This window comes from Exiguobacterium sp. s128 (assembly GCF_018618815.1).
GTDB classification, from domain to species: domain Bacteria; phylum Bacillota; class Bacilli; order Exiguobacteriales; family Exiguobacteriaceae; genus Exiguobacterium_A; species Exiguobacterium_A antarcticum.
The window spans coordinates 57672-108835 of the sequence record NZ_JACSMT010000006.1 but is presented as its reverse complement, the minus strand read 5'-3'; the positions used below and the strand labels follow the sequence as shown (position 1 = coordinate 108835).

77 protein-coding genes and 2 tRNA genes (1 of these 79 only partly in view) are annotated in these 51164 nt (G+C 50.6%); 71 read left to right on the top strand and 8 right to left on the bottom strand.

Features of this window, described 5'->3' with window-relative positions:
• A partial coding sequence (locus tag KNQ13_RS04495; protein WP_214773191.1) for an IS3 family transposase occupies window positions 1-342 on the top strand: 342 nt, incomplete at its 5' end.
• Window positions 343-400: 58 nt separating this feature from the next.
• On the opposite strand, the gene KNQ13_RS04490 is transcribed toward KNQ13_RS04495, so the two are convergent.
• The 4 genes from KNQ13_RS04490 to KNQ13_RS04475 all read right to left on the bottom strand — a co-directional run bounded on the left by KNQ13_RS04490 (window position 401) and on the right by KNQ13_RS04475 (window position 3245).
• Window positions 401-856, bottom strand: a complete 456-nt coding sequence (locus KNQ13_RS04490; protein ID WP_034774081.1) for a flavodoxin — start codon at window positions 854-856, stop codon at window positions 401-403.
• A gap of 116 nt (window positions 857-972) precedes the next feature.
• Window positions 973-1293: a winged helix-turn-helix transcriptional regulator gene (locus tag KNQ13_RS04485; protein WP_014971504.1), complete on the bottom strand. Its 321-nt coding sequence runs from the start codon at window positions 1291-1293 to the stop codon at window positions 973-975.
• A 196-nt stretch (window positions 1294-1489) separates the two neighbouring features.
• Window positions 1490-2608 carry a tyrosine-type recombinase/integrase gene (locus KNQ13_RS04480; RefSeq protein ID WP_209548060.1) on the bottom strand — a complete coding sequence of 373 codons (1119 nt, stop codon included), beginning with the start codon at window positions 2606-2608 and terminating at the stop codon, window positions 1490-1492.
• Between the two features lie 64 nt (window positions 2609-2672).
• Complete coding sequence (locus KNQ13_RS04475; protein WP_209548061.1) at window positions 2673-3245, bottom strand: DUF4352 domain-containing protein; 573 nt, start codon at window positions 3243-3245, stop codon at window positions 2673-2675.
• Between the two features lie 274 nt (window positions 3246-3519).
• Between KNQ13_RS04475 and KNQ13_RS04470 the strand changes: the two genes are divergently transcribed.
• Window positions 3520-3705 carry a hypothetical protein gene (locus KNQ13_RS04470; RefSeq protein ID WP_209548062.1) on the top strand — a complete coding sequence of 62 codons (186 nt, stop codon included), beginning with the start codon at window positions 3520-3522 and terminating at the stop codon, window positions 3703-3705.
• Window positions 3706-3726: 21 nt separating this feature from the next.
• Here KNQ13_RS04470 and KNQ13_RS04465 read toward each other — a convergent pair whose 3' ends face one another.
• Window positions 3727-4107 (bottom strand): helix-turn-helix domain-containing protein, encoded by a 381-nt coding sequence (locus KNQ13_RS04465; RefSeq protein ID WP_256439766.1) that lies wholly within the window; start codon window positions 4105-4107, stop codon window positions 3727-3729.
• A 231-nt stretch (window positions 4108-4338) separates the two neighbouring features.
• On the opposite strand from KNQ13_RS04465, the gene KNQ13_RS04460 reads away from it, so the two are divergent.
• The 62 genes from KNQ13_RS04460 (at window position 4339) to KNQ13_RS04155 (ending at window position 42329) form a co-directional block, all read left to right on the top strand.
• Window positions 4339-4557: a helix-turn-helix transcriptional regulator gene (locus tag KNQ13_RS04460; protein WP_209548064.1), complete on the top strand. Its 219-nt coding sequence runs from the start codon at window positions 4339-4341 to the stop codon at window positions 4555-4557.
• 40 nt (window positions 4558-4597) lie between these two features.
• The gene (locus KNQ13_RS04455; protein ID WP_209548065.1) at window positions 4598-4855 is read left to right on the top strand and encodes a helix-turn-helix domain-containing protein; all 258 of its coding nucleotides are present in this window, start codon (window positions 4598-4600) and stop codon (window positions 4853-4855) included.
• A 13-nt stretch (window positions 4856-4868) separates the two neighbouring features.
• The gene (locus KNQ13_RS04450) at window positions 4869-5654 is read left to right on the top strand and encodes a Rha family transcriptional regulator (RefSeq protein ID WP_251027325.1); all 786 of its coding nucleotides are present in this window, start codon (window positions 4869-4871) and stop codon (window positions 5652-5654) included.
• A 265-nt stretch (window positions 5655-5919) separates the two neighbouring features.
• Entirely contained in the window at window positions 5920-6195 is a 276-nt protein-coding gene (locus KNQ13_RS04445) for a hypothetical protein (RefSeq protein WP_209548066.1), read from the top strand.
• Window positions 6192-6374, top strand: a complete 183-nt coding sequence (locus KNQ13_RS04440) for a hypothetical protein (protein ID WP_209548067.1) — start codon at window positions 6192-6194, stop codon at window positions 6372-6374. The genes KNQ13_RS04445 and KNQ13_RS04440 overlap by 4 nt, the downstream gene beginning before the upstream one ends.
• 13 nt (window positions 6375-6387) lie before the next feature.
• The gene (locus tag KNQ13_RS04435) at window positions 6388-6831 is read left to right on the top strand and encodes a hypothetical protein (RefSeq protein ID WP_209548068.1); all 444 of its coding nucleotides are present in this window, start codon (window positions 6388-6390) and stop codon (window positions 6829-6831) included.
• Window positions 6828-7328, top strand: coding sequence for a siphovirus Gp157 family protein (locus KNQ13_RS04430; RefSeq protein ID WP_209548069.1), 501 nt, complete (start codon window positions 6828-6830; stop codon window positions 7326-7328). The genes KNQ13_RS04435 and KNQ13_RS04430 overlap by 4 nt, the downstream gene beginning before the upstream one ends.
• 12 nt (window positions 7329-7340) lie before the next feature.
• Window positions 7341-8033 carry a Sak single strand annealing protein gene (locus KNQ13_RS04425; protein ID WP_209548070.1) on the top strand — a complete coding sequence of 231 codons (693 nt, stop codon included), beginning with the start codon at window positions 7341-7343 and terminating at the stop codon, window positions 8031-8033.
• On the top strand, window positions 8030-8200 hold the full coding sequence (locus tag KNQ13_RS04420; RefSeq protein WP_209548071.1) for a hypothetical protein: 171 nt from the start codon (window positions 8030-8032) through the stop codon (window positions 8198-8200). Before KNQ13_RS04425 ends, KNQ13_RS04420 begins: the two co-directional genes overlap by 4 nt.
• 22 nt (window positions 8201-8222) lie before the next feature.
• A complete protein-coding gene (locus tag KNQ13_RS04415; protein WP_209548072.1) occupies window positions 8223-8753 on the top strand; it encodes a hypothetical protein in 531 nt (176 codons plus the stop codon).
• Complete coding sequence (ssb, locus tag KNQ13_RS04410; RefSeq protein WP_209548073.1) at window positions 8750-9199, top strand: single-stranded DNA-binding protein; 450 nt, start codon at window positions 8750-8752, stop codon at window positions 9197-9199. The genes KNQ13_RS04415 and ssb overlap by 4 nt, the downstream gene beginning before the upstream one ends.
• A 14-nt stretch (window positions 9200-9213) precedes the next feature.
• Window positions 9214-10026 (top strand): conserved phage C-terminal domain-containing protein, encoded by an 813-nt coding sequence (locus KNQ13_RS04405; RefSeq protein WP_209548074.1) that lies wholly within the window; start codon window positions 9214-9216, stop codon window positions 10024-10026.
• 12 nt (window positions 10027-10038) lie between these two features.
• The gene (locus tag KNQ13_RS04400; RefSeq protein WP_209548075.1) at window positions 10039-10854 is read left to right on the top strand and encodes an ATP-binding protein; all 816 of its coding nucleotides are present in this window, start codon (window positions 10039-10041) and stop codon (window positions 10852-10854) included.
• A gap of 13 nt (window positions 10855-10867) precedes the next feature.
• Entirely contained in the window at window positions 10868-11296 is a 429-nt protein-coding gene (locus KNQ13_RS04395; RefSeq protein WP_209548076.1) for a YopX family protein, read from the top strand.
• A 35-nt stretch (window positions 11297-11331) separates the two neighbouring features.
• Window positions 11332-12663, top strand: coding sequence for a hypothetical protein (locus tag KNQ13_RS04390; RefSeq protein ID WP_209548077.1), 1332 nt, complete (start codon window positions 11332-11334; stop codon window positions 12661-12663).
• Window positions 12664-12942: 279 nt separating this feature from the next.
• Window positions 12943-13143 (top strand): hypothetical protein, encoded by a 201-nt coding sequence (locus KNQ13_RS04385; protein ID WP_214755786.1) that lies wholly within the window; start codon window positions 12943-12945, stop codon window positions 13141-13143.
• Between the two features lie 3 nt (window positions 13144-13146).
• Window positions 13147-13407 carry a hypothetical protein gene (locus tag KNQ13_RS04380; RefSeq protein ID WP_209548080.1) on the top strand — a complete coding sequence of 87 codons (261 nt, stop codon included), beginning with the start codon at window positions 13147-13149 and terminating at the stop codon, window positions 13405-13407.
• Entirely contained in the window at window positions 13404-13586 is a 183-nt protein-coding gene (locus KNQ13_RS04375) for a hypothetical protein (protein ID WP_209548081.1), read from the top strand. Before KNQ13_RS04380 ends, KNQ13_RS04375 begins: the two co-directional genes overlap by 4 nt.
• Entirely contained in the window at window positions 13583-14056 is a 474-nt protein-coding gene (locus KNQ13_RS04370; protein WP_209548082.1) for a Holliday junction resolvase RecU, read from the top strand. Before KNQ13_RS04375 ends, KNQ13_RS04370 begins: the two co-directional genes overlap by 4 nt.
• 289 nt (window positions 14057-14345) lie before the next feature.
• Entirely contained in the window at window positions 14346-14633 is a 288-nt protein-coding gene (locus tag KNQ13_RS04365; RefSeq protein ID WP_209548083.1) for a helix-turn-helix domain-containing protein, read from the top strand.
• A gap of 27 nt (window positions 14634-14660) precedes the next feature.
• Complete coding sequence (locus KNQ13_RS04360; RefSeq protein ID WP_209548084.1) at window positions 14661-15197, top strand: dUTP diphosphatase; 537 nt, start codon at window positions 14661-14663, stop codon at window positions 15195-15197.
• Complete coding sequence (locus tag KNQ13_RS04355; protein ID WP_209548085.1) at window positions 15197-15640, top strand: hypothetical protein; 444 nt, start codon at window positions 15197-15199, stop codon at window positions 15638-15640. The genes KNQ13_RS04360 and KNQ13_RS04355 overlap by 1 nt, the downstream gene beginning before the upstream one ends.
• 46 nt (window positions 15641-15686) lie before the next feature.
• Complete coding sequence (locus KNQ13_RS04350; protein WP_209548086.1) at window positions 15687-16700, top strand: DNA cytosine methyltransferase; 1014 nt, start codon at window positions 15687-15689, stop codon at window positions 16698-16700.
• Between the two features lie 10 nt (window positions 16701-16710).
• Entirely contained in the window at window positions 16711-17010 is a 300-nt protein-coding gene (locus tag KNQ13_RS04345; RefSeq protein WP_209548087.1) for a hypothetical protein, read from the top strand.
• Complete coding sequence (locus KNQ13_RS04340; protein ID WP_209548088.1) at window positions 17007-17297, top strand: hypothetical protein; 291 nt, start codon at window positions 17007-17009, stop codon at window positions 17295-17297. The genes KNQ13_RS04345 and KNQ13_RS04340 overlap by 4 nt, the downstream gene beginning before the upstream one ends.
• Window positions 17294-17446: a hypothetical protein gene (locus KNQ13_RS04335; RefSeq protein ID WP_209548089.1), complete on the top strand. Its 153-nt coding sequence runs from the start codon at window positions 17294-17296 to the stop codon at window positions 17444-17446. Before KNQ13_RS04340 ends, KNQ13_RS04335 begins: the two co-directional genes overlap by 4 nt.
• Window positions 17447-17458: 12 nt before the next feature.
• Window positions 17459-17710 (top strand): hypothetical protein, encoded by a 252-nt coding sequence (locus KNQ13_RS04330; RefSeq protein ID WP_209548090.1) that lies wholly within the window; start codon window positions 17459-17461, stop codon window positions 17708-17710.
• 404 nt (window positions 17711-18114) lie between these two features.
• Window positions 18115-18188, top strand: a tRNA-Pro gene (locus tag KNQ13_RS04325).
• Between the two features lie 40 nt (window positions 18189-18228).
• On the top strand, window positions 18229-18441 hold the full coding sequence (locus KNQ13_RS04320; RefSeq protein WP_209548091.1) for a hypothetical protein: 213 nt from the start codon (window positions 18229-18231) through the stop codon (window positions 18439-18441).
• A gap of 295 nt (window positions 18442-18736) precedes the next feature.
• The gene (locus KNQ13_RS04315) at window positions 18737-19078 is read left to right on the top strand and encodes a hypothetical protein (RefSeq protein ID WP_209548092.1); all 342 of its coding nucleotides are present in this window, start codon (window positions 18737-18739) and stop codon (window positions 19076-19078) included.
• Window positions 19079-19180: 102 nt separating this feature from the next.
• On the top strand, window positions 19181-19546 hold the full coding sequence (locus tag KNQ13_RS04310) for a terminase small subunit (protein ID WP_209548093.1): 366 nt from the start codon (window positions 19181-19183) through the stop codon (window positions 19544-19546).
• Complete coding sequence (locus KNQ13_RS04305; RefSeq protein ID WP_209548094.1) at window positions 19530-20804, top strand: PBSX family phage terminase large subunit; 1275 nt, start codon at window positions 19530-19532, stop codon at window positions 20802-20804. The genes KNQ13_RS04310 and KNQ13_RS04305 overlap by 17 nt, the downstream gene beginning before the upstream one ends.
• A 12-nt stretch (window positions 20805-20816) precedes the next feature.
• Window positions 20817-22304: a phage portal protein gene (locus KNQ13_RS04300; RefSeq protein WP_209548095.1), complete on the top strand. Its 1488-nt coding sequence runs from the start codon at window positions 20817-20819 to the stop codon at window positions 22302-22304.
• Window positions 22297-23172 (top strand): phage minor head protein, encoded by an 876-nt coding sequence (locus KNQ13_RS04295; RefSeq protein WP_251027329.1) that lies wholly within the window; start codon window positions 22297-22299, stop codon window positions 23170-23172. The genes KNQ13_RS04300 and KNQ13_RS04295 overlap by 8 nt, the downstream gene beginning before the upstream one ends.
• Before the next feature lie 10 nt (window positions 23173-23182).
• Complete coding sequence (locus tag KNQ13_RS04290; RefSeq protein ID WP_209548097.1) at window positions 23183-24070, top strand: XkdF-like putative serine protease domain-containing protein; 888 nt, start codon at window positions 23183-23185, stop codon at window positions 24068-24070.
• Between the two features lie 6 nt (window positions 24071-24076).
• Window positions 24077-25003, top strand: a complete 927-nt coding sequence (locus tag KNQ13_RS04285) for a phage major capsid protein (protein WP_209548098.1) — start codon at window positions 24077-24079, stop codon at window positions 25001-25003.
• Between the two features lie 112 nt (window positions 25004-25115).
• On the top strand, window positions 25116-25253 hold the full coding sequence (locus KNQ13_RS04280; RefSeq protein WP_160166523.1) for a Rho termination factor N-terminal domain-containing protein: 138 nt from the start codon (window positions 25116-25118) through the stop codon (window positions 25251-25253).
• On the top strand, window positions 25253-25639 hold the full coding sequence (yqbG, locus tag KNQ13_RS04275) for a protein YqbG (RefSeq protein WP_209548099.1): 387 nt from the start codon (window positions 25253-25255) through the stop codon (window positions 25637-25639). The genes KNQ13_RS04280 and yqbG overlap by 1 nt, the downstream gene beginning before the upstream one ends.
• Window positions 25636-25989 (top strand): DUF3599 family protein, encoded by a 354-nt coding sequence (locus tag KNQ13_RS04270; protein ID WP_209548100.1) that lies wholly within the window; start codon window positions 25636-25638, stop codon window positions 25987-25989. Before yqbG ends, KNQ13_RS04270 begins: the two co-directional genes overlap by 4 nt.
• Window positions 25986-26396, top strand: coding sequence for an HK97 gp10 family phage protein (locus KNQ13_RS04265; RefSeq protein ID WP_209548101.1), 411 nt, complete (start codon window positions 25986-25988; stop codon window positions 26394-26396). The genes KNQ13_RS04270 and KNQ13_RS04265 overlap by 4 nt, the downstream gene beginning before the upstream one ends.
• Window positions 26396-26848 (top strand): hypothetical protein, encoded by a 453-nt coding sequence (locus tag KNQ13_RS04260; protein ID WP_209548102.1) that lies wholly within the window; start codon window positions 26396-26398, stop codon window positions 26846-26848. Before KNQ13_RS04265 ends, KNQ13_RS04260 begins: the two co-directional genes overlap by 1 nt.
• A gap of 15 nt (window positions 26849-26863) precedes the next feature.
• Complete coding sequence (locus tag KNQ13_RS04255; protein WP_209548103.1) at window positions 26864-27979, top strand: phage tail sheath subtilisin-like domain-containing protein; 1116 nt, start codon at window positions 26864-26866, stop codon at window positions 27977-27979.
• A 2-nt stretch (window positions 27980-27981) separates the two neighbouring features.
• Complete coding sequence (locus KNQ13_RS04250) at window positions 27982-28416, top strand: phage tail tube protein (protein WP_209548104.1); 435 nt, start codon at window positions 27982-27984, stop codon at window positions 28414-28416.
• A gap of 50 nt (window positions 28417-28466) precedes the next feature.
• A complete protein-coding gene (locus KNQ13_RS04245) occupies window positions 28467-28892 on the top strand; it encodes a hypothetical protein (protein WP_209548105.1) in 426 nt (141 codons plus the stop codon).
• The gene (locus tag KNQ13_RS04240; protein ID WP_209548106.1) at window positions 28892-29107 is read left to right on the top strand and encodes a hypothetical protein; all 216 of its coding nucleotides are present in this window, start codon (window positions 28892-28894) and stop codon (window positions 29105-29107) included. The genes KNQ13_RS04245 and KNQ13_RS04240 overlap by 1 nt, the downstream gene beginning before the upstream one ends.
• Entirely contained in the window at window positions 29108-30985 is a 1878-nt protein-coding gene (locus KNQ13_RS04235) for a hypothetical protein (protein WP_209548107.1), read from the top strand.
• 3 nt (window positions 30986-30988) lie between these two features.
• Window positions 30989-31528: a hypothetical protein gene (locus KNQ13_RS04230; RefSeq protein WP_209548108.1), complete on the top strand. Its 540-nt coding sequence runs from the start codon at window positions 30989-30991 to the stop codon at window positions 31526-31528.
• Between the two features lie 11 nt (window positions 31529-31539).
• Entirely contained in the window at window positions 31540-31785 is a 246-nt protein-coding gene (locus tag KNQ13_RS04225; RefSeq protein ID WP_209548109.1) for a hypothetical protein, read from the top strand.
• Complete coding sequence (locus KNQ13_RS04220) at window positions 31782-33788, top strand: C40 family peptidase (protein WP_209548110.1); 2007 nt, start codon at window positions 31782-31784, stop codon at window positions 33786-33788. Before KNQ13_RS04225 ends, KNQ13_RS04220 begins: the two co-directional genes overlap by 4 nt.
• Before the next feature lie 8 nt (window positions 33789-33796).
• On the top strand, window positions 33797-34285 hold the full coding sequence (locus tag KNQ13_RS04215) for a GPW/gp25 family protein (protein WP_209548111.1): 489 nt from the start codon (window positions 33797-33799) through the stop codon (window positions 34283-34285).
• Window positions 34269-35393 carry a baseplate J/gp47 family protein gene (locus KNQ13_RS04210; RefSeq protein WP_209548112.1) on the top strand — a complete coding sequence of 375 codons (1125 nt, stop codon included), beginning with the start codon at window positions 34269-34271 and terminating at the stop codon, window positions 35391-35393. The genes KNQ13_RS04215 and KNQ13_RS04210 overlap by 17 nt, the downstream gene beginning before the upstream one ends.
• Complete coding sequence (locus KNQ13_RS04205) at window positions 35390-36082, top strand: putative phage tail protein (RefSeq protein WP_209548113.1); 693 nt, start codon at window positions 35390-35392, stop codon at window positions 36080-36082. The genes KNQ13_RS04210 and KNQ13_RS04205 overlap by 4 nt, the downstream gene beginning before the upstream one ends.
• On the top strand, window positions 36079-37830 hold the full coding sequence (locus tag KNQ13_RS04200) for a hypothetical protein (protein ID WP_209548114.1): 1752 nt from the start codon (window positions 36079-36081) through the stop codon (window positions 37828-37830). The genes KNQ13_RS04205 and KNQ13_RS04200 overlap by 4 nt, the downstream gene beginning before the upstream one ends.
• 16 nt (window positions 37831-37846) lie before the next feature.
• A complete protein-coding gene (locus KNQ13_RS04195) occupies window positions 37847-38212 on the top strand; it encodes a hypothetical protein (protein WP_209548115.1) in 366 nt (121 codons plus the stop codon).
• A complete protein-coding gene (locus KNQ13_RS04190; RefSeq protein ID WP_209548116.1) occupies window positions 38212-38352 on the top strand; it encodes a CD1375 family protein in 141 nt (46 codons plus the stop codon). Before KNQ13_RS04195 ends, KNQ13_RS04190 begins: the two co-directional genes overlap by 1 nt.
• Window positions 38352-39191 (top strand): glycerophosphodiester phosphodiesterase, encoded by an 840-nt coding sequence (locus KNQ13_RS04185; protein WP_209548117.1) that lies wholly within the window; start codon window positions 38352-38354, stop codon window positions 39189-39191. Before KNQ13_RS04190 ends, KNQ13_RS04185 begins: the two co-directional genes overlap by 1 nt.
• Complete coding sequence (locus KNQ13_RS04180) at window positions 39191-40030, top strand: hypothetical protein (RefSeq protein ID WP_209548118.1); 840 nt, start codon at window positions 39191-39193, stop codon at window positions 40028-40030. Before KNQ13_RS04185 ends, KNQ13_RS04180 begins: the two co-directional genes overlap by 1 nt.
• A gap of 62 nt (window positions 40031-40092) precedes the next feature.
• Window positions 40093-40614: an acyltransferase gene (locus KNQ13_RS16195; RefSeq protein ID WP_209548119.1), complete on the top strand. Its 522-nt coding sequence runs from the start codon at window positions 40093-40095 to the stop codon at window positions 40612-40614.
• A 70-nt stretch (window positions 40615-40684) separates the two neighbouring features.
• Entirely contained in the window at window positions 40685-41008 is a 324-nt protein-coding gene (locus KNQ13_RS04170; RefSeq protein WP_209548120.1) for a hypothetical protein, read from the top strand.
• The gene (locus KNQ13_RS04165) at window positions 41005-41373 is read left to right on the top strand and encodes a hypothetical protein (protein ID WP_209548121.1); all 369 of its coding nucleotides are present in this window, start codon (window positions 41005-41007) and stop codon (window positions 41371-41373) included. The genes KNQ13_RS04170 and KNQ13_RS04165 overlap by 4 nt, the downstream gene beginning before the upstream one ends.
• 16 nt (window positions 41374-41389) lie before the next feature.
• The gene (locus tag KNQ13_RS04160; RefSeq protein WP_209548122.1) at window positions 41390-42058 is read left to right on the top strand and encodes a M15 family metallopeptidase; all 669 of its coding nucleotides are present in this window, start codon (window positions 41390-41392) and stop codon (window positions 42056-42058) included.
• A gap of 16 nt (window positions 42059-42074) precedes the next feature.
• A complete protein-coding gene (locus KNQ13_RS04155; protein WP_209548123.1) occupies window positions 42075-42329 on the top strand; it encodes a phage holin in 255 nt (84 codons plus the stop codon).
• Window positions 42330-42382: 53 nt separating this feature from the next.
• Here the strand turns inward: KNQ13_RS04155 and KNQ13_RS04150 are convergent, their stop codons facing one another.
• A complete protein-coding gene (locus tag KNQ13_RS04150; protein WP_209548124.1) occupies window positions 42383-42589 on the bottom strand; it encodes a hypothetical protein in 207 nt (68 codons plus the stop codon).
• Window positions 42590-42940: 351 nt separating this feature from the next.
• Here KNQ13_RS04150 and KNQ13_RS04145 point away from each other — a divergent pair, with 351 nt between their 5' ends.
• Together KNQ13_RS04145 and KNQ13_RS04140 are read left to right on the top strand one after the other, a co-directional pair.
• Window positions 42941-43339, top strand: a complete 399-nt coding sequence (locus KNQ13_RS04145) for a DoxX family protein (RefSeq protein WP_026830348.1) — start codon at window positions 42941-42943, stop codon at window positions 43337-43339.
• Between the two features lie 23 nt (window positions 43340-43362).
• Window positions 43363-43956, top strand: a complete 594-nt coding sequence (locus tag KNQ13_RS04140; protein ID WP_026830347.1) for a flavin reductase family protein — start codon at window positions 43363-43365, stop codon at window positions 43954-43956.
• 101 nt (window positions 43957-44057) lie between these two features.
• Here KNQ13_RS04140 and KNQ13_RS04135 read toward each other — a convergent pair whose 3' ends face one another.
• Window positions 44058-44450 (bottom strand): hypothetical protein, encoded by a 393-nt coding sequence (locus tag KNQ13_RS04135; protein ID WP_026830346.1) that lies wholly within the window; start codon window positions 44448-44450, stop codon window positions 44058-44060.
• A complete protein-coding gene (locus tag KNQ13_RS04130; RefSeq protein WP_026830345.1) occupies window positions 44450-46351 on the bottom strand; it encodes an ABC-F family ATP-binding cassette domain-containing protein in 1902 nt (633 codons plus the stop codon). Before KNQ13_RS04130 ends, KNQ13_RS04135 begins: the two co-directional genes overlap by 1 nt.
• A 156-nt stretch (window positions 46352-46507) precedes the next feature.
• On the opposite strand from KNQ13_RS04130, the gene KNQ13_RS04125 reads away from it, so the two are divergent.
• The 5 genes from KNQ13_RS04125 to KNQ13_RS04105 form a co-directional block, all read left to right on the top strand.
• Window positions 46508-47167: a redox-sensing transcriptional repressor Rex gene (locus KNQ13_RS04125; RefSeq protein ID WP_026830344.1), complete on the top strand. Its 660-nt coding sequence runs from the start codon at window positions 46508-46510 to the stop codon at window positions 47165-47167.
• Window positions 47167-47373 carry a twin-arginine translocase TatA/TatE family subunit gene (locus KNQ13_RS04120; RefSeq protein ID WP_026830343.1) on the top strand — a complete coding sequence of 69 codons (207 nt, stop codon included), beginning with the start codon at window positions 47167-47169 and terminating at the stop codon, window positions 47371-47373. Before KNQ13_RS04125 ends, KNQ13_RS04120 begins: the two co-directional genes overlap by 1 nt.
• Window positions 47374-47380: 7 nt before the next feature.
• Window positions 47381-48160, top strand: coding sequence for a twin-arginine translocase subunit TatC (gene tatC / locus KNQ13_RS04115; protein WP_026830342.1), 780 nt, complete (start codon window positions 47381-47383; stop codon window positions 48158-48160).
• Between the two features lie 108 nt (window positions 48161-48268).
• Window positions 48269-48341, top strand: a tRNA-Ala gene (locus tag KNQ13_RS04110).
• 249 nt (window positions 48342-48590) lie between these two features.
• Window positions 48591-51164 carry the 5' portion of a S8 family serine peptidase gene (locus tag KNQ13_RS04105; protein WP_026830341.1) on the top strand. The gene runs 1167 nt beyond the window's last position, so 2574 of the gene's 3741 nt are visible here — the first part of the coding sequence; the start codon lies at window positions 48591-48593; its stop codon lies off the right edge, out of view.

The window sequence follows — 51164 nt, the reverse complement described above, 5'->3', positions numbered from 1 at the left end:
TTGGACCAGGCAATCGGGAAGCTCGACGGGAAGGAACGGCCAATCCTCCATTCCGATCAAGGTTGGCATTATCAGTACCGAGCGTTCATCGGTAAACTCCACGAGCACGGCATCACGCAAAGTATGTCCCGTAAGGGCAACTGTCTCGACAACGCAGCCATCGAAAGCTTCTTCGCCGTGCTCAAGTCAGAGCTCCTGTATCTCAAGGAGTTCGATGACATGGACCACTTCAAATGTGAGCTCAAGCGTTATATCGAGTACTATAACCATCGTCGTATCAAGAGACGCCTAAAAAACCTGAGCCCGGTGGAATACCGGACTCAGGTCCTCAAGGTCGCCTGACAAATTATTTATTGTCTAACTTTTTTGGTTCAGTTCAATGTCAGCCGGGGTCTTTGGTTTAGGCATGCAAGCGTTGTGACCGCAAGAAAAATTCTTCGGCAAAGGTGTGACAGGCGGCCTGTTTCTCCGGTGTATTCGGATCGAATTCAATCTTCAGTCCAGGAACGACGACTGTCGCGCCGGCCGAAACAAGCGTCTGTTCGAGCGTATCAACGGCTGCACAATATTTCGGATAATCGAGGTCACCGGAACCAAAGGCGGCAGCGGCTAAGCCGTTTAACGTACTTTCACCCAACTCGTCGACGAAGTTTTCTGCTTCGTACGGCAAATCGCCGTCCCCCCATGTGTAGGAGCCGAGTAAAACGGCATCATATTTGGAAAAGTCGGACGGGTATAACTGATCGAGCTCTTGTATATGAACCGTACAGCCCTTGCGCTCGAGTTCCGACTGCAAGATCTGCACGATGTCTTCTGTGTTTCCGGACATGCTGACAAAACCAATCATGATGTTCATGTGAATCATCCTTTCTCCAAGATGTGAACCTCTTTAGTTTAATTGATAATCGTTCTCAATGCAAAAAGAAGAAATAAAAAAAGGCTCTCCACACGATAGGGAGAGTCTTTTTTGTGTCAGTCTTGGAGCTCGGCCCATTCTTCGATTGAACGAATGACAGGTTCAAGCTGACGACCTTTGTCAGTCAAACTGTATTGAATTTTAATCGGACGTTCCGGAATGACGGTCCGGATGACAATACCTTCCGCCTCAAGTTCCTTCATGCGCTCCGTTAACATACGACCAGATAACTCCGGAATCGCATCTTGAATTTCGTTGAAACGACAGGTCTTCGTCATGAGATGACGTAAAATCAAGCCCGTCCACTTCTTGCCCAAAATTTCAAAGGCATGTTCGACTCGGGGACAAAGGGCAGTCGGAATTAATGTCTCTTCCATCAGCACTCATCCTTTCTATAGTATTAGTATACCCACTTTAACATCAAAATACGAATTATTTTACTTAAAGTAAAATAACAGACCGGAAATAACTTGCTTACTTTTCATCAAAAGCGTTGGTATACCTACGTTTTAGAAAGTCGGTGCCAAACACTTCAAAAACACCTGCACAGAATCTGCACAGTTGGCTTGCACATCAGGCATTTTTGTCGTCGTGCATCGCGTCGAGCAAGGTCCGTGTCCGGTCCTTCATTTCGTCGGTGACGTGCAAATACGTCTGCACCGTCGTACTCAAATTGGCATGCCCGAGCATCGCCTGCACACCGGTCAATGGCAATCCCTCCTGGATGAGCAAGGTCGCGTACGTGTGCCGGAGTGTGTGCGACGTGATCGAAGGCAAGTCCGTCTCTTCGAGCAGACGTTTGAACGCCCGGGTCGCATAGGCATCGTAGATATACTGACCGTTCGCCAGCGTGAAGACAAGGTCCTGTTCGTTATCGGCACCATGTTCGTGCAACCACGTCCGTTGTTCGAAGCGCCAGCGTTCCAATATCTTACGGAGTCGGTTGCTCATCGGGACGACACGGCTCTCGCCCGTCTTGACCGTCGCCCACGTCTTGCGTCCGGCTTTATACGGTTGATGGGCTTGCCGTTCGACATGGATGACGTTATCCTTAAAGTCCACCTGTCCCCATCCGAGCGAGCGGGCTTCGTTGCTCCGCATGCCGGTATAGATCAGCGTGAGGTAGAGTTTCGCTTCCGGCTCGTCCTTATACCGTTCTTCGAACTGTTTGATGTGGTCAAGTGTCCAAAGGGTCTTATCGCGCTCTTTGTATTCGCGGCGCATCGGGATGCGGAGTTCACGGTCGGTGATGTAGTCCTGTTCCCGCGCATACTTGAGCAGGGCGTTGATGTGCCGGGCACCGGCATTGCGGCTACTCGTCTTGATGCCGCGCATCGCGGCCATCTGGTCCGTCCAGTCGATCAGTTCCTTGCGGGTGAGCTTGCCGATGTCGCGTGTGCCGAAGTGTTGCGTCAAGCGGAGCAACTCGTAATGCCGGACGTGGAGCGTCATGTCCTTGAGCAGGGTCGCGTGCTTCGCCATGTATTCCGTCACGACGTCCGCGACACGGATCTTCTTCGCTCGTCCCGTCAAGCCTTCTTCGTTCTTGCGGATCTCGTCCATCGCCCAGCGCTTGAGTTCGCCTTGCGTCCGGGCGGTCTTGCTCGGCTGATACCGGGACCCATCTTTCGCCACCAACGAGAGGCGGGTCCAATACTTGCCGTTGTCGAGCTTGATGATTTTGTAATTCATGATGTTCCTCCTCTTGCGTACATACGTTCTAATTCTGTTTGTAAGAAAAGGCACCTGAGTGCCCTTAGTTTAGCTTGATTAAGGTTTGTTCACCAGCCTCGGTTCCGACGCCACCTTCGACGAGGACGTCATAACCGGATAAGGTTGGCGGGACTTCGTACGCGATCTTCACCGTCCGGTTGAGACCCGGGTTGATCTTGTCGAAGAAAAGGGAGTCCCCGTCGTTCGCATAACGAGACAACGTTGTGTCGGCATCATACGTCGTGCCGCCGGCCGTCAACTGGAACATCGAGTCATCAAGCGTACGGGCTTCCTTGTCATCGTTCTGGATCGTGGCCGTGATGACGACAATCTTGCCTTGTGTTCCTTCCGCCCCGTCTAACGAGACCGGTTCTTCGCTCCCATCGACCGTAATGGTCAGGTTGTTTACCTTAACCGACTCTCCGACATCTGCCACCCGCACACCGTCATCCTTCGTACTTTCCGCCTCGACCTGTTCCGTCTTCACGTCCGTGCTGCTTGCTTCGTCGTCACTCATGGCGCCTAAGACGCCACCGATCACGATGACACCGAGTATCGCGAACACGGTCCCTTTGCCACTTAATCCCGACTGCCGATCCATTCTTCTTCCGTTCATGCTCCATCCTCCTTTTATTCCTACGCTTGCCATTTATGTGATACATATCCATACTCATTCTATACTAAGTAAGTTCCCGGTACGATGCCGTTTTATGCGAATAATAGAAAAGTATTCGACAAGGTCTGACGTTTTTGTCGAACGAATTTAGGCATACGCTAGAAAATATTGTAATGGGTCTATTGTATTATTCTGCAAAATTGCTTACTATGAGTAAAGAATCATAAGAATACCTGTTCGTATATTTTTGCGAACAATGAAGGGGATTGTGTCAATGGGGCTGGTAGCTATTCAAAAAAGTAATGGAAATGAAGAAGGCGTCCTGGATAAATTATTGACTCGTGATAGACCCGTCGCAATTTGTTTTACGGACAGCAAAGGAAATATCATCGCTTTTCAACTAGATGCTGAGGCGCTTGATAACAACGAGATACCGTCAAGGAAAACATTGTTTAAGTAAAGACCATAAAAAAGGACACCGTCACTGGGTGTCCTTATTTTTTAATTCATTTTCGTGCGCCTGAATAACGAGCTTTGTATAATCGATGATCCGGTCAAAGTCTTTTTTGCTAAGGGAAGCAATTTCTTCTTTCGATAGTCCTAATATGCGCAGTATCTTGTTATCTACCATTTGTTCCATTTTATATTCATCTAGTGTCGTTCTTCTATCCTCTGTTCGACCATACATGTAATCTAACGTCGTTTCGAATAAGTCCGCTAATTCTAATACTTTTTCGTGTTTCGGCATGGAAGCATTTCTTTCCCATGAGTTGTATGTCGTCGGTTTTACTTGCAACCTCTTTGCGATTGCTACTTGAGTCATCCCAGACTCCTGTCGTAGCATCCGAATTCGATCTCCCATCGTCTCCATTAATCTGACCTCACTCCTATATGTTGTCTCCATATTAAGTCCCTCTCCCTCTATAGATACTATCCTAAAGGTGCGGGCCAATCCATGCACCTTTATTCTACATAAAAATTGGATATTTTACGAATCCAAAAAGAAAATACGAAAATATTGAATAAAACCTTTGACATACGAAAAGAATGGATATATAGTTAGGGTACAGAAACGAACAAGGAGGTGACAAACATGACAGTAGCGGGACGCGATCGTATGAAGAAGCGTCGTGAGGAGATGGGCATCACGCAGGTCCACATCGCACGCAAACTGGGTTACAAGACATCAGCGACAATCAGTTTGATGGAGTCGGGCATCCAGAACATTTACGTCGGACAGGCCATCACAATCGCCAAAATTCTTCACACGACGGTTGAGGAACTTTTTTTTGAAGAAGAGGTACGAAATTAATGGATAAGTTCATTTATATCGTATAGAAAGGAGCAACACAATGCAACAAGTCGTCGTATTGTCCTTTACCCCGGAACAGCTCACGACACTCATCGACACGCGAATTGCTGAAGCACTGGCAATGCAGTCGACTAAAGTCTGGATGAGCGAGAGCGAGGCACAAGAGTACACCGGATTTTCCAAACGGACGCTGTACGACGCACGCCAAGACGGGGTGCTCAAGTCGTCTAAGGTCAACCGCAACACCCGCTATCACCGCGACGATCTCGATGCGTGGTTGATCAGCAAACAAAAATAAGGAGGCAACACACATGGTCACATCGACTTTCCAAATGCTCGCTGGCGAAGACGTCAAGCGCAAAGCACAAAATCAGCCGACGCAAACACTGGTCATCTTGAAAGATAAAACAGCCGTCACTTCATCGGTCACAGTCGCTGATCAATTCAGCAAAGAACACAAACACGTTTTACGGGATATCGGAACACTGAAAAAAGATGTGCCCAATTTTGGACATATGTTTTTCGAAACGATGGAAGCGGATGGGTATGGTCGGGACCGTCGGGTGTATCTAATGAACCGGGATGGATTCACGTTACTGGCGATGGGTTACACGGGGAAACGAGCGATGAAGTTCAAAGTGGCGTACATCGATGCCTTCAACGAGATGGAAGCGATGCTCAAACAGGATGCACCGGCACTCACACAAACGCAATTGACGGCACGAATCGCCATGCAACAAGCGGAGCAGGAACAGCAACTAAACGAACTGACCGAGGATGTCAGTTACCTCAAGAGTTCGATGCGGATCAACACGACGGAAGAATATCAGATTAAGAAAGCCGGCAGCACGCAAGTCATCAAAGCACTCGGCGGCCGTGACTCAAACGCCTACCAGGACAAATCGATCCGGTCGAAAGCCTACGCTCAGTTTTGGAGCGAGTTCAAGCGGCATTTCAAGATGGCCCGATACGGCGACTTGGCAAAACGCAAACTCGACGATGCACTGGAGTTCATCACGGAATGGGCACCGGATACAGAACTACGCCTGATGATCAAACATGCGAACCAACAGCTCACGATGGACGAGGTCGACTGATGGACAGCACATTTTGGTTCTTTTGCAGCATGTTCCTACTATTCGGCTTTATCCTGTTCGCCGGCACGTGCTACATCGAACGGAACGACCGTGACCCATGGTTCTGATCACTTACAGCCTCATCGCAAGTCTCGTCTTCATCAGCAATCGCGACGAACTCAAACGGATTTACGGCAAATAAAAAAAGCACGACACACAAGGCGTCATGCTCTCTGATTACTAGACATCTTCATTGTAGCATGCACCCGCATAAGGAGGAAACGATATGGTCACCATCCACAAATCAGACAAGACGATCGCACCGGTCATCCAAGCGACACCCGAGATGCTCGCCCTCATCGCAAAGGGTCCGGTCAAGATTGACGCGATTCATGCGGCACTCGACGCGACGTACGCCCACTTCGCCAACATGGCACTGACACTCGACGCGGACCACCCGGCGCAGGAACACATCAAACTGGCGCACCAGGAGATGTACGGCATCGAAACGGTCCTCGACGAGCAAAACAACCTATTCACGGCAGGGGAGGATTCGCTATGAGCCTACCACAACTCGCTGAACGCTTATCGGAAGTCGCAGAGGCGCAACCCCGCCTCATCAACCTTATCCAACACTTGATGGAAACACACAGAGAGCTTGGCTTAACGGACGATCAGCAAGCTGAGTTACAAGGCATCACCAATGAAGCGATGGAGATTCTCCGGGATCTCGGACGCTAAGGAGGAAACGACGATGGATATGAAACGATTTGAAAAAATCACTGGTAAAGAAGCGGTTGAACGATTGATCAACCACCAAGAAGTGTACGATGCGGAATCACGTCGGTATTTCGTCCTTGAAAAAAGTACGTCGGTTTGGGTCGAAACAGAGTTCAAAACACACTTTTCAACTGGTGGTACAAGTTTAACATTATCAGACTTCCTCGAAAAAGACTGGTACGTCAAAAAGCCGTTCGATGTCCGCGTTGAGATGTTAGCACGACCAGACGAATGGGTTGCAGCTTTTAAAGATGGCGATGTATGGCACAAAGTTGGATTCAACTCGAAAAGCATGAGCGCTTACGAAACGGAGAATTGGGATTACGACTTCCGAAACAAAGAGCTATTGAATTGTATTGAAAAAGAACTAGACAAATGCATCCCAATCGAAGACGTCCCAGAGGAGGAACTCACATGACCACCCTATACCACCTATCCGCTCAGAAACAGGCATTGCTCGACGCGCTCACTGGCTACGACCTCGAGGACATGGAAGGCGCGGACGTCATCGCCGACACCCTCGACGCACTCGACGAAGCGCTCGAAGTCAAAACGGAAAGCGTGCTCCACTTCCGGCAGAAGTTTCTCAACGATGCGGCAGCACTCAAGGCAGAGGAACAGCGCCTCGCGGCACGACGCAAAGTGTACGAGACGAAAGCAGAACGTCTGAAAACCTACGTCGACGAGTCCTTGCAGGTCGCAGGCATCAACAAGCTCGAGACGGCACTGTACACGGTGTCCTATCGACCAAGCACGAGCGTCGAGATCACGGACGCCGAAGCCTTGCCAGTCGGACTCCTGCGCACGAAGACGACGACAGAGCCGGACAAGACGGCCATCGGCAAGCTCCTCAAAGCAGGGGAAGCCATCGACGGCGCCCGGCTGGTGACGAAGACGAACCTACAAATCAAATAAGGAGGAACGGACATGAGTGAACCTATCATCCGGAAGAAAACGCTATTCGAGCGATTCTCCGAAAAAGATGTCGGCAAGAACGTTGAGAAAAAGAACGGACTCAGCTACCTCTCTTGGGTCTACGCACTCCGCGAGATCAAGAAGGTCGATGAGAACGCGACGATCACGATTCATGAGTTCCCGTACCTGGTCGGTACGCAAATCATCGAAGGATTCACGGTACCTTACCTCAAAACGAGCGAGGGTGTGATGGTCAAAACGTCCGTCACGATTCATGGCAAGACGGAAACAGAATGGCTGCCGGTCATGGACAATCGAAACGCTGCGATGGCGAACCCGAAAGTGACTGACATCAATAAGGCACACAAACGATGCTTCGCAAAAGCGTGTGCCCATCACGGACTCGGACTTTATATCTACGCCGGTCAAGACCTCCCAGGTAAACCGGACCCGGCATCACAAGACCTTCTCAACGAATTGGGACATGCTGCACGAACACTGGCGAAAGCAAGAGGCGTCGAACCGGCTGAAATCTACAAACAATACGCCATGGTTGCCGGAATGGAATACGCCGATGCCATTTGGGCCATCGATCTCATTACAGAAGAACTCGAACACATCACGCCAGTCGTGGAACCTGAACCGGAAGTCACTCCAGAACTCGAAACTGTTTCAGGACCGGAAGAAAGGGAGGAATCGGCATGAAACTCATGGACGAATACGAAGCATTAGAGACGTGTTCCCGCTGCCAACAGATGATTCCCTTCGGCGGGGACCGCGACGTGTTCGGTGAACTCGTCTGCAACGTCTGCCTCGAAGAAGAACGCGAGAACGCCCTGCAACACCAAGACTACGAAAAGAGCGTCCGCTAAGGGCGCTCGGGAGGAGATAAACATGACACGATACGCAAAGTTAGAACGAGACAGCTTTCTATATAAAGGGTTCAAGGCAAACCACGAAGCGGATGCTAAATGGCTCGACGTCCACAAGGAAGTGAGTGAGCTTTTAGGCATCGAAACATCGAAAGAATACTTTAAATCACCCAAACAACTTGTCATCACACCAGAAGCGTTTAAAGCACTGGATCCAGACAAACAGAAAGCATTCCGACCGCATCCGAAGGCGAACGGCTACACGCCGAAAATGAATCTAAAGGTAGGAAAAGAGTTAGCGAAATCTTTCGCTGAGATTGTCGCCAAATATTCGGTAAACGTCGAAAACATCGGAGTCATCCTCTTCATGTCCGGTTTCTCACAATATTCAGGTATGCGCCACTTCCACTACGCCAATGATTTTTATCTGACTTGGGAGCATGCAGGCAGTGTACCCGAAGAACAACTGAACGAATTGACGCACGAAGAGTTTCTGAAAGTCCAATTAGAACGCGAACAACTAAAAAACGCTTTTAAGGAGGCAACATCATGATCAATCAACTCGTACTCGTCGGTCGCTTAACGCGCGATCCTGAACTTCGCTACACACAATCCGGCATTGCGGTCGCTCGCTTCACATTAGCGTGTGACCGTCCCTTCACGGGGCAGGATGGCAAGAAGGAAGTCGATTTCATCGATTGCGTCGTCTGGCGGAAACAAGCGGAGAACGTCACGCAATACCTCAAGAAAGGTTCGATGACCGGACTCACTGGACGCCTTCAAATCAGCAGCTACGACGATAAAGATGGAAATCGAAAGTACCGAGCGGAAGCCGTCGCAGACAGCGTCCGGTTCCTCGACTCAAAGAAGGATGGCGAATCATCAGCACCACGTCAGGAAACGCCACCAAAACAGGATAAGCCGGCAAGTGGTTTCGGTGCTGATCCATTCTCAGGTGGCAGTTCAATCGACCTCAGTGATGACGATTTACCGTTCTAAAGGAGTGAAGCGAAATGGAAGACCTGCAATCATTACTCGCCATTGAACGGTTCGCAGAAGATGCGTTCCGTGTGAAAAAGACCTACGTGGACATGACCGGGGATTTACTCTCCGGCATCCTCCTCGGTCAAATCGTGTACTGGCATCTCCCGTCAAAAGACGGACGTCCCAAGCTCCGTGTCCAGAAGGAAGGTAAGCTTTGGCTCGCCAAAGGACGGGCGGACTGGTACGACGAAATCCGCATCACACCGAAGCAATTCGACCGGGCCATCAAGATACTGGTCGACAAGGATTTCATCGAGACGAAGCTATTCAAGTTCGACGGATCACCGACGGTCCACATCCATCTTCACCCGGAACACGTCATTGATTCCGTTTTTCCCCAAAGGTCAAAATCCATTTTACCCAAAGGTGAAAATCCATTTTACCCAAAGGTCGAAATCCATTTTGACGAAAGGTTAAAAACCTTAACAGAGACTACAACAAAGACTACTTCAGAGACTACGACAGATAAACCTATTGTCGAGCAAGCCTCGACGACCCACCTCGACATCATTGACTATCTCAACTCGAAGACAGGCAAAAAATACAGAGCCACGACGAAGGCCACCCGGCGCCTCATCAACGCTCGTCTGAAAGAAGGCTTCGCCCTCGATGATTTCAAGCGTGTGATCGATACGAAAGTCGAAGCCTGGCAGAACGATTTGAAGATGCAGGAGTTCTTGCGGCCGGAGACGTTGTTCGGTCCGAAGTTCGAGAGTTACCTCAACAGCGCACCGCAAACCAAATGCAAGCCGACGATGGAAGAGATGTTCGGCACACGATAAGGAGGTCATGACATGCAGCATCATGTGGAAACGCAAACGAACGATACGACGATGGCACGGATTCGCCCGGCGACCATCCTCGAGTCGAAGGATTGCCCGAACTGTGGGCAGACGATCAACCGCATCCGCTACACGAACCCGATGACGTTGGTTGAGAACGAGATGTGGGCGCAGACCTGCAACTGTGCCGTCCTCGACGAGATGCGACGGGTGCAGCAAGAGAACGCGGCAATCAATGCGAAGGCACGCGAAGAAAATGCCATCCAGACGCTGATCACGAACACGCTCGTCAGCCCCGACCTCAAGACGGCGACGTTCTCGAACTACGAACCGACGGACCCGAACCTGCTCGAGGCGAAGGCACTCATCATGCGCTACGTCGACGAAGGACTCAACGGCAACGTCATCCTGCACGGGACACCGGGCGTCGGCAAGAGTCACCTCGGGTTCAGCGCGATGAAGAAGACGATCCGCAACGGGAAGACGGCGCTGTTCATCAGCGTCCCGCTCCTGTTGACGAAGATCCGCTCGACGTTCCGGAAGGACAGCGAGGTCAGTTCAGACGACATCATCTCACTCTGCAAGGACGTCGACCTGCTCGTCCTCGACGACATCGGCATCGAAGCCTCGAAGGAGTTCGCGATGGAGCAGCTCTACATCATCCTCGACGGACGGCAAGGCAAGCGGACCATGTTCACGACGAACTACTCGCTCGAAGAACTGTACACGATTGCGAAACCGGCCCACGCTTCCCGGATGTTCGGAGGCGCCCGACCGATCGCGATGAACGGCAAGGATTACCGCAAGACACGCACACCAAACTGGTAAGGGGGGAGAGAGCATGCGCGAGATTAGATTCCGAGCGTGGGACAACGTGAAAGACCGAATGTACTTTGTGGGTGAAGAGGATGACATTTCATTCGAACTATGCAGTGACGGTTCATTTTTAGGTCGTGACCTTAACGAAGGTTGGGATTCATCTTTTCCAAAATTAGAACATCTTCAATACATGCAGTACACAGGTGTTAGTGACAAAAATGGCGTCCTAATCTTCGAAGGTGACTTACTCAAGCAAAGATATTCAAACAAAAACGTTTACGAAGTCGTTTGGAGAAAGAATGGTTTTGAATTGAAATGTGACTTCACACGAAAGTACGAAGGTGATTCATGGCGAGAGAGTTCGTTTTTGCCGATTCACATTGACAGTTATGAAGTCATTGGAAACATCTTCGAACATCCGCACCTTCTTGAACTGGAGGACCCGTCATGACACGCGAGCTGATCCTCAAACGCTACGAACGGGGCATGACCGTCGAACAGATTGCGGCACTTGATGATTTAACGCTCGAATACGTGGAGGAAGTCATTTCCTCCAGTGGTATTCAACCGATTAATCGAAAAAAAGTAATCCAAAAAAATGTAGCTCAAACTATCTCTGACGAAGAATTAACGAAGCGGATTGAGAGTGGAGAAACTCGCTATTCCATCGAGCGTAGCTTGGAAGTGGAAACAGGAACGCTATCCAGTCGATATAAACGTCTTTCGAAGTTGGTTGCGACAAGAAAGTCCGAAGAGAAGAAGCGACAAGATAGCGAAATGAGAGCGAAACAGAGAGAGCAACGGAACCAAACAGTCATCCAGTATGTGAATGAAGGTATGACGTTCGAACAGATCGTCGAAAAGCTTGGATTGCATCGAAATACTACGCGTAAGATTGTTCAGAAATTGGGGTTGAAGTTAAATAAGCCGGAGAAGAAAGTCCCGATTTTGCCAACAAAAAAACAAAAACAAATGGACGAACGCAATCAACGAATCATAGATTGCGCGAAAAAAGGCATGACATTTAAAGAAATCGTAACAGAGCTTGACTTGAACGTTCACACAGCTCGATCGACCGTTCGAAAATTGGGTTTGACATTGAACAAAGGAGAAAATCCCCTGAAAGGCAGAAGTGTGGCAGGGGTTTCGGGTCAGGAATTTTATGCTTTGGCAAAAGCAATGCTCGAAGAAGGTAAGACTCTAAAGGAAATCGGGGAGGCTGCCAAAGTTACTTCGAAAACCGCTACAGATCGTATCAAAGCCAACAAAGAGCTACATCAGATATTTATTAGCCGAAAGGTAACTCAACCACGCGCTAAAAGAAAGCAAATCGATTTAGAGCTTGTAGAAAAGTTGCTGAACGAAGGAAAGTCTTTGCGCCAAATCGCTAAGGAAACCGGAATAGGCTCATATCTCCTTCGAGCACGAGTTAAAGAAAATCCAGAACTAGACCAACTGGCTAAGGAAAATGAGACAGTAATTCGAAAGAAAAACGGTTTTTCTAGCCAACGCTCTAACAAAAAAGTGGATCAACCTACACTCGCCGCCCAGGAAACTGCCGTCACGACGGAAAGTGACGGGTTTGTCGGAGACTATACCATCGAAGCCATGATGAAGGAGGAAGAACAGATGACAGAAACCATCGCAGAAGTGAAGCAGGAGACGGAAGAACGGGACATCCGCAACGACAAGTGGGTCCATTTCGTCGCCAATCAGATTGAGCACGCCAAAGTCAAGACGAAGTTCGACGTGGTAGATCGCGACGGGAAACTGGTCAAGCAGACGGAAGTCCGGTTCGTCATCGAGGAAGTCCTATGAACCCATCGCCACGGGAACTGAAACGCCGTCGCGCCGCACGGCACTGACGCTCTACATGGACAAACGCCCACTCGACTACATCGCCAAAGCACTCGGCATGACGGAGGCAGGCGTGTACGAACTGCTTGAACAAGCGGGCGCGAAGAATATCCAGTACGAGGGAGCCGGCACGCCTGACCCATTACTGGAGGCACCGACGATGCCAAAAAAGTTGAAGACGTACGAGGAGCTGCTCGTCGAGAACTTGCAACTGCGCAACGAGAACTCGCGGTTACGTCGATGCGTCGAAAGCCCAGCCCTCGCTCGAACTTAATGCCGCCAGTCGGCACCCGCATCAGCAGGTACGCCAAAGGAGAACGCAAACGGGACAACGTTGCCCGGGCCTATATCCGGCAAGGGTGGAAACTGATCACGATCTACGAAGAAGAATTGCCGCACACGACACTGTACTCATTGATTCTCGAATACACGGGAGGCTAACTCATGAAGATGACAAAGGTCAAGCAGTTCAATCAGTTGATGGATTACCTCAATCGCTACGGCGGACGGATCGTCCTCCAGCGGGGCGACCTGCAACTGTCCCTCGCAAGCCAACTCGACGTCTACAACATGCGCAAGGGGACGCACCGGCAGTTGACGCACCGGGACGCGCTCAATTATTACCGGCTCGCAGGGTGGACACCGGTCATCAGCACGATGGAATGTCGAGAGACACATACTCGGCGCTACGTGGGGGCACCATGAAGCGGACGCACCTGCTGAGAGGCAAGACCTTATACAAAGCAGAACGACGCAAGGATGGCACGTTAGAACGCGTGTGGCAATACGGGGATTTCATTGCCTACGAATACGAAGAACTACGAAAGGTCGGGTGGCAAGAATGGCGCGGGTATCACAGCAAGCAGGCAAGCAATTCGAAATGATGATCGAGCAGGCGAATCAGGTGTACAAGCTGCAAGGCAAGGCGCTCGTGTTCAAGAGTGAGCCGAGTGTGAAGACGATCCGCGGACAGGCAGGCAAGATCGTCAAGACCATCTACGCCGAAGCGAACGGACTGGACTACTTCGGGACGATTGACGGGGGTAAAGGCATCTTCTTCGAAGCCAAGCAGACGAAAGGCAAGAGCTTTCCGCTCAAGAACATCAAGCCGCACCAAGCGGAGACGATGCGCACGCTCGACAGGCTCCAAACGACCACCTTCCTGCTCGTTCGATTCAGCGATGTAGGCAAGATGTACCTGCTTCCGCCGGACGCCTTCCTGAGCGCGTGGGACGGGTGGACGAAATACAGCAACCGGGCGAGCATCCCGCTTTCGACGTTCGAGAAATGCGGGACGGAGATCGCGGCGACGAACGGGTGCGCGGTGGATTGGTTGGCAGGACTAAAACAATAAATTTTATAGGGAGATGAAAAGATGAGCGATCATTCTGAAGAATTGTTTCTAATCTGCAAACCTTTAGCCTTACCTTTTGTCATTACGTTTTTGATAACATTTCTACCAAGTTTTTTAATTGTACCTATCGTTAACTTTTTGATTAAGTCTGACCATTTATACAGCGGATATAAAGAGATTTACACTCTTATGTTTTTGGTGGTCTGGATTGTAATTGCGTTAATCCAATAAAAGTTTGAATTTAGCCCCATCACCCCGTCAATCAGCTAGACGACTAGGAGGCGTCACGATGTTGATCAAACCAAGCCAATACGCCACAGTGAAACGATTGTATCAAGCGGGAGACACCGTACAGGAGATCGCGAGCTTGTACGGGTGCTCCGTCACGACCGTCCGCAACGTCATCAAGGAAACGGGATACAGCAAGCGCGTCCCGATGCCGGACGAGGACGAGATTTACGACCTGTATATCGAACGGGATTACACGCGTGTCGAACTGGCGGGACATTACAAGGTCAAGCCGACGACCATCGACAGTTGGATCCACCGGGCAAACCTCAGCAAACAAGTCGACTAAACCACACATAGAAGGAGTTTTGAATCCATGACGTACCAAGAACCGCAACCGCTCATCGTATCGTTCGCCACCCTCCAAGACATCTGTGCCAAGCAAGTCGTCCTTGACCGCCACATCTGCGAAGACAAGGGCATCACGCCGCACGAGTTCCAGTATGACCTGCACACGAAGCGCGAAGTCTCCCTCCTCGTCGAAGCCGGCGAGATGATCAACGAGACGAAGACGTTCAAGTATTGGTCGAACAAGCGCATGGATCCGGAGAAGGTGCTTGAAGAAGCGATTGATTGGCTGCACTTTTACTGCTCGCTGCTCATGACTGACTACAAACCGACGCAACATCAACACCAGTACGATTTAGCCATCTTCGACCGGCAGTCCTACGAACGCAACGACGAGACGCTCGACGCGCTCTACCTCGAGATGTTCCGGTCTGACCGCAAACACCGGATGCTCGCGGCGTGGTCGCTGATCTTGGAGCGACTGGGCTACACGGAGACGGACATCATCGGCATGTATGAACGCAAAAATAGCGAAAACTACCGCCGAATCTTGGAGGCCTACTGATGCAGGAGCGGCTATTCGAGACACGACTGGATAAGGGGCAACGCAAGGCAGCCGGGAAGCATTTGAAGGAATACTTCACACTCCCGAGCCGGATCGCCAGCAAGACCGCGATGGCGGAGCTTGCCGCAACGAAGATGACGCCCGGGTACGTGCCGAGCGAGGTTCAGACGCACCAAGCGCCGGGCAGTAAGGTCGAACGGTATGCGATGGCAAAGAGCGAGATCGAAGTCCTGGAGATGCGCCTGAACATCCTGCACCGGATCTACGTCGAGCTGATCGATGACCAACAACGTGAGCTGTGGGACCTGCTGTACGATCCACGGTACTTCCGGTCGGACGACGCCGTCATGCAACAGATGCGGATCAGCTCGACTCGGACGTACTACGGCATCAAGAACAAATTACTCGGCATCATTCACGACCATTTCGGAGACGGGTACTGAGGGGCATTCGCTCCTCGGCACTTGTCGGGATAAAGGGGGAGTCACCTTGATTAAGATACTTGAACTGTTCGGCGGTATCGGGGCACCACGAAAAGCATTGATTAATCTCGGTATCGATCACAAGTCGATTGATTACGTCGAGATTCAGGAAAATCGGGTGCGGGCGTACAATGCCCTCTACGATCACCGGCACAAACCACAATCGGTCATCGGATGGGACTTACGACCAGACGTCTTGGTTCACGGCAGTCCCTGCCAAGACAACTCACGGGCCCAGTTCAGCAGCCGCATCGATGCGTCACTCAAACAACGGGGCGCAGGCAAGGACAGCGGCACACGCAGTTCGCTGATGCACGAAACGATTAAGATCATTCGCAACATGGGCGAATGGAAACCGAAAACAGTCATCTGGGAGAATGTCGTCGGGGTACTCGACAAGCGGACCATCCCGGCATTCAACGAATATTTGCGAGACATGACGGAGCTTGGTTACACGAACACCTTTGATGTCATCGATGCCCGGGATTACGGCGTCCCACAAGCGAGAGAGCGTGTCTTTTGCGTCTCAACACTTGGAGAAGCGTTCCAGTTCCACCAAATGACGAAACGCCCCATGCAACCCATCTCACAGTATTTAGAGAAGGGCATCACGGATCCGCAATACATGATCACAATTCCGTCGATGTTGAATAAGATTGAGGAGTTCAACCCGGTGCAACGAGGAGATGCCTACAAACGTAGGCTTGGTGTCATCGATGAGTTCTGTTGGACCATCACCGAACGGCAAGACCGTTGCCCGAATGCAGGAATCATTCGTCTCGACGATCAACCGGCGTACCGTTACCTGACTGAACGGGAAGTATGGCGACTGATGGGATTTGATGACGCGGATTTTGATTTGATGCTGCACCAGTTCCCGATGAAGCCAGGGAAACGAAACGCCACGCTGTATGCACTGGCGGGCAATAGCATCGTCGTCCCGGTACTGGAAGCGATCTTCGAAGTCTTGCTGCTGAATCAGACGAGTAGCGCACCTGTTTTGCAGGAATGCTTATTTTAGGAGGGAGACCATGACGATTTACGAAGTGCCGCCGAAAAAAGAACTGTACGATCATTACATCGATGCCAACATGACGATTACATGGCTCGCCGGTCATTATCACGTCAGCGAACGGGTCGTCAAGCGTTGGTTGAAGCTGCACGGATTGAAGAAGACAGGAAGAACAGACCTCGTCACCCGTGCCATGTACACCTTGCTGTCGCATGGGTTCTCGGGGAGGGACGTCGCTGTGCTGTTCGACACGACGCACACGGCGGTTTTTAAGGCAAAGAGCGTGTATGAGAAGAAGCTGAGGGAGGGAACGAAATGATTACAATATTGATTCTATTAGCCATCGTATGGATCTCGGCAATCGGTCTATCGGATTTGAAGAACAGTGAACCGAAACGCCAGTATGTCGCAATTTTTTGTCCGTCATGTCACACGGAGTTGTTCAGTAACGGCGAGACCTTGCACGATGGAGAAATCCTGATAAAGCGTTGCAAGGTATGTCATACGGTATCAAACTGGCACCTGGCGATTGCTCCAGTACCGTTGCTATTGAATCGACCACTCAAAAGTAATGTCGATTTGTACCGAGAGGAGGAAACGGAATGATAATCGGAAATCAAGGTGGATTTAGTCATAAACGAGTTTTGCAAGAATACAAAGCAGTTCGATTCCTGGATGATGTCAGAAATGAACAGAATCAAAAAGCATTTATTGCTAACACGAAGCGAACGAAACCTAAAAAGAAAAAACGTTAAGGAGGAGACAAGATGAATTATAAAGAAATTTGCATACAAGCTGACTTGGCTTTGCGAGACTTGAACAGCTTGCGTCACAAGTACGAAGTCGTCTTCTATGTCGGACGTAAAGAGTGGCGCGAACTCTGCGACAACGCTACATCGATGGGGAATGAATCCACCAAGAAAAAGGATGCACGCTTTTACGGTTGCCAAGTCCACATGATGGACACGGAGAGTTACTTCGGAGCAGGATTGGAAATCGAAAGTGACTATATGAAATAAGCAGGCGTCCTTCGGGGCGTCTTTTTGTGAGGTAAAGGATAAGTAAAGGAAACGGCAAGGGATAGCACGTTTTGCCATGGTAAATTAGGAATATACCAATCCGGTTTTGTTTCTCCTCTTCCGGGGCGGTACACAACGGATAAGCGCCGGGTCATCCATCCCTTGCATGATTCCGCGTTTATCCCTTGCGAACAGCGCATGACGCAGCCACACACATAGCAAAGACTTCCGAGTCGTCGTCATAGGGCGGAGTGGTCGTGCGTTGTTTGCAGGATAAGCCAAAGCAATGTATGTAGTAGTACTGCGGCAACAGTTATATGGATTGCGAGCGTTTGTCCGAGCACCCTTTCCTGCCGTACTAAATAGTTAAAGCCGTCTGTCGCGGTGTCAGGCGGTTTTATTACCTCTCCTTAGCTCAGCTTGGTAGAGCGCACGGTTTGGGTCCGTGAGGTCGTAGGTTCAATTCCTACAGGGGAGATCGAATAACCGAGAACGTCAGATGCAGGGGAGGGAACACTATGTGGACCGTGAAGTATTCTCGCTACTACGAGAGAATGGAACGAAAGTTCGACACGGAGAAAGCAGCTTTAGACTTTGCCGTCGTCACCGTGGATTACGAATACGGATATGTCATCGAAATACTAGATCCAGCAGATGAAGTCTTCATGACTGCTAAGGGTCTATCGGATTACATGATTGCGTTAGATGAAGCAGAAGAAGAACAATCGTAAGCATCCTTCGGGGTGCTTTTTTCGTGTCTTGCAACCAGTGGGTACCGCCCGTTGCTTGGAGTACACGAAAGGAGCAAGGCACATGTCCAAACTGAAACTGCATGACCGCGTGAAGACGACGTACAAGAATTCGCCGAACCGTAGTGGTGTGATCACCACGTTGTTGTCAGAAACAGCGACCATTCGAGTAAGGGATTGCGAGGGGCAGTACAAAAGCGAGATTCACATGTTGTACCGGTTGACGTTGGACAGGGGCGAGCCTCCTGGAGTGACGAAATAAGAGGAGGAACTAACCATGAGTAGAGTTGCGTTTGTAAGATTCAATATGCGTTCAGGCAAGAGACACGACGTAGATATACCGGTGCCAGATACATTTAAATTGAATGACCTCATTGAGGATATAGAACATAAAGCACCTGTTTTTCTTGAGGCAGGCGATTCACTATCGATACGTTGGTCAGAAGTAGAGTCATTAGAAGATGTATCAAATCAATACGGAGAAACTAAGCCAAATGAAACCGAGACTTCGGCAGATAAAGCGAAACGAATTTCAGATATAGCTTTTGATTTATTGAGCGAAAAAGGTTTTAGCCCAAGTAAAGATGAATTGCTTGTGCTTGCTTATAAACACTTATAACAACAAGGCGCCCTAACCGGCGTCTTTTTTTATGCCTTGCAACGAGCCGATGGGGATCGTCCTAGTCGGTTGGCTGGAGAGTATAAGAGAGAGGGTGAAGATATGGGGAAGCTGTCAGAGAAGCAGAAACGATTCGCGGAGCTGTATGTTCAGCTCGGTAACGCAGAGAAAGCGGCAGAACAGGCAGGGTATTCAGCGCGGGGCAACACGACCAAGCTACTACAAAATACGACGATAATGGCCTACGTCGATGAATTGAATAGCAAGATTCAGAAAGAAACGATTGCCTCGGCAGAAGAAGTCAAGGAGTTCCTGACGTTGACGATGCGCAGTGATCACATCGAACCAAAGGACCGCATCAAGGCGGCGGACTTGCTGAACAAGACATATGGGGCATACATCGACCGGAAAGAGATTAGCGGCGACATGGCCCTCCGGATTGAGGTGGATTATGGTCAGGACGGTTAAGCTTCAGTTTAACCCGGCGTTCCGGCAGTCCAATCAATCCAAGCACCGCTACCGCGCACTCAAAGGCTCCGCGGGTTCCGGTAAGTCCGTCAACACGGCACAGGATTACATCGTCAAGCTGAGTGACCTGCGGTACCAGGGAGCAAACCTGCTCGTCGTCCGGAAGATTGACGCATCGAACAAGGACTCAACGTTTGCTGAGTTGCAGAGTGCTTTATTCGCCATCTACGGATCAGACTGGCCCATGTACTGGGTCATCCGCTCCTCGCCGTCCCTCTATTTAGAGAGCAAGGTGACAGGCAACGCCATCATCTTCCGCGGCATGAAGGATGCGAACGAACGTGAGAAGGTCAAATCGATTAACTTCCCTCGCGGGAAACTGACGTGGATTTGGGTGGAAGAAGCGACGGAGTTACTGGAGTCCGATATCGACATACTCGATGACCGGTTACGGGGGATTCTCGACAATCCCGAGTTGTACTATCAGATGACGTTCACGTTCAACCCGGTATCAGCCACGCACTGGATCAAGCGGAAGTACTTCGATTACAAGGACCCGGACATTCTCACGTGCCAGTCAACGTACCTCGAGAACCGTTTCATTGACGAGGCGTACCATCGCCGCATGATGCGACGGAAGGAACAGGACCCGGACGGCTACCGTGTGTACGGATTAGGGGAGTGGGGCGAACTAGGCGGACAGATTCTCACGAATTTCGTCGTCGAGGACTTCGACCCGAACCCATCCCGCTTCGACGATTGGCAGATGGGGCATGACTTCGGATTCAACCACGCTGACGCCGTCTTGAAGGTTGGCATAAAAGATGGAGACCTATATATCTTCCGTGAGCTGTACGAGCACGAGAAGGACATGGATGACATCATCCAATTGCTCGATAAACAGAAGTGGGAACGTGAACGGCTTATGTACTGTGATTCCGCTGAGCCGGACCGTATTCGGATGCTACAAAAAGCAGGATTCAATGCCCGCGCTGTAATCAAAGGGGCAGGGAGTGTCAATGATCAAATCGATTGGCTCAAACGCCGCAAGATATACATCCATCCATCGTGCCAAAACCTCTATAAAGAGCTATCACAGTGGAAATGGAAGAAAGACACGAAAACGAACACGTATCTCGACGAGCCGGTCAACTTCTTCGACGATGCGATCGCTGCCCTCCGCTATGCCACGGAATCTTGGCGCTTGCAGGAACTCAAACTCCGCAAGCGGCGTGAGGGACGGAAATTACTTTACTAAGGTGGTGAATCAATGAGAAGTCAACTGATGAAAGCGAACGCGAAGACGCTGCCTGTCACGAAAGCGGACGAAATCTTCAAGTGGGGAGACGACGGGGTCCAGTGGATTACTGCGCCTTACTCGAAGCAATCCCTCCGCTACGTCGTCGAACAATCAACGGTCCTGCAACAGGTCATCGAAGCCTATAAGCAGAACATCGTCGGTTTCGGGTTCCGGCCCAAGTACATCGAAGAAGGCGAGGAGACAGACCCTCGTAAGTCGGAATGGAACGCACTGACCGAGGTGCTGGACTGGATGGCATTCGATAAGACACCGGTCGAGGAGTTCGAACAGGCGATTGAAGACCGGGAGACGGTCGGGGAATCGTTCATGGAAGTGCTTCGCGATCCGAAGAACAACGTCATCGAGGTCGTTCGCGTCGAACCAGACACGATGGAGATCAGCAAGCCGGGTTATCCGGTTGAGGTCACGATCGAGCGGCGAGGGGTCAAGAAGACCGCCTATCGTAAGTTCCGCAAGTTCCGTTTAGGTAAAGTATTCTTCCGAGAGTTCGGTGACCCGCGTTATATGGACGCTGAGACAGGTGAGTACAAGCAGGACCCACCTGCCAAGCCGGCAACGGAAATCATTCACGACAAGATTGGTCCCGGGCATTACGGGGCACCGCGTTGGATTGGGCATGTCCCATCCCTTACGGGCGCACGCAAGGCAGAGGAACTGAACTGGCGTTACTTCGACCAAGGACGTCATACCCCGATGGCGATTACGGTCACAGGCGGTCAATTGACACCGGAAGCGGAAACAGCGCTTGCTTCGTATACCCAAGCGGTCGGCAATGAGGAGTTGCAGCATAAAATCCTCGTCCTTGAAGCGGAAACGACATCGAATGGACTCGATGACAAGAACGTCGCGAAGGTAGAAATCAAATCGCTTGCGGACATGCTCCAAAAGGACGCTTTGTTCCTCGATTACGACGATAAGACGCGGGATAAGATCCTGAGTGCCTTCCGCTTGCCGCCGGTCTACATCGGGCTATCGAACGATTACAACCGGGCGACGGTCGAAGCGGCCAAGGAATTAGCCGAGGAGCAAGTGTTCCAACCGGAACGCAAGAAGATTGAGAACCTGTTCAATCGACGCCTATTGCCAAGCTACGGGTACCAATACGTCGAGGTCGAACTGGGCGCACCGGAAATCGTCGATGGGGAACTGATTACGAAGGTCATCGCGGAGACGAAAGAACACCTCACGACGAATGAGATTCGCACGATCGTATCTCCGATGTTCGGGGTGCCGCTGAAAATGCTCCAAGGTGATGAATACGACTTGCCGCAACAAAACGCCCCACAAGACCCGCTCACTGTCATGGCAGATGCACAGGGGAAAGCCCTTGCCAAAGCAGAGAACGGGCAACTGGCGTTCATTTTGAAGGATGTCCGCGACGGTCTCGACGAACTGAACGATGTCGTCGGGGGTTGGAAGGGTGAGGACGATGTGTGACATCTCCTTCATCACGAAAGCGGACGACGATGAGTTAAGAGGTCTGCTGAAAGACTTTCCAGAAGTCGAGTACCTGATTGAACGGATCAACGGATTGGAAGCGGTCCTTGCCAAGCTCCTACGGGAGCACCGGAATGATTACATCAAGGCAATCGAACTGTTTTATGCCGAAGTCGGGCAAACGATGGGCTTTGCGTTTCAGATGGGCTTACCGGGCGTTCTTGCATCCGTCACGATGGCGCCTGCCGTGTCCCTAGCCCTGATGCCGCACTTGCAGGAGGTGGCGTCTCACATTGCCAGCACGACGATGGCGCGGATTGACAAGGACGTCGTGTTCAGTGCGATCAGTCCAAGCCGTATCCGCTTCATGCAGGCGTACAGCGATGAGTTGGGGAAGATCCTTGACCAGAACACCGCCAACAAGGTGACGAAAGTCATTGCCAGTACGTTGGAACAGCGCGGGAGCGTCCATGACGTCATTCAAGCGTTGAAAGATGAACCGGATTTCGACCGGGCACGCGCACGACGGGTTGCCATCACGGAAACGTTGACCGCTGCCAGTGTCGGGGACGATGAAGCCTACCAGCAATCACCCGCTGTCATTGGTGTCGAGTGGTTGCACAGCGGAGGACGCAAGAACAAGCCTCGTCCGTCGCACGTCGCACTCAGCGGTACGCAAAAGGGGCTGAATGAGTTCTTTGACGTGGAGGGTGAAATCGCGAAGTATCCGCGGGATACCTCATTGTCCGCCAAGCAACGGATCAACTGTCATTGCACGACGGTTCCGGTCGTCGATCAGAATATCTTAGGTTTATCCGCTGAGGAAAAGAACGCCATCCGACAGGGAGCCATTGATCAATTTGAATAGGAGGGCACTTATGCCACGTGAAATCAAAAACTTAGTTGTATCCCACGTCTCCATCGTGGACAAGGCCGCCAATAAGCGGTCTTTTTTGTTGACCAAAAGCGAGGAGCAACCAAACGTTTCCCGCGACATGAATATCCTCAAGCAGGATGAATCACAGCAAATCGCTTACGGCATCGTGTATGAACCACTCATCAAGGATGCGCACGACGACTACATGACTGCGGACGAAATCGAGAAGGCGGCGCACATCTTCCTCAAGGATTACCGCCAAATCGATAAGCAGCACGACTTCACCTCACAGGTTGGGGATGTCATCGAGTCCTATATTGCACCGGCTGACTTCGAACTCGGTGGCGAGACTGTCACCAAAGGCACGTGGGTCATGGCCGTCAAGGTAGCGGACGAAGTGTGGACCGGCATCCAAAAGGGTGAATATACCGGATTCTCACTCGCTGGCATGGGTGAGGTCATCGAAAAGGCAGAGGACCACAAGTCGTTCCTTGCCAAGGTGAAAGATTCCGTCGCGGAAGTCCTCAAAGACATGGGGCTTCTACCAGACGAACAGGGAGAGGAGGTGACAGACATGACACAGGAACAATTGCAGAAAGAACTCGATTCGTTCAAGAGCGAAATGATGGACTTCTTGAAATCCGCTCTCCCTGTTGCGAAAGCAGAGGAACCGGAACAGGCGGCCGCTCCAGAAGGCGGTCAGCCGGAAGAACCGGACGCACAACAAGCAGATCCGGAAGCATCTGAGCTTGAGAAAGCGCAGGCGAAGATCGCAGAACTCGAAAAACAGCTATCTGTCCGACAACTCCCGGGATCACACACGGAGATTGAGAAGGCAGAGCCAACTTTACAAGCTGAATACACAAAATACTTCGGACCGAGAGGATGAAACTAATTGAACAACAATGAAATGCTCGCAGATTTAGAAGCAATCAAAAAAGCTAACAGTTCAGTCACACTACCGGAGGACGTCGGTCGTGCTTACATGCAAGACGTCGTAGCACAAGGCACAACACTCGCCAAATTGTTCATCTACCCTGCAACTGCTCCTGTCGGAACAATCGACATGATCGGTATCAAGAAACGTAACTTGAAAGAGCACCTCGGACTCGACACAGAGCCGACTGGTTCAGACCTTACAGAAGAACGTTCGGTACCGTTCACACTCAAGCCAGTGTACACAGATACATGGCTGAAAAACTCTGATGTTTACTACACAGCTCGCTCACGTGGTCAAAACATCGAAACAATCATCACAAGCATGATTCAGCAGCAGTTCGGAGCGGATTTGCAGGATCTCGCATTCAATGGCGATGAAGACTCGGCGGATTTGTTTGAGAAACTTCAAGATGGTTTCTTGAAACTGGCTCGTGAGAATGCGGATACAGTCAAACACGACGTTACTGGCGTTGTTAAAGTGGCTGACCTTCAAAAAGTACCAGTCAAAGTTGCACGTGAACAGCTCCGTGCCGGTCGCTTTGTTTGGATCATGGGCGCAGGGACACATGCTGCACTTCAAGCGGAAGTTATGGAACGTGAGACACCTAAAGGGGACGCTGTCCTCATCGATGGTGAACTTTCAAAACTTCACGGCTACGCAATCGAATTGGTTGATCACATCGAAGACGACGTCGTTCTCTTTACACCACTCGAAAACCTTGCAGTCGTTACTGGTTTCAACGTTCAGTACGATCGTTCGGGTACAAGTGAACGTGCTGTAGCGAAACAAGCAACATACCACTTCGTCCTGTCTTCAATCGACTTCATCATCCGTACGCCGAAAGCGCTCGTCTACATCGGTGCTGACGCCGTCACACCCTGAGCCGGCTCCGTTCGCACTAACGTATGACCAGGTCGAGACCTACGGCATCTATCAAATGATGGAGGAACTCGGCCTGACGTACGATGAACTGCTGACGCAGGAGCCTTACACGATGCGTGACGTGCTGGAAAGCATGACGAAAACAGATCTGACGTCGCTCGCCGCGGAACTCGAGATCGTGGGCCGGTCGAGCATGACGAAAGCACAACTGATTGACGCGATTCTCGCGACGCAGGAAGGAGGGGTCTGATGGGAGTTATCACACCGGTGGAACTACGTGCCTATACCAGTTTTGATTCGGTCAAGGGGCGAACTGATCAGCAACTGACAGACGATATTATTCAAGCGGAAGCCGACATATTCAAATATGTACATCATAAGTTTCCGACGAATGAGTATCCGAGTGTCCCTCCGACTGTCAAGTTAGCGTGCAAGAAGCTCGCGGAATACTATGCCCTTTCTGCCCTCGATGAGAGCGCGGTGAAGGGCTATAAGAGCGAAAAGATTGGTGACTATGGTTATACGATGGCAGACGACAAAGGACTTGAAGGAAAACCGGAAATCACGGCATTGCTTGAGGACTACGTCAAAGAAGTCGTCGTCGAAACACCCAAGGTTAGGATGCGATTCGTATGAGTTACGACAAGTTACTCTCCGACCGCGCCGACATCTATCATCTCGACACCACGTCTTCCGGCGGAGGCTTCGGTCTCCCGTCAGAGGACGCTTTTTCGTATCCGAGCACACCGGATGCAACAGGCGTCAAATGTTACCTGGTCAAACGAACAGGCACGCTGAACCAACTCCTGCAAACGGAAAACATGCAAATCCTGAGTCTCAACTGGGTCTGTCACTTCAGGTATGAGGCGGACATCCGCACTGGTGACCGCGTGGTCATCGAAGGAAACCGTTTCAAGGCAGGGATTCCGCGCAAGGTGAAACAGCATCATATCGAGTGTGAATTGTTCCTCGAGGCGGTCTTATGAGCGACTTCGGGAATCTCGACAAGGATCTCGAACGTCTCAAGCGTGGCATCCGAAAGGAACTCCCGTTGATTGTGGAAGCGGTCGGCGCGGAGTTACTCGCGGAAACACGGAAAGAGATCGTCCGGCAACAGCTCGTTGATACACGCGATATGCTCAATAGTTTTAGTTTAGGTAACAGTTTGAACGTCTTCGAAAAAAGTAATGACGGCATGCGGGTGGAAGCGGGCACCACGAGTCCGTATGCGAAATTCGTCAACGAGGGGCACTGGACGACAGGGACCAACAAATCTTTCGTCGAGCCAACCCATTTCTTTGACTCCGCGGTCTACATTGCAGAGCGTTACATGTCTGCTGGTATCAACAAACGATTGGCCCGTATCATCGAGCGTCAATTAGGAGGTGTCTAATGGGCATCCAAAAGCACAGCAGCTTCATCAAGTTCTGCCTCGACTCGTCCGGGCTCACGAAATACTACCGCGATCAGGTTCCGACCTCATTCACGACCAAATCCCTCTACTCCAGCACACCTATCACGATGGGTGTTGCCGGGGCAGGGGGTTTGTCGTTGCGTGAAGTGATGGCGACGGTCACATTCTTTGCTCCGACGCGCTTAGCCGCAGAAACGGATGCCGAGAAGGTGCTGCTTGCCTTACAACGGGCAGGAAACCGCGTCCCGCTCCTTTCGGAAGCCGGGGCAGTCATCGGGAAGTTTGTCGTCAGTGAACCGAACCTCCGCTCGATTCCAAATCCAGTGGATGCGGTCGGTGCCGTGACCTTGACGGTCATGTGGCAGGAAACCATCGAACATATCGATCAACGTGGACCAATACTTCAACGGTCGACGTCTTATTTGGTTTAAGGAAGGGGTAAACGCATGCCATTTTGGGATAAGAACGGACAAGATCCGATTTTACCAGGGCTATATCAAGCTATCGAACAAATGCAAGAATCTGTCATCCGTCCCGGAGAACGTGGCGTCATCGCGATGGTCACACCGGGGTTGACGGCCTTTAAAGGAAAAGTCACCGAGTTGACGAGTGTCGGCGGTGCCGTTGAGGCGCTAGGCGTCTCGAACTACAAGTTCGCGAAACGTTGCTTCGCAGGCGGGGCACGCAAGATCATCGCTTATGTCCCGAACGACAACGAGGAGTTAAGTGACTCGCTCAAACAACTTGATCCGTATTACTTTGACGTCTTCACGATGGGACGCGACGTGGTAGCAGATGACATGGCGGACATCAAATCATGGCGTATCGCGAACATCGAGACGGGCATCAACTATGTCGCGGTCGTCGGTGGAGCGGCAGGACTGGCAGATAACACAGCCATCAAGAGTCTGTACGCAACGGGTAAGCACGGGGACATCATGCACGTCGGTATGGGTGGCGTCGACATCGAAGGCAACGTCGTGTCGCCGGGTGAACTTGCGGCATGGATCGCAGGCGCTCAAGGGGCGAAAGGGATGGGACAAGGTTCCCTCACGCGTCAAAGCATCAACTTCCTCGCAGACGTTGAACGTCGTTTGACGAAAGCACAGCGTGAAGACTTGTACACGGCAGGCATCGCGGTCCCGATTCACAATGGCAGTCAGGTTGTGCTTGAAGCGGCGATTACATCAAGCAAAGTCATCGAAGGGACGAACCCGAGCAAGCCGCATTACGCTGGCGGGAAACTTCGGATCGCCTACAATGCGTCGGTCTATCAGACAGCACTCAATCAAGCGGTCGAAGATCAGTTCATCGGCAAGATCAATAACGACCGGGAAGGTCAGGACATCCTGATTGGCGCACTTAATGATTTCAACGATGCGTTGATTCGGGAAGAAGTCCTCGCACCGGGAACGGTCACGGCGCTTCACCCAGACTTCCCTTCTGTTGGGGATCGCATCTACTTGCTCACGCAAGGGTTCTTCATCGATGCGGCCGAGCAGTTCTTCATCGATTTCCAACTCGGTAGCGTCCCTGCGACGGCTGCCACAGGAGGTGCATAAGCATGGCGGTAACAGGTAAGGATGTAATGCTTGGAACCGGGATGATGGTGTCCTGGTCTTCCGGCAACAAACTCACATACATCGACCGGATTCAAGTGAAAATGTCGGTCGGCAAAGCAGAAATCAAACTGCCACGTCAAATCGTTACGAAACACAAGACGACGGACGTAAAATACAGCGGTACGATCGGCGGATTCGAGTACACACTCGCATTGCAGAAAGCCATGAAGACAGCGACCGAGTTCCGTGGTCAAGACCGTATCGACATTTACTGTGAACTGGAAGATGGAGAATCGGGCGAACGATTCAAATGGCGTATCGTCAACGTCCAGTTTACAGAAGGTGACCTCGTCAACTGGCAGGTCGGTGAAGTGGTCAAGAAGGAAATGCAGTTCGTCTGTGACGACGCAAAAATCATCAATGGTGACAATCGTTAAGAGAGCGGGCAACCGCTCTTTTTTACTTAATTTGGAGGAGGAGAACACATATGGCAGTAAACCAGAAGTTGATTGATCGCTTACTCAAGCGAAGTGAAGAAGATAAGAAAATCGAAATCGGACTCGAAGGGCTTGCGGACACACCGTTCTATGTCAAGTTGACGAAAGAAGAGTTCAAACAAGCTAAAAAAGAAGCGAAAGAAGGATTAGATCCGGAGAACCCGGCACATGAGGATATCTATCGCAATCGCTTGGATGCGCTCATTGTGGCGGCCAGTCTCTATGACCACAACGAAGAGAAGGTTTTCTCGGGTGCTTTGTACGAATCCCTCGATATGGATTTTGACCCGATTAAAGCGGTCGGAAAGTTCATTGAATATGCCGAGGAACAAATCATCAATGCCGCCGCTCTCGAATGTATCGGATTCATCCCGAAAGAGAAAGCAAAGAAGGATAACGAAGCCGCAAAAAACTAATGGAAGGGTTGCAGGAGGACGGCAGTCCGATTGAAAAGGGAGAACCACCCGACGAATTTTATTGGCTCCATCACTTGTTCCGCTTACACGGGATTCCGATACACGAATCCTACCAGTGGGACGAGGAAGCCAAACGGGTGATGATTCTCTCGATCAGCTTGCAACTCAAAGAAGAACAGGAACGGTTAAGCCACGGGATAGGGAGAGTGATGTAAATGTCAGACAAACGGTATACGGTCATTTTTGATGCGAAAGACAAAATCTCTTCCATTCTGGACCGTTTCATTCGGAAATCCAAAGAGTCAGAAGATGCCTTGAAGCGGACCAGTCGTGAGACGGAAAACTTCGGGCAATCCTCCAGCAACCAAGCCAAGCGGGTCGAAGGGGCATACAATAGCCTACACGGACGACTAAAGGTCGTGGATGGTGCGTTCTTGCGAATGGACGACAGTGCCAAACGTTCCAACTTTGCCTTGCGTGAAATGGGCGGTACGCCGCTCTCTCGTTTATCGGATGGTCTGAGCGGAATCACGACATTGCTTGGTGGCATTTCCGTCGCTGCCATTGGTGCCGGTACGGCAATCAGTGCCATGGCCGTCAAAGGGACATTCGATAATGTGTTGATGCCAGCCATGAAACGAGAAGCTGATACAGTCACAGTGGGTGCCACGTTGAAAGATGAATCGATGCTCCCGAGCATCATGAAAGACATCGAAGCCCAAGCGCAGGACTCAGTGTTCGGGGTGTCGGAAATTTTGACGGGTACGAAAGGGATGCTTGGTCTGACGCAGGATCGCGGAATGTTGAAAGATGTCAACAACCTGACCGAACGGATTGCTTTAACCGACCCGGAGCAAGGATACAAAGGGGCTTCGTACGCCATGAAGCAAGCGATGTCGGGTGACTTAAACTCCATCGTCGACCGGTTCGAGTTGGATCGTGCTTCCTTCTACAAGGAAGGCTACAAAGCCGGATTATCACCGGAAGAATACTACCAGATCGTCGAGAAGGTCATCTCCGATAAAGGATTTGACCAAGACTTCTTAGAAAAGTCCCGGAATACAGGGATTGCCCAGTATGAGAACGCCAAATCAAACATCCAAGAACTCGGGGTCAAAGCTGGATTCGGGATGGTTGAAGAATTAAAGCCGTACCTCAAAATGTTGAACGGCATGTTCAAGCAAAAAGACGAAATGAAGAAATTCACAGACTCCATGAGTGACCGGTTCCAAAGCGTGCTGAAGCGGGTCTTCGCTTTAGGGGACGGGGTTCAAGTCACGTGGGCGGACATCACGAAGTGGTCAGAGAACACGTTTGACGGCGTCATCAACATCATCGATTCGACAGCCACGACATTCGGCACGCTCATGACGGTCTTATCGGGTGGCGACTTATCGAAGCCGCAAGATTCGTTCAAAAACTTCGGGGACGTCCTCGACGGGGTCGCAGGATTCATCGACAAGATCAACGACGGGTTAATCGCCATTGGTCAATCCATGGAGTTTCTAAAGCCGCTTGATGAATGGTGGAGTAACGCCCAAGAGTCCGGATTAGCTTCAGCACTCGGTTTGAATGCGGATAAAGAGAATAAGTCTTCCAATGAGCAATACGGCTTGATTGGCGGTCCGGTCAACGACACGCTCGAAGCCTGGCAAGGTGTCGACTGGGGTAACCTCAAACCAGATTGGAATCCAGTCACGAAGTTTAAAGAAAACACGAAGAAAACAGATGATATTCCACTCTTTGGAGATAATCTGCTCGGTCATGCTGTCAAAGATGGTGCAGATGCCACATGGAGCGGGATCAAAAGTGGAGCAAACGCAGTCGCCGGATGGTTCGGTGGACAAGCGGATGGCTCGCACGCCAATGGGCTCTCTTACGTCCCGAAAGACGATTACAAGGCAAACCTGCACAAAGGCGAACGTGTCCTCACACGGGCAGAAAACCGCGATTATTCACAACTTATGCAAAGTGGTACGCAAGAAGCATCAAACGGCGTCGTCATCAACGTCACGACGATGAACGTCCGCAGTAATGAAGACATCGACGCAATCGGGGAATCCATCGTCATGCGTCTGCAAGCGAGGGGGTAACCGATGGGGGAATCAATCGACGTCAAGTTCACGCACTACTATAAAGGCAAGACCACGAAGAAGGTCCGGGAGAAAGTCCGCAAGAAAGTCAACGGCAAGTACGTCACGACCTACGTCACGAAGAATAAAACGGTCCTGACGAACAAATCGCGGACGGTCGTCATCCCGGTGACACCCGAATCGATGCCGAGTACACGCCTTGCTAATTACGATGACATCCCGACGCTCCAGAAGCGAATCCACACACGACGGGGCGCAGTCGGCGGTCGGTCGATGACATGGAGTTCATTCTTTCCGGCCATCGATTATGGCTTCCTGCAAGTCAACCAGGTCGAGAATCCGGTCAAGCTCGCCCGGTGGTTCGATGACCGCCAGTTCAACGACTCGCGGGTCCGCGTTCGGATCCCGGCACTGTATATCGACAATTATTATGACATCCGTTCGTTTGAATGGGATGTCGAGCCAGGCACGCATGACATTCGCTACACGATCACGATCACCGAACAGTACAATCCGAAGGTCAAGACGAAAATCATCAAGTAGGGAGGGATTCCATGGGCTGGGCAGACGATTTCAATAAACACATCAAAGAAGAAGGTAAGAATACGGACGTCCGCTTATTCATCGGTTCCATTACCTCCATTACACCACTGATGGTCGGAGCGAACAACGGGACGGTCGGAGCCGCAGAATGGACGACAGCTGCCGCAAAAGATGCCGCAGTCGGGGACCGTGTCGTGATGATTCAGGACATGACGACACGTATGTTCATCGTCCTCGGGAGGCTTGTAAATTCATGAGCTATACCGTCTATTACTATCACCGCAAGCGGAAACGGCGCTACGATGTCAGCAAGCTCATCAAAGACGTCAGCTGGACAGGAAGCGTCGAGAAGATGTATCGGACCGCGATTGTCTCGGTCACGTCACTCTCGGGCGTACCCTACAACACCGGCGAAAAGATACGGATCTATAAAGGGGACACGCTCATTTTCACGGGGCGTGTCTTTAAATTTCAAAAAATGGGCACGGGCGACGTCGCATTAACGTGTCACGACGACGCCTTTTACCTCTTTCGGTCGCAAATATCCTTTTCACGGGCATCGATTACATTGTCAGAAGTGTTCGAGTTGTGCTGTAAGAAAGTTGGCATCGAACCGGGCTACGTCAAGAAGACGAAAAAGACGTATAAGAACTTGGAGTTCGTCGGGGAAACGATGCAAACCATCCTGTACACCGTCATGGGCATGGAGCGGGAACGGACAGGTAAGCGGTATTACGTCCGGGTCAGCAAAGGGAAACTGGAGTTCCGCGAGCGAGGCGCCTTGAATGGGGTCGTCATCGAAGCGGACGTTGTGCAATCGATTGATGCTGTCCGTTCAGCGGAGAGTACCTACACGGCCATCAAATACGACGTCACGATTGACTCAAATACCGGTTCGACAACTCCGGATGCGCCAGGTAGCAAATCGACTGCGACCCTCATGGATTCTTCGAAATACCATGGACCGGATTACATCGTTGGCAAAAGTGGATGGGGCTCCCGAATGAAGGGGACGGACAAGTGGAATGATTTGATGATCAAGGTCGGCCGAGAAGCCGGCATCGATCCATTGTTCCTTAAAGTCATCATGACCATTGAATCAGAAGGTGACAAAAAAGCACTGGGTCCCTGGCTCTCAAACGGCGACCGGGCACGTGGACTCTTCCAAATCGTTCCCTCAAAAGTAGATACCGACTTGGATTGGGCACGTCTACTTGAAGCTGAATACAACATGCGCAAGGCAGCGGATATCTTCCTGTATGAAAAAGGTAACATTGCAAAGAGTTTGGGTAAGAAAATGAGCGTCGCGGAGATGGCACGTTTTTGGGTCGGGTATTCCGAAACTGATTATTCTTACGCCTATCAACAATGGGCAATTGGATTGTACACGGGAATGGGTGGCGATCCGGATAGCCTGATTACGGAAAGCAACAACAACTATAAGGAAACGGGGACGACGAAGCCGGTCACTGTCGATTCGGAACGGACGTATACGCTCGATTCGGATTTACGGAAGAAGCTCGGTGTCATCATCGCACAGAAAAAAGGGTCATTCGACTCGAAGAAAGAGTTCGAAGATGTGCGTAAGGCACTTGCAAAAGACTTATTACGTGAAGAACGAATCGTGACGGTCAAGTTACCGGGCACAGTCTTTGGCGTGACCGGACGAAAGGTGGTCTTCAAAGACAGTCTCGTTGGCGCGGGTGGGACATGGTACATCCGTTCGGACGATCATCGCATTGATGAGTTCGGGCACAACATGACCTTGACGCTCTCAAATATTGACGAGACACCGGAACCGGAATACACACCACCGAAAACACCGGAAGATGCAACAGGTGGCGGAGAAACAGGCGGCGGTTCAGATAGCGGTGTTGCTACTGGGAAAGCGGCAGACGTTGTGGCTGAGGCACAGAAATGGGTCGGGCAACTCCGGTATGTCTTCGGTGGGAAATCAATCGTTAACGGGACGGGTGACTGCTCTGGATTCACAAAGTACGTCTTCATGAAAGCAATTGGTTTAAACATCGGCGATGGGACAAGTAACCAACTCGCGAAAGGCAAAAAGATTAGTTTTGCTGATGCACGAGCTGGGGACCTTGTCTTTTTCGCGGGCACGTATCGAGCAGGTGTATCACACGTCGGCATCGTTACTGAAAAAGGGATGATGATCGACCTACAAAGCGGCGGTTGTATAAAAGAACGGTACGATGGACCGTACTGGAAAAAATACTTACTCGAAGTACGTCGGGTACTGTGAGGTGAATCATGAACGCGGAACAAATCATTGAAGAAATCCTTGATACAGCGGAAACGTTGCAAGAGGAAGAGAATGTCCTTGCGGATCAACCGCTTTCGGCTCCAGTACGCGACAGCACATGGACGATGGGATGGGGCACCGGTCGATTCGGAGGACGGGCGACGGGTGAACAGGCCATCGTTGAACGAGTCGTCAAATACATGTTGACCCCGCGTGGTGAGTTTGAGGTCTATCCAGGAAACGGGACCGTGGACTACGAAAGCGATGAATACGGCTCGCTGATTTACGAATTGGTCGGTGAGGTCTACGCATCGAATGAAGACATCACGCAAGCCCTGCAAGGCATCTGTGACCAGGCGCTCGTCGAGCTGACGGACGTTCAAATGTTGACCGTTGTCGATGCCAAGGTGGTCAACGATAAGGTGACGGCCCGTATCATCGTCACGGTCGAGAACGGAGAAGAAACGGAGGTGGAATTGAATGGCATTGGAATTTGAAACGGAGTTTTTACCGGTCATTGAGCCGCGTGACGTCGACGACATCCATGCAGATATGTTACAGGTCGCGCTCGAGAACGATTCGAAAATCGACATTCGAGTCGGGGAACCGGTCTGGGATGCCACACGCCCGACGGCTATCATCGTCAGTGGGCAATCGATTGAAATTCTCGACGCAATCCGGGCAGCCATCCCGCAACTATCCTTCGGAACGTACCTCGATGAACATGCAAAAGACTTGCTCGAAGATGGTCGGAAACCCGGCGTCCAAGCTGTTGTTCCTGTGACCCTTACTTCGTTCGTTGCATTGACTGTACCGAAAGGGACCTCGTTGTATACCGGCGGGGATTTACGCTACACCCTCGACGAGGATGTCGTATTAGTGCCGCCGGAAGAACAGCCAGACCCGGATTATCTGATTCCCGGAGAGGCAACGAGTACCGCGACAGCAAGCGACATCGGCATCATCTATAACGTCGTCGAAGGGGCCATCAATCTCGTTGATGGAGATTTAAAAGATTTGGTCCGTGTGACCAACACAGAAGCCATCGTGCAAGGTGTTGATCAAGAGTCGGACAATGACCTCAAAGCCCGGATGCGACTAGTCGCCCGAAACCTGTCCGGTGCCGGCAACCTCGACGATTACGAAGCGTGGGCCCTTGAAGCGACCGGCATCACGAAGGCGAAAGTCTTCCGCGCGGATCCATCGCCAGGGAGCGTGACGATCCTTGTCGCGTCGAAAGAAGGCATGCCGACAGCGGAGCAAGTCGCGGAAGCCCAAGCCAAGGTCAGCGCCAAAGGGGCATTGATTGCGAACAATATTGTCCTCGCTCCGACTGCTTTGCCGATTTCCATCGCGGCCAACATTACGATCGAGGCGGACGCCGTGTTTGCCGACGTCGAAGTGGCGTTCGAACAAGCGTTGCAGGATTACTTAGCCGAGCGTGCGTTCAGTGGTGACGTCATCCGGTACGCCCAACTATTCAACCTGCTGATTGACCAACCGGGCATGGTCGACGTCGAGAACCTACTCGTCAATGGTGGGACGGCGAACATCACGCCGGGTACGAAGGAAATCGCGACGCTCGGGACGGTGACGTTGACATGATCAATGTCTCACCACTCGCTTACGACATGCAGCAGGAATTCTTAGACATGAGCGCCGACTACTGGCGGGAACACCTCGACATGCAGGGCATCTTCCTCGCCGGGGCGCACGCGCTCAGCCAACAACAGGAGACGATTGACCGGTACCTCTATTCGGAGCTGCTCATTGAGACGGCGACGGATTGGGGTCTTTCTTTGAAGGAGGACTTCTACGGACTGCGGGACGGCATTGCCCGTTCCTTGGATGCCCGACGTTCTCGTTTACGGGCGACGATGCGAGGTGGGAAAGCCTTGACCATCGATGACCTCGAAGCGCTCGCGGGCGTGTTCACAGGTGGACTCGTCGACATCACGATCGATTACGATCAGTTCATTTATACGGTCGAGTTTCGCGATACCTACGGCATACCGGAACGGATTGAGGACGTGCAACTGGTCCTCGCCCGGAACATTCCGGCGTACTATGCCATCGTCTACAAATTCAAGTTCACGACGTACCATACGGTCAAGAACTACTTCGATGATTACGCCGAACTCAAGGCGGCGAACCTCACGTACAAGCAACTGCTCGTCCGCAAGCTCGATTACGACACGTACGACGAAGCAGAAGCGCGCTACACGACATATGACGCCCTCGAAGCGAGTGGGCTGACGTATGAACAACTCACACGCAAGGAGGACAACACATGAGCAAAACGCCCAACTATCAATTGACGAAGCTTGATGACTCATTACCGGCGGATGTCGTTGGCGATCATAACCGACTGGCGGACGAACTCGATGCCAAGTTGACGGATGAGTTTGAGAAGACCGAACGCAAGACGAACCGAAATAAAGCGAACGGATATGCCGGGCTTGGTCCAGACGGTCGAGTCGGAACAGCGCAACTACCCGCCTACAAGATTGGCGACAAAGAGGTGCAAATCACGAACCTGCAGGACAACGACACGCTCAAATTCGACAGCATCATCGACCGATGGCGCAACGTCCAGACGAACATCGACCGGACGCCTCCGGGCAACGTCACGGGTCTTGCGGCAGATACAGCCAGCGGAGCGGTCACGGTCAAATGGGCAGACCCGGTGGATTCCGACTGGTTCGCGACACGGGTTGTCCGGAAGCTCGGAAGCTACCCTGCCAACGCCAACGACGGAACGACGATCGTCACCTCGACGGTACGTGATCAATACAAGGTCAATGGGTACGTCGACGCCGGACTGACGAACGGATCGGAATACTTTTATCAACTGTTCCCGATGGATGCCGCGCAGAACACGAATGGCAACACGGCGAACCGCGTCAAGGCGACCCCGCAAGCGGTCCTCTCGTTCGGTCTTGCCTGGAATAAGACGACCGGTCAGGTCACACGCCTCGGCGATGCGGTCGGACGGAATGTCTCGACAGCGGAAGGGATCAAGACGAGTGACTTTTCAAACGTCTATCCATGGGGCGGCATGCGCCGCTGTAACTTAGCGGCAAACGGAACCGTCACATCCTACCAAGGCGATCCGACATTCGCGCACGACGGGACGAAAGGAAATGTCATGGTCGAGATTCCGAAGTTTTGGTTCAAGAAGGTGAAAACAGCGGAAGGGTTCGAGTTCTGGATTGCCAACGGTCCGACGGCAGGGTTCACGATTCACCCCGCCTTTTATCGCGATCGTGGCACCGGCAAGGCAGACGAGGTCGAGAAACGTTACGTCGGCGCGTTTATCGGCACGAAAGTCGGGAGCAAGCTATATTCCTATTCAAATGTCATCGCCTTGAATCGAACCGACATCGGGACGTTCCGGGAAATGGCACAGGCACATGGAGCCGGATGGGGCATCGAAGACTTCCACCTCGTCAGTGCGGTTCAAGTTCTGTACCTCGTCGAATTCGCGAACTTTAACTCACAGGCTGCCATCGGCATTGGTGATACGAACATGTCCTACGGCGGCATCGAAGGCACACCACTCACGGTCGGGGCGACGGCGATTCATGGCAACAACACCTACGGTAAGACAGTCGCCAGTCGATTTGTTCGGGCGGATACCGTCGTCAGTTACCGCGGTATCGAGGATGTGTTCGGGGCATACAGTCGCTATGTAGACGGTATCTTCATCACGACCGGCAATGCCTATCTCATCGGGAACCGTGCCTTCAACAACACCGGGCAAGGCTACACGACGACGATTCAGACCGCCTTCGTGGGAGAGGTCGTCGGGCAGACGTCCGATATCTTTGATTCGGTCGAGGCGGGCTTCCTGCCGAAAACCATCGACGGGACATCGAACTCCGGTCTGTTCGATTATGCAACCTATGCTGCCAGTTCCAATGTCCACGTCGGGGGAGATGGATCAGAAGATTACGCGGCCGGGATTTTCCGCATGAACACGGCACCGACTTGGTTCAGTGTCGGGCAATACCCACGGGTCAGCGCCCGGCTCGCGTATTAAGAAAGGGAGTGGATGAATGAAAGTCAGAGGGAATGCGTCGCCGGAACCCGTGTGGATCCGTTGCGTCGAGAACGGGGAGGCGAAGGTCCGTCTTCGCCAGGACGTCGTCTTGAAAGCGGATGACGAGGAACATCTCGAACGCACCTATTACGAGTGGGACGAGATCGAGTTGTCCATTGTCGACCGGGACAACCTGCTTGGCTACGTACAGGAGAACTTCGATGCGTTGTTTGAACATGGACTTGCGGAAGAAACGAAGCCCAAGCCGAAAACAGCGAAGGAACTGCGAGATGAGCAGATTAAAGGTCTTGAAAGCGATGCGCTTGCCCAATCAGCGATGCTTGTCGAGATGTTCGAAATGTTATTAGGGAGTGAAGCATGATGGATGAGTCACAATTGACGACGTTGGAACAGCTGGCCATTGGACGATATGTCGTCTTGATCAGAGCAGAATGGCGGACGCTTGAAAGCGTACCAGAAAAACTACGCCCCTATGTAGAGGCGCGACTGGAGGCGGAGTGATGGGGACTACAAATTACAATCTACCTAAGATCAGTGGCACGGCGAGTGTTAAAGTCCCTCGGGATGTTAACGCTTTGGCTGACGCAGTTGACCAAACCTTGAATCTTCAATTGATGGATGTGAGAAAAAACACATTGAAGTCAGTATTCACTGCCCATCGCGGTTTAAACAACGCCTTCCCTGAAAATACCCTGTTAGCTTTCGAGATGGCATGTCTTGCCGGTTACAAGGTTATCGAACTCGACATTCAACCTTCAGCAGAGGGGGTATTGGTGGTCCACCACGATTTGACCCTTGAACGAATGACCAATGGAGCGGGGCAAGTATCAGCCCAAACCCTCAGTCAGTTAAAAACCTTGACCATCGACGGGGGAATTGCGGCAAATGAATATCCGAATATAAAGATTCCGACATTAGAAGAGACGTTAGCTTTGTTCCGGAGATACAATGTCAAGCCGATGATCGAATTCAAACTGATTAATGATTACGCTCAGCTTAATACGTTAGTCGATTTGCTGAAAGTATACGGAATGGAATACAACTCATCTATCATTTCCCCTGTAACATACTTGATTCGTGAATTCCGAGCGAGGGGTGGAAAGTCAGAATGTCTTTATTTAAATTCAGTGACCCCGGAAAGTACCGCTTTGTTAAAAGAGTATGGAAACTGCGGGTACTGCTTAAACTATCTAAGCACGACTGAGTCGCTCGTTAAAGCCATTCATGCGGAAAACTTGTCAGTCGCAGTTTATACGGTGAACGATGTTTCGATAGCGCGGAATCTATCCCGCTGGGGCGTGGAGTACATTACGACGGATACAATCAGAGGGGTGTCTTGATGCGATTTTATTCGTTAGTGAGTGAAAAAGATTTTGATATCTATGCACCGTTTGGTTTCACGAAGACGAGTGAAGCGACTCCACTTCCTCCGAATACGTATGCATTCAATACAACGTTTAAGGCGGTTCACTTGAATGACGCAGCAGCCGATAAGAAAGGTTCCTTCGCGTTACCGATCGGTTTCGTGCAAAAAGGGGACTTTATTAAAGTCTCAGTTGAATTGATGAGTGTATCAGGCGTCCGTCCGAAAATCGCATTGGATTGGTCTTTAACGAACATTTCAGGTGCTGGTACGGGGAATTCGTATATCACACAAATTGAAAAAGTAGGCGAGTTCGAGAAAGTGGAGATTGATTACCTGGTGGAATACGATTCTTATTATTCCGCATTGTTCGGTGTGTTCACGGGTGATATCGGCGAGTATTATACCAAAAACTGCTATATCGAAATTCAGTCCCGTTACAATACACGACCTAAGCGATATAAACCCGGATTTAGAACTTATGTTGTATTAGGTGAATCCGGCGCCTACTCGGTCCAGAATAACTTTGGAGACGACATGGCGACGGTACAAGTCGATGTAACAAACAAAGAGCTTATCTTTACCCATTCCAAGGCATTCGCAGGCACTAAATCTGGTGTTGGTTTCGTAAGTGGAATGTCAGTCGGTGTTTCTGCGAACTATCGCTTTTACACATACGCTTACTCCTTACAAGGATGCAAAGTGAAAATCTACGACGTTGCGACTAATACGTTACAAAACCCTGCGAGTATTGCTGGGCAATTATGGTTCAATTTGTTCTTTAGTGGAACAGATAACGAAATTGAATTGATTTAACCATTGTTTACCAGAGGGATTTTATATATATTTGTAATATCAAAGTTTTATCGGAGGATAATATGAATATATATAAGCGGTTCATAGTCAACGTGTTGGCAAACAGTCAGTGGATACCAATACAAATTCGCACCAAACTTTACAACTGGATGGGGATCAGAACAAATCAGTCTGAAATTCGACCTGGCTGTTTCTTTAATTCTGAATTCGTCAACATCGGGACCAAGAGTTTCATTAATTTCTATTCTCAGTTTCACTCAGGTTACGACGAGAGGGGAGTTATTACTCTAGGGGAAAGATGTTACATCGGAATGAATGTTAACTTCTGTACGATTTCTCATGAACTTGGAGATTCCTCACAACGAGCAGGGAAAAACACGTACGAGCCAATAACGGTAGGCAACGGCACGTGGATAGGAGCGAATTCAATTATCCTTCCCGGTGTTGAAATCGCAGAGGGGTGCGTGATTGCTGCAGGATCAGTTGTCACAAAGGATTGCGAAGCAAATAGCCTCTATGCGGGGAATCCAGCAAGGAAGATCAAGGACTTACCACATCCGAATCTAAAAGTTTCTAATAGTTAAGAGTAGGCATCCGCTTACTCTTTTTTTCTTTTTCCTCACATCCAACTCAATAACACTAGGGGGTCATCGCTTGGAACAACCACCGCAGGCAGAACGTCCTGCTGCTGTACAACGGCATGAAATTGAAGCGGTTTGGCGCGAGTTCGACCGCCGTAAGGAATGGATGGACAAGACGGACCGCTTTAAGGAGCGCGTCGATAACGAGATTGACCACATCCAAGGGGAACAGCGCGAGATCAAGGAGACACTCAAACACATGACGGACTCCGTCGGTAGCATCCTCGACGATTCGAAGTGGCTCCGCCGCACCGTCACGAATATTCTCATCGGGGGCACGTTCTCTGCCATCCTCGGCGGCATCGTGTTCCTCGTCCAGAAGGGGGTGGGGGGATGAAGCGTCCAATCCCATTGTTCGAGGTCTGCATCACGCTGTTCAGCATCTACCTATCCATCATGTTCTTCATCTTCGCGGAATTGTTCGAGGAACAGAATCATGCCTTCTACACGCACATTCGCCAGCTGATGCCACAAATCGGTTGGGCGATTGCCGTCTTCGTGGCTGCCATGACAAAAGTCGTCGGCTTACTGCTCAATAACGTCCACATCCGTCGTATCGGTCTTGTCATGTCTGGCATGATCTATACGGCGTTTTCCATTGGATTCGCAACGGCATTCCCGAACATCTCGACCGGCTTGTTCGCCATCCTCGCCGTGATGTGCTTCATGAACATGACGCAAGTCCGCAGCACTGAATTATAAACTAGGAGGCTACCATATGTATTACGACAAACGAAACCGTGCCGCACTCGCAGAACTGGCGCCAAACACAAAGGCAGCCGCACTGAAATGGTACGACTACCTCGTTAAGAACGGCATCGAAGTGTTGATCTATGACGCACGCCGGACGCAAGCGGAACAACAGGCAAACGTAAACTCAGGCGCCTCACAAACGATGTACTCGTATCACCTCGTCGGACAGGCACTTGACTTCGTTCCTGCCACAGCAAAAGGTGGCGTAGAATGGGACGGCTACGGTCGTACTGATATCAAAAAAGCTGTCGTTGAAGCGAAACGCCTTGGCTTCACATGGGGCGGCGACTGGTCGTCATTCGTCGATAAGCCACACTTGCAGTTCAACTACAAAGGATATGGTTCAGACAAGGTGTTGGCATCTTCGACGCCGATCAGCAAGCCTGCTAAACCTGCGACTAAACCGACGCAAGGAGACGGCAAAGCAATCGTTCCATATCCGGGCAAGGTGCTTTACAAAGGCGCTGTCGGTATCGAAAAGAAGGACATCGAACGGGTACAACGTGCTGTTAAAGCCAGCGTGACTAGTAAGTTCGATACGCAAACGGAGAAAGCTGTTAAGGCGTACCAGAAGCGAAAAGGATTGAAGGCAGACGGTGAAGTCGGACCGGCCACATGGAACACACTCTTCTAAGAAACGGGGAATCGCTATGCAAGAGAAAACGAAAGCACTGATCACACTCGTCATCCTCGTCCTCACGATGATCAACCAAGCCCTGCAACTCGCGGGGTACAGTACCATCCCATTTGCGCCGGAGAAGGTCGAGCAGTTCCTGTCGATGCTCGCAACGGCTGTCGTGTCGGTCTATGCGTGGTGGAAGAATCAGAACGTCACACCGGAAGCACAGAAGATGCAGCGGTCACTGGATGATAAGAAAACCTACAATCGATTGAACGACTTATAACCCACGCCTACCCTCACGGGTGGGCTTTTTTTGTTGCGCAAAAAGAGTGCCCGTCAGGACACTCCCAGTTGCATCTTCAATTGTTCCTCGAAGCGTTCTCGCTTCTGCTTGCTTTGCGTGACGTCGAGCTGCATCAGCGTTTCCGTCTGCTTGAGCACATCGACCTGCAAGCCTTTCGTCAGACGTTCGAGTGCGGCGAGGATCTCAGGTACCTCTCCCGACAGCACGATCTGCGTCTTGTTTACCAGCATCACTTTCATAATGCCCTCCCTTGTGTAAACAGTGCGACGGTCAATGCTTAATGATACCCCATGTGGGTATGGTTCAAACGAAAACCGTGTGCAGTTCCTTCTATAGTAGTGTGCAGGTTTCTCATCTGCACAGTAATCTGCACAGTTCGTTTTCCACCCGAAGCAAATCAGCGCCGTCAATGCTACACAAATAAGAGAGATTACCTACCTGTAACCACTGGTATCCCGTCTGCTGTATTTCTTAAAGTAATAAAATAAACAAAAACAAATCTATTTACTTTTAGTAAGTGATGATTTATAGTCGTATTTAGGTTACGAAAAGTAATTAAAAAACATTAAGTAAAAGGGAGATTGATCAAGATGATGGATTTAGGATTATTTCTTATTCGATTGGTGATTGGATTAACATTTGCGGCACACGGGACACAAAAACTATTTGGTTGGTTCGGAGGGCATGGCATTGCAGGGACAGGCGGCTGGTTCGAGTCGATCGGGATGAAGCCGGGTAAAACACTTGCTTTAACAGCCGGTCTGGCGGAATTAGCGGGAGGTCTCTTGTTTGCGAGTGGACTATTCTTATGGTTCGCAGCAGCACTGATTATCGGGTCGATGCTTGTTGCCATCATCAAGGTCCACGGTCAAAATGGTTACTGGGTCACGCAGAACGGGTACGAATACAACATGGCACTGATCGTCATCGCACTAGGTGTTGCGTTGATTGGTGCCGGAGATTATTCACTCGCCGCCTTAATCGGGTGATCAGAGAAAGTAGGTAATGAAAGATGAAGTTTGATGCACAGTCACTCAGTCCAAAGGAAAACTACAAGTTATTGATTGGGAGTATCATCCCGCGACCGATTGCCTTCGTGACGACCAAAGGGGCGGACGGAACGATTAATGCCGCTCCGTTTTCGTTTTTCACGGTCGCTTCGAGCCATCCACCGCAATTATTGATCGCAGTCCAAAAGACGGATCAAGGGGAAAAGGATACGGCCAAAAATATCTTATTAAATAACGAGTACGTCATCCATATCGTCAGTGAAGAGATTATCGAAGCGGTCAATGAGACGGCAGCCCCGCTTGCTTACGGTGAAAGTGAACTGGAGCGGACGAACCTGACGTTGATCGAGAGTGATCTGATTGATGTTCCGGCAGTTGCGGAAGCGAAAATCCGGTTTGAACTGAAACTGACGCAACACGTTGAACTGGACGCAGCCGATCTGTTGATTGGGGAAGTCGTGCGTTACCACGTCGCGGATGAACTGGTCGACTCGTTCCGGATTGATGCCAACGGTTTAGGCGCCATTGCCCGTCTTGCCGGCAATGATTATGCCAAGATTGGCGACATCTTTACGATTGCTCGTCCGACGAAATAAAAATAAGGCGGATAAAGCCACGCCGAATAGACGAGAGCAGCGGGTATCGTATCCGCTGCCCTCGTCTATTTCAATTCAATGGAGTTGCCCGGCTGGAAAGATCACTCGACGTTGTGACGCTTGCTGTACTGGAAGCCGTCGAGGAGATAAAACAGGACAGCGAGGGCCCAGATGCCGACACAACTGATCAAGAAGGCGACGAGTGGCGAAACGGCACCATAATACATGACGATCATCGGATCGTTGAGCTCGACGAAAAGTTGGGTTGTCAGTAACGTACAGCATAAGCCGGACAACAAACTGATGAACAATCCGCTCCATGTCTGAATGACGAGACCGATCATACAGGAAATCAAGATGAATAACGGATACACGGCATTAAATGCATCCGGTCGGATGAAGGCCGAGACATAATCGGCGTACATCGGGACGAAGTACAAGACACCGGACAATAACCCCTGGATCAGGTTGATCAGATAACTTTTCGAACGCATCAGTGGAACGACTCCCACTGTTCCATCAGCTCAAGTAAATCGACATCAATCTGGTCGCGTTCAGTTGAGAGGGACGTTGCTTTTGGAATGTCATTAAAGACTTCCGGTTCACACAACAGCTGTTCGATTTCGACCGACCGGTTCTCTAACCGTTCGATTTCCTGTTCGAGCTGTTCGAGTTGCTGTTTCTTTTTCCGTGCCTCTTTCTGGGCTTCCTTATCAATCGTCTTCGTCGAAGCGACCTTGATCGCTTTTGCTTCTTCTGCTTCGAGCCGGGCAATTTCTTCCTTCTCGGCTTTTTTCTCCGTATAGTACGAGTAATCGCCGAGATAATCAGTCACCCCGTCAACACTCATCTCGATGACGCGTGTCGCGACACGGTCGATGAAGTAACGGTCGTGGGAGACAAACAGTAAGGTTCCTTCATAATCGACGAGCGCATTTTCAAGGACCATCTTCGAATCGAGATCCAAGTGGTTCGTCGGCTCGTCCAGAACTAACAGATTCGTTTTGCGTAATTTCAGCTTCGCAAGGGCGAGTCGTCCCCGTTCACCACCGGACAATTCATGGACGAGCTTAAAGACATCGTCTCCGCTGAACAAGAATTGACCAAGCACGGACCGGACTTCCTGCTCGCGCATCAACGGCCACTCGTTCCAAATCTCATCGATGACCCGGTTGCGGTCGTTCAGTTCCGCCTGCTCCTGATCGTAGTAGCCGATTGAAACGCCGGTGCCGAAACGATAGTCACCGAACAGCGGTTTCAGACGACCGACAAGGACTTTCAGTAACGTCGACTTGCCGATTCCGTTTGGACCGACGAGTGCCAGAGACTCTGCACGTTGGAGACGGAAGGTGATATTTTTCGAGACGGCTTCTTCGTAGCCGACGGCGAGTTGATTGACTTGCAGGACGTCGTTGCCGCTTTGTTTTTCAATCGGGAATGACAGGACGGTACTGCGTTCATCACCATCCGGTCGGTCGATCCGGTCGACTTTTTCGAGACGTTTGCGGACACTTTGCGCCCGTTTCGTCGTCGTCGCCCGGGCGATGTTACGTTGGATGAAGTCTTGCATCTTCGCAAGTTCTTCTTGTTGCTGTTCGAACTGCTTCATTTCCTGTTCGTACAAGGCTGCTTTTTGCTCGAGATATTTTGTATAGTTGCCGGTAAACTTCCGGGACACGTTACGTGACAACTCATAGACGACGTTGACGACTTGGTCGAGGAAGTACCGGTCATGGGACACGATCAAGACAGCGCCACGGTAACCGGATAAGTAACTTTCGAGCCAAGACAGTGTATCGATGTCGAGGTGATTCGTGGGCTCATCAAGAATCAACAGTTCCGGTGCCTGCAGCAACATCTTCGCCAAAGCGAGCCGGGTCCGCTGTCCACCGGAAAGCGTCTGAATCCGGCGGGAATAATCGTCCGGATAAAAGCGCATCCCGTGTAAGACGGAGCGGATGTTGGCTTCGAACTGATAGCCGCCGGCTTCCGAGAAGTCATGTTGTGCTTGATCGTACGTCTTGAGCAGACGGTCATAGGCGACGGGATCATTTAATATGTGCTCCATCCCCATCTCGATTTCCATCCGGCGTAATGCACGTTCTTGATCCTGAAGGTGTTCGAAGACGGTCAGCATCTCGTTCCAGATCGATTCGTTGGATTCGAGTCCACTGTCCTGAGCGAGGTAACCGATCCGGACTTCCTTACTCTTCATGATTTCCCCGGAATCATGTGACAGTTCTCCGGCGATGATTTTTAAAAGTGTCGATTTTCCGGCACCATTTCGACCGACGAGTGCAATCCGGTCCCGTTCCTGTACTTCGAGTTTAATATTTTCTAAAATCGGCTCCACGCCGAATGATTTTGAGAGTTGGTTTACTTGTAAGAGAATCATATCCATCCATCCTTCCACCCTTTAGTCTATCACGAAAAATCCTGCCGAATATAATATTTGTTACTCTATGTGAAGTGGTTTACAATCAAGAAGAGTAGAATTCTTTGCATTGATTTGGGTGCCACGTCAGAACGTGGCCGAAGGGGGAACTGCAGTATGAATGGGCCAGACACAAAAATACCACAAGCAACGGCAAAACGGCTGCCGTTATATTATCGTTTTATCCAGAGTCTTTATAACTCCGGCAAGCTGCGCGTCTCGTCAGCAGAGCTCAGTGAAGCAGTCAAAGTCGACTCGGCGACGATCCGTCGTGACTTTTCCTACTTTGGGGCGTTAGGGAAAAAAGGATACGGTTACAATGTCCAACATTTACTGACATTTTTCCGAAAAACATTAAACCAAGACGAAGTCACGAATGTCGCCCTCGTTGGGGTCGGACATCTCGGAACAGCGTTTGCAAATTATAACTTTTTAAAGAATAATAGTACTCGTATCGTCATCGCGTTTGACGCCGATGAGGAGAAGGTCGGAACGACGACACAAGACGTTCCGATTTATCACGTGTCTGATATGAAAGAACAAATCGAAGCGAACAAGGTTGATGTTGCCATCTTGACGGTACCGTCGCAGTTCGCGCAGTCAGTAGCGGACGAGTTAGTTGAGTATGGTGTGACCGGCATTCTGAACTTTACACCGGCCCGGTTGAACGTACCGGCTCACGTTCGGGTCCATCACATCGATTTGTCGATCGAGTTGCAGTCGCTTGTTTATTTCATGAAGCATTATTCGCAATCAGCTGAAGGAGTGAAATCATAATGGAAAACCTTATTCCGTTAACAGTCGGATTTATGGGACCAGGGAGTATCGCCTTGATCGGTGTCGTCGCCTTGATCATCTTCGGACCGAAGAAATTACCGGAGCTCGGCCGCGCCGCCGGTCAGACATTAAAAGAGTTCAAGAGCGCAACACATGGCATCATGGACGATGATAAAGACAAAAAGGACGAAACGAAAGAGAAGTGAGTGAATCATGGCGATCGATCAAGAACAGAGTATGACGACGCATTTAGATGAACTGCGCAAGCGGATCGTCTGGTCGCTCATCATCGTGGTGGTCATGTTCGTCGCAGCCTTTCCGCTTGTCCGTCCGCTTGTCCGATTTTTGCAGGCTGACTTAAAAGAACTTGGAATCGGGCTGAATGCCTTTAACGTGGCGGATCCACTGATGTTGTATCTGAATCTTGCGTTCATCATCGCAATCGTCTTGGCGTCACCGTTTTGGATGTATCAGCTTTGGGCATTCATCCGTCCCGGCTTGCATGACCAAGAACAAAAAGCGACGTTGACCTATATTCCGGTAACGTTCTTCTTATTTTTAGCCGGCATCTCGTTTTCTTACTTTTGGCTGTTACCGTTTTTACTTGAAGTATCGACGGAGCTCGGACAAGAGCTTGGCATCGAACAAGTCATCGGCGTCGAGAACTATTTCAGTTTCCTGATTCGATTGACGATTCCGTTTGGTGTCTTGTTTCAACTCCCCGTCGTGACGATGTTTTTGACACGTCTCGGACTGGTGACACCGTTCTTCATGCGGAAGAATCGGAAGTATGCCTACTTTGCATTATTTGTCGTCGCGGCGTTGATTTCACCACCGGACGTCACCTCGCATTTAATGATCTCTGTCCCGTTGTTCGTCTTATATGAAATCAGCATCCTGATTTCAGCGCGGACGTATAAAAAAGTCCTGATCTTGGAGCAACAGGCAGAACTGGAGCGACAGGCGGATTTGATGCGTGACTTAAATAAATAAGTAGTGAAACTCTCTTTGTCCAGGCGACAAGGAGAGTTTTTTTGTAAGCGGTCTAATTTTATATTGAAAAAATGTACAGGACTGGTTATACTCTTAATAGAAACACACGGGGGCTTAGCTCAGCTGGGAGAGCGTTTGGCTGGCAGCCAAAAGGTCGTCGGTTCGAGCCCGATAGTCTCCATTCCGTTTTATCGATCAAACCCTTGGGAAACCAAGGGTTTTTTTGTGTTTCCTTATCATGATTCCTTTTATGAAAAAAGGTAAATATAGGAGTTATTTGATTTTCAGGTGACATAAACAAACAAATACTTTTAAAAAGCACCAAATTTAAATTGTATATTAAGAGAAAATTAATTAAACTGAAAATACAGAATTTTAGTTTGGAATGATTTTCGGTCACATTACATCTTTCGGAAAAGGGGAAAAAAGAATGAAGAAGAAGATTGCACTGGTGGCAGCAGCCCTCATGACATCTTCCAGCCTAGTTCATGCTGAGGGACATGTGTCATCACAAAAAGTGGATGTACAAAAACCACAAGCGCTCTCACTCAAGAAAACGGGTCAGGAAAAGTCATACAGCCAAAATGAAAAAGTCCGGATCGTCGTCGAACTCGATCAAAAAGCAGCAATCGAGCACGCACAAGCCCAGAATAAACGCTACAGCGCGTTAAGCAATACGGAAAAAATCATTCTCAAGAATCAAATCGTCAACAAACAGAAGGAAGTCAAAGCAGCGATTGCTCAAAAAGACATCGCGGTTGCCTATAAGGAAAGCTTCACGACCGTCTTGAACGGGTTCAGCGGGGAAGTCAAATATGGTGAAATCAAGGAACTGAAGAAATTAAGCGGCATCAAAAATGTACATATCGCACACGAATATGCGCGTCCGGAAGTCGAAAAGGGCGCGACGCCAAACATGTTACATAGCAAAGACATGGTCAATGCGAAGCAGACGTGGCAGGACTACGGGTATAAAGGGGAAGGGACGATCGTCGCCGTCATCGATACGGGAATCGATCCGACGCACAAGGACATGGTCCTCAGTCCGGAGACAAAAGTCGATTTGACATCATCAAAAGTCGAAGGCTTTAAATCGTCAAAAGGCCTAAAAGGAAACTACTTCACGGAAAAAGTACCGTATGGCTATAACTATGCGGATCACGACAGCGAAATCCGTGATCTCGGGCCGGGCGCTTCGATGCACGGGATGCACGTTGCCGGTACAGTGGGTGCCAATGGCGATGAAGCGAACGGTGGCATCAAAGGGGTTGCACCTGAGACACAACTTCTTGCGATGAAAGTATTCGGAAACGACCCGGGGATGCCGTCGACATTCAGTGACATCTACATCAAAGCGATTGATGATGCGATTGCGCTTGGAGCAGACGTCATCAACATGAGTCTCGGTTCAACGGCATCATTCGTCCAAAAAGATGATCCGGAACAAAAAGCAATCGTTAATGCGATGAACAACGGCATTTTATGTGCGATTTCAGCCGGAAACTCGGCATTTGCCGGAAGTGGCGCCGGAAACCCCTACGCGTCGAATCCGGACGTCGGTGTCGTCGGTTCACCGGGCTTGATCAGTGAGTCACTACAAGTCGCATCGGTCGAGAACACACAGCTGACACTCGAAGGAATGGCGTTGACGGTCGACGGGCAGGACGCCGGTTACCTCGCCTATCAAAAACAAGATTCACCGAATCCGATTGCGGTCTTCGATAAAGAGAAGATGGATGTCGTCTATGTCGGTGATGGCAGTGAAACGAATTATGCGGATAAAGACGTCAAAGATAAAGTCGTCTTCGTTGTCCGGAACGGCAGCTTCAACTACGGGATGATTCAGGCGGAAGCCGAGAAACAAGGCGCAGCCGGTGTCATCGTCCGCGGTCGGGTCGATCACGGGGATTACGTCAGCATGGCGCTCAATAAACCAACGATTCCGCTCGTCTCGTTAAGCATTGCCGACGGAAACGAACTCGAAGCGAAAGCAAAAGACGGCAAAGCATTGACGGTGACGTTCGACGGAAAAGCGGTCTCCAGTCCGAATCCGGTTGCCGGCGAAATGTCTGACTTCACGTCATGGGGTGTCACACCGAACCTTGACTTCAAGCCGGAAATCACGGCACCAGGCGGAAAAATTTATTCGACGCTCAACGATAACGAATACGGCGTCATGAGCGGGACATCGATGGCGGCACCACACGTCGCCGGTGGAACGGCGCTTGTCATGCAACGGATCGACAAGGACTTTAAGGTCAGCGGTGCGACACGTGTCAAACTCGCGAAGACGATCTTGATGAACACATCACGTCCGCAACTCGATAAAGGGAAGTACAATGCGGAAGCGAAAACCGGCAATTATTACTCGCCGCGTCGTGAAGGAGCGGGTCTGATGGACTTGCGTGCGGCGATGAAAACACCGGTCGTCGTGACGGAAACGAAGTCGGGCGAAGGAAAAGCAGCCTTAAAACAAGTCGGTGACAAGTTCACCTTCACGTTAGACTTGAAGAACTACAGCAATGAGAAGTTAACGTACAAACTGGCCGGTACCGTTCAATCGGATCTCGCAGTTGAAGGTCAGAACCTGCTCGAGGCGAATGGTATCTTCAAAAAAGGAACAGTGGATGCGGTCGATGCCAACAAAGGCACGTTCCCGATTTCCTTCACGGTCGGCTCGAAGAAAGCAAGCTCGGTCGCGATCAATGCGAAGAGTACGACGAAAGTTAACGTCACGGTCGACTTAAAAGACACGGTTGATTGGGCGAACGGTGCACCACTCGACACGATCTTCGAAAACGGCTACTTCGTCGAAGGATTCGTCCGTCTCGTCGATGCAAACAGCAAAAACCCGGAGTTGACGGTTCCGTATGTCGGCTTTAAAGGGGCATGGGACAAAGCACCGATCGTGGATGCGCCACTCTATGACGGCAACACATTCTACGGCATCACGGGTCTTGCGACAGAAGTGAAGGATGACTTTAACTTCCTCGGTACGAATGCG

Excerpts from the sequence above, each read along its gene's own strand:
- KNQ13_RS04320 (WP_209548091.1), top strand. The coding sequence starts at position 18,229 with ATGTGGACCGTGAAGTATTCTCGCTACTACGAGAGAATGGAACGAAAG.
- KNQ13_RS04330 (WP_209548090.1), top strand. The coding sequence starts at position 17,459 with ATGAATTATAAAGAAATTTGCATACAAGCTGACTTGGCTTTGCGAGAC.
- KNQ13_RS04280 (WP_160166523.1), top strand. The coding sequence starts at position 25,116 with ATGCGTGACGTGCTGGAAAGCATGACGAAAACAGATCTGACGTCGCTC.
- KNQ13_RS04390 (WP_209548077.1), top strand. The coding sequence starts at position 11,332 with ATGACCGTCGAACAGATTGCGGCACTTGATGATTTAACGCTCGAATAC.
- KNQ13_RS04310 (WP_209548093.1), top strand. The coding sequence starts at position 19,181 with ATGGGGAAGCTGTCAGAGAAGCAGAAACGATTCGCGGAGCTGTATGTT.
- KNQ13_RS04440 (WP_209548067.1), top strand. The coding sequence starts at position 6,192 with ATGAGCCTACCACAACTCGCTGAACGCTTATCGGAAGTCGCAGAGGCG.
- KNQ13_RS04460 (WP_209548064.1), top strand. The coding sequence starts at position 4,339 with ATGACAGTAGCGGGACGCGATCGTATGAAGAAGCGTCGTGAGGAGATG.
- KNQ13_RS04480 (WP_209548060.1), bottom strand. The coding sequence starts at position 2,608 with ATGAATTACAAAATCATCAAGCTCGACAACGGCAAGTATTGGACCCGC.
- KNQ13_RS04295 (WP_251027329.1), top strand. The coding sequence starts at position 22,297 with ATGTGTGACATCTCCTTCATCACGAAAGCGGACGACGATGAGTTAAGA.
- KNQ13_RS04240 (WP_209548106.1), top strand. The coding sequence starts at position 28,892 with ATGGAAGGGTTGCAGGAGGACGGCAGTCCGATTGAAAAGGGAGAACCA.
- KNQ13_RS04125 (WP_026830344.1), top strand. The coding sequence starts at position 46,508 with ATGAATGGGCCAGACACAAAAATACCACAAGCAACGGCAAAACGGCTG.
- KNQ13_RS04135 (WP_026830346.1), bottom strand. The coding sequence starts at position 44,450 with ATGCGTTCGAAAAGTTATCTGATCAACCTGATCCAGGGGTTATTGTCC.
- KNQ13_RS04425 (WP_209548070.1), top strand. The coding sequence starts at position 7,341 with ATGAGTGAACCTATCATCCGGAAGAAAACGCTATTCGAGCGATTCTCC.
- KNQ13_RS04220 (WP_209548110.1), top strand. The coding sequence starts at position 31,782 with ATGAGCTATACCGTCTATTACTATCACCGCAAGCGGAAACGGCGCTAC.
- KNQ13_RS04380 (WP_209548080.1), top strand. The coding sequence starts at position 13,147 with ATGAAGATGACAAAGGTCAAGCAGTTCAATCAGTTGATGGATTACCTC.
- yqbG (WP_209548099.1), top strand. The coding sequence starts at position 25,253 with ATGGGAGTTATCACACCGGTGGAACTACGTGCCTATACCAGTTTTGAT.
- KNQ13_RS04360 (WP_209548084.1), top strand. The coding sequence starts at position 14,661 with ATGACGTACCAAGAACCGCAACCGCTCATCGTATCGTTCGCCACCCTC.
- KNQ13_RS04250 (WP_209548104.1), top strand. The coding sequence starts at position 27,982 with ATGGCGGTAACAGGTAAGGATGTAATGCTTGGAACCGGGATGATGGTG.
- KNQ13_RS04180 (WP_209548118.1), top strand. The coding sequence starts at position 39,191 with ATGCGATTTTATTCGTTAGTGAGTGAAAAAGATTTTGATATCTATGCA.
- KNQ13_RS04235 (WP_209548107.1), top strand. The coding sequence starts at position 29,108 with ATGTCAGACAAACGGTATACGGTCATTTTTGATGCGAAAGACAAAATC.
- KNQ13_RS04395 (WP_209548076.1), top strand. The coding sequence starts at position 10,868 with ATGCGCGAGATTAGATTCCGAGCGTGGGACAACGTGAAAGACCGAATG.
- KNQ13_RS04155 (WP_209548123.1), top strand. The coding sequence starts at position 42,075 with ATGCAAGAGAAAACGAAAGCACTGATCACACTCGTCATCCTCGTCCTC.
- KNQ13_RS04355 (WP_209548085.1), top strand. The coding sequence starts at position 15,197 with ATGCAGGAGCGGCTATTCGAGACACGACTGGATAAGGGGCAACGCAAG.
- KNQ13_RS04145 (WP_026830348.1), top strand. The coding sequence starts at position 42,941 with ATGATGGATTTAGGATTATTTCTTATTCGATTGGTGATTGGATTAACA.
- KNQ13_RS04430 (WP_209548069.1), top strand. The coding sequence starts at position 6,828 with ATGACCACCCTATACCACCTATCCGCTCAGAAACAGGCATTGCTCGAC.
- ssb (WP_209548073.1), top strand. The coding sequence starts at position 8,750 with ATGATCAATCAACTCGTACTCGTCGGTCGCTTAACGCGCGATCCTGAA.
- KNQ13_RS04385 (WP_214755786.1), top strand. The coding sequence starts at position 12,943 with ATGCGTCGAAAGCCCAGCCCTCGCTCGAACTTAATGCCGCCAGTCGGC.
- KNQ13_RS04420 (WP_209548071.1), top strand. The coding sequence starts at position 8,030 with ATGAAACTCATGGACGAATACGAAGCATTAGAGACGTGTTCCCGCTGC.
- KNQ13_RS04345 (WP_209548087.1), top strand. The coding sequence starts at position 16,711 with ATGACGATTTACGAAGTGCCGCCGAAAAAAGAACTGTACGATCATTAC.
- KNQ13_RS04465 (WP_256439766.1), bottom strand. The coding sequence starts at position 4,107 with ATGGGAGATCGAATTCGGATGCTACGACAGGAGTCTGGGATGACTCAA.
- KNQ13_RS04445 (WP_209548066.1), top strand. The coding sequence starts at position 5,920 with ATGGTCACCATCCACAAATCAGACAAGACGATCGCACCGGTCATCCAA.
- KNQ13_RS04315 (WP_209548092.1), top strand. The coding sequence starts at position 18,737 with ATGAGTAGAGTTGCGTTTGTAAGATTCAATATGCGTTCAGGCAAGAGA.
- KNQ13_RS04260 (WP_209548102.1), top strand. The coding sequence starts at position 26,396 with ATGGGCATCCAAAAGCACAGCAGCTTCATCAAGTTCTGCCTCGACTCG.
- KNQ13_RS04215 (WP_209548111.1), top strand. The coding sequence starts at position 33,797 with ATGAACGCGGAACAAATCATTGAAGAAATCCTTGATACAGCGGAAACG.
- KNQ13_RS04290 (WP_209548097.1), top strand. The coding sequence starts at position 23,183 with ATGCCACGTGAAATCAAAAACTTAGTTGTATCCCACGTCTCCATCGTG.
- KNQ13_RS04470 (WP_209548062.1), top strand. The coding sequence starts at position 3,520 with ATGGGGCTGGTAGCTATTCAAAAAAGTAATGGAAATGAAGAAGGCGTC.
- KNQ13_RS04195 (WP_209548115.1), top strand. The coding sequence starts at position 37,847 with ATGAAAGTCAGAGGGAATGCGTCGCCGGAACCCGTGTGGATCCGTTGC.
- KNQ13_RS04455 (WP_209548065.1), top strand. The coding sequence starts at position 4,598 with ATGCAACAAGTCGTCGTATTGTCCTTTACCCCGGAACAGCTCACGACA.
- KNQ13_RS04190 (WP_209548116.1), top strand. The coding sequence starts at position 38,212 with ATGGATGAGTCACAATTGACGACGTTGGAACAGCTGGCCATTGGACGA.
- KNQ13_RS04120 (WP_026830343.1), top strand. The coding sequence starts at position 47,167 with ATGGAAAACCTTATTCCGTTAACAGTCGGATTTATGGGACCAGGGAGT.
- KNQ13_RS04130 (WP_026830345.1), bottom strand. The coding sequence starts at position 46,351 with ATGATTCTCTTACAAGTAAACCAACTCTCAAAATCATTCGGCGTGGAG.
- KNQ13_RS04230 (WP_209548108.1), top strand. The coding sequence starts at position 30,989 with ATGGGGGAATCAATCGACGTCAAGTTCACGCACTACTATAAAGGCAAG.
- KNQ13_RS04305 (WP_209548094.1), top strand. The coding sequence starts at position 19,530 with ATGGTCAGGACGGTTAAGCTTCAGTTTAACCCGGCGTTCCGGCAGTCC.
- KNQ13_RS04405 (WP_209548074.1), top strand. The coding sequence starts at position 9,214 with ATGGAAGACCTGCAATCATTACTCGCCATTGAACGGTTCGCAGAAGAT.
- KNQ13_RS04490 (WP_034774081.1), bottom strand. The coding sequence starts at position 856 with ATGAACATCATGATTGGTTTTGTCAGCATGTCCGGAAACACAGAAGAC.
- KNQ13_RS04375 (WP_209548081.1), top strand. The coding sequence starts at position 13,404 with ATGAAGCGGACGCACCTGCTGAGAGGCAAGACCTTATACAAAGCAGAA.
- KNQ13_RS04270 (WP_209548100.1), top strand. The coding sequence starts at position 25,636 with ATGAGTTACGACAAGTTACTCTCCGACCGCGCCGACATCTATCATCTC.
- KNQ13_RS04265 (WP_209548101.1), top strand. The coding sequence starts at position 25,986 with ATGAGCGACTTCGGGAATCTCGACAAGGATCTCGAACGTCTCAAGCGT.
- KNQ13_RS04300 (WP_209548095.1), top strand. The coding sequence starts at position 20,817 with ATGAGAAGTCAACTGATGAAAGCGAACGCGAAGACGCTGCCTGTCACG.
- KNQ13_RS04140 (WP_026830347.1), top strand. The coding sequence starts at position 43,363 with ATGAAGTTTGATGCACAGTCACTCAGTCCAAAGGAAAACTACAAGTTA.
- KNQ13_RS04225 (WP_209548109.1), top strand. The coding sequence starts at position 31,540 with ATGGGCTGGGCAGACGATTTCAATAAACACATCAAAGAAGAAGGTAAG.
- KNQ13_RS04485 (WP_014971504.1), bottom strand. The coding sequence starts at position 1,293 with ATGGAAGAGACATTAATTCCGACTGCCCTTTGTCCCCGAGTCGAACAT.
- KNQ13_RS04435 (WP_209548068.1), top strand. The coding sequence starts at position 6,388 with ATGGATATGAAACGATTTGAAAAAATCACTGGTAAAGAAGCGGTTGAA.
- KNQ13_RS04150 (WP_209548124.1), bottom strand. The coding sequence starts at position 42,589 with ATGAAAGTGATGCTGGTAAACAAGACGCAGATCGTGCTGTCGGGAGAG.
- KNQ13_RS04255 (WP_209548103.1), top strand. The coding sequence starts at position 26,864 with ATGCCATTTTGGGATAAGAACGGACAAGATCCGATTTTACCAGGGCTA.
- KNQ13_RS04185 (WP_209548117.1), top strand. The coding sequence starts at position 38,352 with ATGGGGACTACAAATTACAATCTACCTAAGATCAGTGGCACGGCGAGT.
- KNQ13_RS04335 (WP_209548089.1), top strand. The coding sequence starts at position 17,294 with ATGATAATCGGAAATCAAGGTGGATTTAGTCATAAACGAGTTTTGCAA.
- KNQ13_RS04160 (WP_209548122.1), top strand. The coding sequence starts at position 41,390 with ATGTATTACGACAAACGAAACCGTGCCGCACTCGCAGAACTGGCGCCA.
- KNQ13_RS04245 (WP_209548105.1), top strand. The coding sequence starts at position 28,467 with ATGGCAGTAAACCAGAAGTTGATTGATCGCTTACTCAAGCGAAGTGAA.
- KNQ13_RS04340 (WP_209548088.1), top strand. The coding sequence starts at position 17,007 with ATGATTACAATATTGATTCTATTAGCCATCGTATGGATCTCGGCAATC.
- KNQ13_RS04475 (WP_209548061.1), bottom strand. The coding sequence starts at position 3,245 with ATGAACGGAAGAAGAATGGATCGGCAGTCGGGATTAAGTGGCAAAGGG.
- KNQ13_RS16195 (WP_209548119.1), top strand. The coding sequence starts at position 40,093 with ATGAATATATATAAGCGGTTCATAGTCAACGTGTTGGCAAACAGTCAG.
- KNQ13_RS04365 (WP_209548083.1), top strand. The coding sequence starts at position 14,346 with ATGTTGATCAAACCAAGCCAATACGCCACAGTGAAACGATTGTATCAA.
- KNQ13_RS04210 (WP_209548112.1), top strand. The coding sequence starts at position 34,269 with ATGGCATTGGAATTTGAAACGGAGTTTTTACCGGTCATTGAGCCGCGT.
- KNQ13_RS04370 (WP_209548082.1), top strand. The coding sequence starts at position 13,583 with ATGATGATCGAGCAGGCGAATCAGGTGTACAAGCTGCAAGGCAAGGCG.
- tatC (WP_026830342.1), top strand. The coding sequence starts at position 47,381 with ATGGCGATCGATCAAGAACAGAGTATGACGACGCATTTAGATGAACTG.
- KNQ13_RS04415 (WP_209548072.1), top strand. The coding sequence starts at position 8,223 with ATGACACGATACGCAAAGTTAGAACGAGACAGCTTTCTATATAAAGGG.
- KNQ13_RS04165 (WP_209548121.1), top strand. The coding sequence starts at position 41,005 with ATGAAGCGTCCAATCCCATTGTTCGAGGTCTGCATCACGCTGTTCAGC.
- KNQ13_RS04450 (WP_251027325.1), top strand. The coding sequence starts at position 4,869 with ATGGTCACATCGACTTTCCAAATGCTCGCTGGCGAAGACGTCAAGCGC.
- KNQ13_RS04205 (WP_209548113.1), top strand. The coding sequence starts at position 35,390 with ATGATCAATGTCTCACCACTCGCTTACGACATGCAGCAGGAATTCTTA.
- KNQ13_RS04400 (WP_209548075.1), top strand. The coding sequence starts at position 10,039 with ATGCAGCATCATGTGGAAACGCAAACGAACGATACGACGATGGCACGG.
- KNQ13_RS04200 (WP_209548114.1), top strand. The coding sequence starts at position 36,079 with ATGAGCAAAACGCCCAACTATCAATTGACGAAGCTTGATGACTCATTA.